The sequence below is a fragment of the Arthrobacter sp. 2MCAF14 genome (genome assembly GCF_052115645.1).
GTDB lineage: Bacteria > Actinomycetota > Actinomycetes > Actinomycetales > Micrococcaceae > Arthrobacter.
Window position 1 is genome coordinate 1 of sequence record NZ_JBFRHB010000004.1, and the last position, 56,199, is coordinate 56,199.

The 56,199-nt window shown below is 64.6% G+C and carries 57 protein-coding genes, 1 pseudogene and 2 riboswitches (1 of these 60 only partly in view); of the genes and pseudogenes, 28 read left to right on the forward strand and 30 right to left on the reverse strand.

Annotated elements, in window-relative coordinates; translation table 11 throughout:
- Positions 1–377: pseudogene (locus AB4074_RS04445) on the reverse strand (glycine dehydrogenase (aminomethyl-transferring)); the annotation flags it as partial.
- 150 nt (positions 378–527) lie between these two features.
- Positions 528–628: riboswitch (glycine riboswitch) on the reverse strand.
- Positions 629–854: 226 nt separating this feature from the next.
- Positions 855–952, forward strand: a riboswitch (glycine riboswitch).
- A 147-nt stretch (positions 953–1,099) separates the two neighbouring features.
- Here AB4074_RS04445 and cycA point away from each other — a divergent pair.
- Positions 1,100–2,575 (forward strand): D-serine/D-alanine/glycine transporter, encoded by a 1,476-nt coding sequence (gene cycA / locus AB4074_RS04450; protein WP_441412289.1) that lies wholly within the window; start codon positions 1,100–1,102, stop codon positions 2,573–2,575.
- Between the two features lie 39 nt (positions 2,576–2,614).
- On the opposite strand, the gene AB4074_RS04455 is transcribed toward cycA, so the two are convergent.
- Positions 2,615–4,108, reverse strand: coding sequence for a PucR family transcriptional regulator (locus AB4074_RS04455; protein ID WP_441412290.1), 1,494 nt, complete (start codon positions 4,106–4,108; stop codon positions 2,615–2,617).
- 245 nt (positions 4,109–4,353) lie between these two features.
- Between AB4074_RS04455 and speB the strand changes: the two genes are divergently transcribed.
- The 13 genes from speB (at position 4,354) to AB4074_RS04520 (ending at position 18,255) form a co-directional block, all read left to right on the forward strand.
- The gene (gene speB, locus AB4074_RS04460; RefSeq protein ID WP_441412291.1) at positions 4,354–5,358 is read left to right on the forward strand and encodes an agmatinase; all 1,005 of its coding nucleotides are present in this window, start codon (positions 4,354–4,356) and stop codon (positions 5,356–5,358) included.
- A complete protein-coding gene (locus tag AB4074_RS04465; RefSeq protein ID WP_441412292.1) occupies positions 5,355–6,812 on the forward strand; it encodes a purine-cytosine permease family protein in 1,458 nt (485 codons plus the stop codon). Before speB ends, AB4074_RS04465 begins: the two co-directional genes overlap by 4 nt.
- Positions 6,813–6,824: 12 nt before the next feature.
- Entirely contained in the window at positions 6,825–8,357 is a 1,533-nt protein-coding gene (locus AB4074_RS04470; RefSeq protein WP_441412293.1) for an aldehyde dehydrogenase family protein, read from the forward strand.
- A 28-nt stretch (positions 8,358–8,385) separates the two neighbouring features.
- Positions 8,386–9,681, forward strand: a complete 1,296-nt coding sequence (locus AB4074_RS04475; RefSeq protein ID WP_441412294.1) for a D-arabinono-1,4-lactone oxidase — start codon at positions 8,386–8,388, stop codon at positions 9,679–9,681.
- A 111-nt stretch (positions 9,682–9,792) separates the two neighbouring features.
- Entirely contained in the window at positions 9,793–10,224 is a 432-nt protein-coding gene (gene mscL / locus AB4074_RS04480; protein WP_236813712.1) for a large conductance mechanosensitive channel protein MscL, read from the forward strand.
- Between the two features lie 122 nt (positions 10,225–10,346).
- Complete coding sequence (locus AB4074_RS04485; protein WP_441412295.1) at positions 10,347–11,210, forward strand: ACT domain-containing protein; 864 nt, start codon at positions 10,347–10,349, stop codon at positions 11,208–11,210.
- Between the two features lie 29 nt (positions 11,211–11,239).
- Positions 11,240–11,494, forward strand: a complete 255-nt coding sequence (locus AB4074_RS04490) for a hypothetical protein (RefSeq protein WP_441412296.1) — start codon at positions 11,240–11,242, stop codon at positions 11,492–11,494.
- Positions 11,495–11,574: 80 nt separating this feature from the next.
- Positions 11,575–12,522, forward strand: coding sequence for a proline dehydrogenase family protein (locus AB4074_RS04495; RefSeq protein ID WP_441412297.1), 948 nt, complete (start codon positions 11,575–11,577; stop codon positions 12,520–12,522).
- A 587-nt stretch (positions 12,523–13,109) separates the two neighbouring features.
- The gene (locus AB4074_RS04500) at positions 13,110–14,462 is read left to right on the forward strand and encodes an MFS transporter (RefSeq protein WP_441412298.1); all 1,353 of its coding nucleotides are present in this window, start codon (positions 13,110–13,112) and stop codon (positions 14,460–14,462) included.
- Positions 14,463–14,563: 101 nt separating this feature from the next.
- Positions 14,564–15,247 (forward strand): GntR family transcriptional regulator, encoded by a 684-nt coding sequence (locus AB4074_RS04505; protein ID WP_441412299.1) that lies wholly within the window; start codon positions 14,564–14,566, stop codon positions 15,245–15,247.
- Positions 15,244–16,056, forward strand: a complete 813-nt coding sequence (locus AB4074_RS04510; protein ID WP_441412300.1) for an aspartate/glutamate racemase family protein — start codon at positions 15,244–15,246, stop codon at positions 16,054–16,056. The genes AB4074_RS04505 and AB4074_RS04510 overlap by 4 nt, the downstream gene beginning before the upstream one ends.
- Positions 16,057–16,064: 8 nt before the next feature.
- Positions 16,065–17,513: an amidohydrolase family protein gene (locus tag AB4074_RS04515; protein ID WP_441412301.1), complete on the forward strand. Its 1,449-nt coding sequence runs from the start codon at positions 16,065–16,067 to the stop codon at positions 17,511–17,513.
- 7 nt (positions 17,514–17,520) lie between these two features.
- Complete coding sequence (locus AB4074_RS04520; RefSeq protein ID WP_441412302.1) at positions 17,521–18,255, forward strand: maleate cis-trans isomerase family protein; 735 nt, start codon at positions 17,521–17,523, stop codon at positions 18,253–18,255.
- Between the two features lie 18 nt (positions 18,256–18,273).
- On the opposite strand, the gene AB4074_RS04525 is transcribed toward AB4074_RS04520, so the two are convergent.
- The gene (locus tag AB4074_RS04525; RefSeq protein WP_035743560.1) at positions 18,274–18,477 is read right to left on the reverse strand and encodes a cold-shock protein; all 204 of its coding nucleotides are present in this window, start codon (positions 18,475–18,477) and stop codon (positions 18,274–18,276) included.
- Positions 18,478–18,741: 264 nt separating this feature from the next.
- Here AB4074_RS04525 and AB4074_RS04530 point away from each other — a divergent pair, with 264 nt between their 5' ends.
- Both AB4074_RS04530 and AB4074_RS04535 read left to right on the forward strand, forming a co-directional pair.
- Positions 18,742–19,416, forward strand: coding sequence for a response regulator (locus AB4074_RS04530; RefSeq protein ID WP_441412303.1), 675 nt, complete (start codon positions 18,742–18,744; stop codon positions 19,414–19,416).
- Between the two features lie 78 nt (positions 19,417–19,494).
- Positions 19,495–20,268 carry an SDR family oxidoreductase gene (locus AB4074_RS04535; protein WP_441412455.1) on the forward strand — a complete coding sequence of 258 codons (774 nt, stop codon included), beginning with the start codon at positions 19,495–19,497 and terminating at the stop codon, positions 20,266–20,268.
- 75 nt (positions 20,269–20,343) lie between these two features.
- Here the strand turns inward: AB4074_RS04535 and AB4074_RS04540 are convergent, their stop codons facing one another.
- Positions 20,344–21,396 (reverse strand): iron ABC transporter substrate-binding protein, encoded by a 1,053-nt coding sequence (locus AB4074_RS04540; RefSeq protein ID WP_441412304.1) that lies wholly within the window; start codon positions 21,394–21,396, stop codon positions 20,344–20,346.
- Positions 21,397–21,712: 316 nt separating this feature from the next.
- Between AB4074_RS04540 and AB4074_RS04545 the strand changes: the two genes are divergently transcribed.
- The gene (locus tag AB4074_RS04545; protein WP_441412305.1) at positions 21,713–22,366 is read left to right on the forward strand and encodes a hypothetical protein; all 654 of its coding nucleotides are present in this window, start codon (positions 21,713–21,715) and stop codon (positions 22,364–22,366) included.
- A 54-nt stretch (positions 22,367–22,420) separates the two neighbouring features.
- Complete coding sequence (locus AB4074_RS04550; RefSeq protein WP_441412306.1) at positions 22,421–22,855, forward strand: SRPBCC family protein; 435 nt, start codon at positions 22,421–22,423, stop codon at positions 22,853–22,855.
- Positions 22,856–22,972: 117 nt separating this feature from the next.
- Here AB4074_RS04550 and AB4074_RS04555 read toward each other — a convergent pair whose 3' ends face one another.
- Complete coding sequence (locus AB4074_RS04555; protein ID WP_441412307.1) at positions 22,973–23,122, reverse strand: RidA family protein; 150 nt, start codon at positions 23,120–23,122, stop codon at positions 22,973–22,975.
- A gap of 7 nt (positions 23,123–23,129) precedes the next feature.
- On the opposite strand from AB4074_RS04555, the gene AB4074_RS04560 reads away from it, so the two are divergent.
- From AB4074_RS04560 to AB4074_RS04570, 3 genes are all read left to right on the forward strand, one after another.
- Positions 23,130–23,369 (forward strand): PucR family transcriptional regulator, encoded by a 240-nt coding sequence (locus AB4074_RS04560; RefSeq protein WP_441412308.1) that lies wholly within the window; start codon positions 23,130–23,132, stop codon positions 23,367–23,369.
- A 120-nt stretch (positions 23,370–23,489) separates the two neighbouring features.
- Positions 23,490–23,765 carry a type II toxin-antitoxin system Phd/YefM family antitoxin gene (locus AB4074_RS04565; RefSeq protein ID WP_441412309.1) on the forward strand — a complete coding sequence of 92 codons (276 nt, stop codon included), beginning with the start codon at positions 23,490–23,492 and terminating at the stop codon, positions 23,763–23,765.
- On the forward strand, positions 23,762–24,055 hold the full coding sequence (locus AB4074_RS04570) for a type II toxin-antitoxin system RelE family toxin (RefSeq protein WP_441412310.1): 294 nt from the start codon (positions 23,762–23,764) through the stop codon (positions 24,053–24,055). The genes AB4074_RS04565 and AB4074_RS04570 overlap by 4 nt, the downstream gene beginning before the upstream one ends.
- Positions 24,056–24,184: 129 nt before the next feature.
- Here the strand turns inward: AB4074_RS04570 and AB4074_RS04575 are convergent, their stop codons facing one another.
- The 5 genes from AB4074_RS04575 to AB4074_RS04595 are packed head-to-tail and all read right to left on the reverse strand — an operon-like array spanning position 24,185 to position 30,273.
- Positions 24,185–25,897 (reverse strand): fibronectin type III domain-containing protein, encoded by a 1,713-nt coding sequence (locus AB4074_RS04575; protein ID WP_441412311.1) that lies wholly within the window; start codon positions 25,895–25,897, stop codon positions 24,185–24,187.
- Entirely contained in the window at positions 25,881–27,305 is a 1,425-nt protein-coding gene (locus AB4074_RS04580; protein WP_441412312.1) for a polysaccharide deacetylase family protein, read from the reverse strand. Before AB4074_RS04580 ends, AB4074_RS04575 begins: the two co-directional genes overlap by 17 nt.
- Before the next feature lie 42 nt (positions 27,306–27,347).
- Positions 27,348–28,730, reverse strand: a complete 1,383-nt coding sequence (locus AB4074_RS04585; protein ID WP_441412313.1) for an NAD(P)(+) transhydrogenase (Re/Si-specific) subunit beta — start codon at positions 28,728–28,730, stop codon at positions 27,348–27,350.
- Positions 28,727–29,083 (reverse strand): NAD(P) transhydrogenase subunit alpha, encoded by a 357-nt coding sequence (locus tag AB4074_RS04590; protein WP_441412314.1) that lies wholly within the window; start codon positions 29,081–29,083, stop codon positions 28,727–28,729. Before AB4074_RS04590 ends, AB4074_RS04585 begins: the two co-directional genes overlap by 4 nt.
- Positions 29,083–30,273, reverse strand: coding sequence for a Re/Si-specific NAD(P)(+) transhydrogenase subunit alpha (locus tag AB4074_RS04595; protein WP_441412315.1), 1,191 nt, complete (start codon positions 30,271–30,273; stop codon positions 29,083–29,085). Before AB4074_RS04595 ends, AB4074_RS04590 begins: the two co-directional genes overlap by 1 nt.
- Positions 30,274–30,482: 209 nt before the next feature.
- On the opposite strand from AB4074_RS04595, the gene AB4074_RS04600 reads away from it, so the two are divergent.
- Entirely contained in the window at positions 30,483–31,094 is a 612-nt protein-coding gene (locus AB4074_RS04600) for an NADPH-dependent FMN reductase (protein WP_441412316.1), read from the forward strand.
- 29 nt (positions 31,095–31,123) lie between these two features.
- Here the strand turns inward: AB4074_RS04600 and AB4074_RS04605 are convergent, their stop codons facing one another.
- The 13 genes from AB4074_RS04605 to AB4074_RS04665 form a co-directional block, all read right to left on the reverse strand.
- The gene (locus tag AB4074_RS04605; protein ID WP_441412317.1) at positions 31,124–31,663 is read right to left on the reverse strand and encodes a DinB family protein; all 540 of its coding nucleotides are present in this window, start codon (positions 31,661–31,663) and stop codon (positions 31,124–31,126) included.
- Positions 31,664–31,712: 49 nt separating this feature from the next.
- Positions 31,713–32,537 carry an IclR family transcriptional regulator domain-containing protein gene (locus AB4074_RS04610; RefSeq protein WP_441412318.1) on the reverse strand — a complete coding sequence of 275 codons (825 nt, stop codon included), beginning with the start codon at positions 32,535–32,537 and terminating at the stop codon, positions 31,713–31,715.
- A gap of 96 nt (positions 32,538–32,633) precedes the next feature.
- Positions 32,634–33,320, reverse strand: coding sequence for a 3-oxoacid CoA-transferase subunit B (locus tag AB4074_RS04615; protein WP_441412319.1), 687 nt, complete (start codon positions 33,318–33,320; stop codon positions 32,634–32,636).
- 1 nt (position 33,321) lies between these two features.
- Positions 33,322–33,981 carry a 3-oxoacid CoA-transferase subunit A gene (locus tag AB4074_RS04620; protein ID WP_441412320.1) on the reverse strand — a complete coding sequence of 220 codons (660 nt, stop codon included), beginning with the start codon at positions 33,979–33,981 and terminating at the stop codon, positions 33,322–33,324.
- A 4-nt stretch (positions 33,982–33,985) separates the two neighbouring features.
- Complete coding sequence (locus AB4074_RS04625; protein WP_441412321.1) at positions 33,986–35,230, reverse strand: thiolase family protein; 1,245 nt, start codon at positions 35,228–35,230, stop codon at positions 33,986–33,988.
- Between the two features lie 139 nt (positions 35,231–35,369).
- On the reverse strand, positions 35,370–35,831 hold the full coding sequence (gene pcaC / locus AB4074_RS04630) for a 4-carboxymuconolactone decarboxylase (RefSeq protein WP_441412322.1): 462 nt from the start codon (positions 35,829–35,831) through the stop codon (positions 35,370–35,372).
- A complete protein-coding gene (locus tag AB4074_RS04635) occupies positions 35,828–36,643 on the reverse strand; it encodes an alpha/beta fold hydrolase (protein ID WP_441412323.1) in 816 nt (271 codons plus the stop codon). The genes pcaC and AB4074_RS04635 overlap by 4 nt, the downstream gene beginning before the upstream one ends.
- A complete protein-coding gene (locus tag AB4074_RS04640) occupies positions 36,636–38,117 on the reverse strand; it encodes a lyase family protein (protein WP_441412324.1) in 1,482 nt (493 codons plus the stop codon). Before AB4074_RS04640 ends, AB4074_RS04635 begins: the two co-directional genes overlap by 8 nt.
- Positions 38,114–38,680: a protocatechuate 3,4-dioxygenase subunit alpha gene (pcaG, locus tag AB4074_RS04645; RefSeq protein WP_441412325.1), complete on the reverse strand. Its 567-nt coding sequence runs from the start codon at positions 38,678–38,680 to the stop codon at positions 38,114–38,116. The genes AB4074_RS04640 and pcaG overlap by 4 nt, the downstream gene beginning before the upstream one ends.
- A gap of 3 nt (positions 38,681–38,683) precedes the next feature.
- On the reverse strand, positions 38,684–39,559 hold the full coding sequence (gene pcaH, locus AB4074_RS04650; RefSeq protein ID WP_441412456.1) for a protocatechuate 3,4-dioxygenase subunit beta: 876 nt from the start codon (positions 39,557–39,559) through the stop codon (positions 38,684–38,686).
- 54 nt (positions 39,560–39,613) lie between these two features.
- Positions 39,614–41,536 (reverse strand): bifunctional sugar phosphate isomerase/epimerase/4-hydroxyphenylpyruvate dioxygenase family protein, encoded by a 1,923-nt coding sequence (locus tag AB4074_RS04655; protein ID WP_441412326.1) that lies wholly within the window; start codon positions 41,534–41,536, stop codon positions 39,614–39,616.
- Positions 41,536–42,459: a shikimate dehydrogenase gene (locus tag AB4074_RS04660; protein WP_441412327.1), complete on the reverse strand. Its 924-nt coding sequence runs from the start codon at positions 42,457–42,459 to the stop codon at positions 41,536–41,538. Before AB4074_RS04660 ends, AB4074_RS04655 begins: the two co-directional genes overlap by 1 nt.
- Before the next feature lie 167 nt (positions 42,460–42,626).
- Positions 42,627–43,397, reverse strand: coding sequence for an IclR family transcriptional regulator (locus AB4074_RS04665; protein ID WP_441412328.1), 771 nt, complete (start codon positions 43,395–43,397; stop codon positions 42,627–42,629).
- A 208-nt stretch (positions 43,398–43,605) separates the two neighbouring features.
- Between AB4074_RS04665 and AB4074_RS04670 the strand changes: the two genes are divergently transcribed.
- The gene (locus AB4074_RS04670; protein ID WP_345448187.1) at positions 43,606–44,922 is read left to right on the forward strand and encodes an MFS transporter; all 1,317 of its coding nucleotides are present in this window, start codon (positions 43,606–43,608) and stop codon (positions 44,920–44,922) included.
- Positions 44,923–45,148: 226 nt separating this feature from the next.
- The gene (locus tag AB4074_RS04675; RefSeq protein WP_059388807.1) at positions 45,149–45,385 is read left to right on the forward strand and encodes a hypothetical protein; all 237 of its coding nucleotides are present in this window, start codon (positions 45,149–45,151) and stop codon (positions 45,383–45,385) included.
- 16 nt (positions 45,386–45,401) lie between these two features.
- Here AB4074_RS04675 and AB4074_RS04680 read toward each other — a convergent pair whose 3' ends face one another.
- The 7 genes from AB4074_RS04680 to AB4074_RS04710 all read right to left on the reverse strand — a co-directional run bounded on the left by AB4074_RS04680 (position 45,402) and on the right by AB4074_RS04710 (position 52,518).
- Positions 45,402–45,689, reverse strand: coding sequence for a MoaD/ThiS family protein (locus AB4074_RS04680; RefSeq protein ID WP_236813790.1), 288 nt, complete (start codon positions 45,687–45,689; stop codon positions 45,402–45,404).
- An 8-nt stretch (positions 45,690–45,697) separates the two neighbouring features.
- Positions 45,698–46,864 (reverse strand): WD40/YVTN/BNR-like repeat-containing protein, encoded by a 1,167-nt coding sequence (locus tag AB4074_RS04685; protein WP_441412329.1) that lies wholly within the window; start codon positions 46,862–46,864, stop codon positions 45,698–45,700.
- A 57-nt stretch (positions 46,865–46,921) separates the two neighbouring features.
- Entirely contained in the window at positions 46,922–47,122 is a 201-nt protein-coding gene (locus tag AB4074_RS04690; RefSeq protein ID WP_059388808.1) for a hypothetical protein, read from the reverse strand.
- Positions 47,123–47,474: 352 nt separating this feature from the next.
- Positions 47,475–48,866, reverse strand: a complete 1,392-nt coding sequence (locus AB4074_RS04695) for a GntP family permease (protein WP_441412330.1) — start codon at positions 48,864–48,866, stop codon at positions 47,475–47,477.
- A gap of 22 nt (positions 48,867–48,888) precedes the next feature.
- Positions 48,889–49,524 (reverse strand): bifunctional 4-hydroxy-2-oxoglutarate aldolase/2-dehydro-3-deoxy-phosphogluconate aldolase, encoded by a 636-nt coding sequence (locus tag AB4074_RS04700; protein ID WP_441412331.1) that lies wholly within the window; start codon positions 49,522–49,524, stop codon positions 48,889–48,891.
- A complete protein-coding gene (locus AB4074_RS04705) occupies positions 49,521–51,173 on the reverse strand; it encodes an N-acyl-D-amino-acid deacylase family protein (protein WP_441412332.1) in 1,653 nt (550 codons plus the stop codon). The genes AB4074_RS04700 and AB4074_RS04705 overlap by 4 nt, the downstream gene beginning before the upstream one ends.
- A gap of 10 nt (positions 51,174–51,183) precedes the next feature.
- A complete protein-coding gene (locus AB4074_RS04710; RefSeq protein WP_441412333.1) occupies positions 51,184–52,518 on the reverse strand; it encodes an amino acid deaminase in 1,335 nt (444 codons plus the stop codon).
- Positions 52,519–52,768: 250 nt separating this feature from the next.
- Here AB4074_RS04710 and AB4074_RS04715 point away from each other — a divergent pair, with 250 nt between their 5' ends.
- The 4 genes in view from AB4074_RS04715 to AB4074_RS04730 are tightly spaced (at most 34 nt apart) and all read left to right on the forward strand, a layout consistent with a single transcriptional unit that may run on beyond the window.
- Positions 52,769–53,800 (forward strand): sugar kinase, encoded by a 1,032-nt coding sequence (locus AB4074_RS04715; protein WP_441412334.1) that lies wholly within the window; start codon positions 52,769–52,771, stop codon positions 53,798–53,800.
- Positions 53,797–54,558, forward strand: a complete 762-nt coding sequence (locus AB4074_RS04720; RefSeq protein WP_441412335.1) for an IclR family transcriptional regulator — start codon at positions 53,797–53,799, stop codon at positions 54,556–54,558. Before AB4074_RS04715 ends, AB4074_RS04720 begins: the two co-directional genes overlap by 4 nt.
- The gene (locus AB4074_RS04725) at positions 54,555–54,959 is read left to right on the forward strand and encodes a RidA family protein (RefSeq protein WP_441412336.1); all 405 of its coding nucleotides are present in this window, start codon (positions 54,555–54,557) and stop codon (positions 54,957–54,959) included. Before AB4074_RS04720 ends, AB4074_RS04725 begins: the two co-directional genes overlap by 4 nt.
- A gap of 34 nt (positions 54,960–54,993) precedes the next feature.
- A protein-coding gene (locus AB4074_RS04730) for a sensor domain-containing phosphodiesterase (RefSeq protein WP_441412337.1) crosses the window boundary here: on the forward strand, positions 54,994–56,199 show its 5' portion. The gene runs 183 nt beyond the window's last position; 1,206 of the gene's 1,389 nt are visible here — the first part of the coding sequence; the start codon lies at positions 54,994–54,996; its stop codon lies off the right edge, out of view.

Consider the following 56,199-nt stretch of genomic DNA (forward strand, 5'->3'; position numbering starts at 1 on the left):
GCTTCGAGGCGRCCCTGGGAAATTTCCGGCTGGTACGGCGTGTAGGCCGTGTACCAGGCCGGGGATTCGAGGATGTTGCGCCGGATCACCGGCGGAGTGACGGTGTCGTAATAGCCCTGGCCGATCATCTGCACAGCCGTCTTGTTCTTCGAGGCGAGGCGGCGCAGCTCGGCGAGGACTTCGACCTCGCTGAGTGCATCAGTGCCGCCCGGCAGTGTCAGGGGCGCCGATTGGCGTATGGAATCGGGAACGGCGACGTCTACCAGGCCATCCACACTGTCGTAGCCGACAGCCTTGAGCATGATGTCAATGTCGGCCTGGCGGCGGGCGCCGATATGCCGGTCCGCGAAGGCGGTGGGGGTTGATTGAACAGTCAAGAGGAACTCCAAGATAGGGCCGGCCACAGTGGCACGGCTTGGGTTGGGTTCCTCCCCGCTCTGTATCGGACCTGAGAGATTCCGCAGGCTTGGTTGCCCGCTTGCACCGTCGGTGAGCCAGACCGGGGCCTTGCTGCTTTCCAGAGTCGCCTCGCCGCGGCGGTACGGGGGCCTGAGAGATTCCTGGGGAGGATTTGCTCCTACGGCGCCTGCCCGGTTGATGACGGGGAGGACTCTCCCGCCACGGTTCGAAAGGCTTATTCAGATTTGAGGGGGTGATTCGGCTCACACCATACACACAACGTCAGCGCCGCGGCAACACCCGGTTCGAAAACGGCGCTCAGCGGGCACCGACGTGACGAAGCAAAGGCGGAATTGACATTTCTTAGTGAGCTATCCCACACTGAATCGGTGGCCGCCCGGAAGGGGCCAATCCTCCACATCCGCGATTCTCTTCACTCAACTGAATACTGCTTATGATCTGCGGCGGGAGAGTCCTGCCGGTACATTCAGCAGGCGCCGTAGGAGCAAATCCTCCCCAGGAAACTCTCAGGCCCATGTACCGCCGCGGCGAGGCGACTCTGGAAAGCAGCCCGGCAACCGGGCTCACCGACGGTGCAAGCGGAACCATGCGAAAGCGCGGCGCCGCGGAATCTCTCAGGTCCAAGACAGTGCGGGGAGGAACCCCGAATCATCGTGGCGCCTTTGGTGCCACTTGAACGATGGAGTTCCTCTTGACGATTCATCACCCGCCCGCCAAAGCCGTCGAAACACCACATCTTGATCGCCAGCTCAGCAACCGGCACATCCAGCTGATTGCTATCGGCGGGGCGATCGGCACTGGCCTCTTCATGGGTTCGGGCAAGACCATTTCCGCGGCTGGCCCCTCGGTCATCTTCGTCTACATGATCATCGGCTTCATGCTGTTCTTCGTCATGCGGGCGATGGGCGAGCTGTTGTTGTCCAACTTGCATTACAAGTCCTTCAGCGATTTCGCCGCGGACCTGTTGGGCCCTTGGGCAGGCTTCTTCACCGGCTGGACCTACTGGTTCTGCTGGGTGATCACCGGCATAGCAGACGTCATCGCCATCGCCGGCTATTCGCAGGAACTCTGGCCCGGCCTTCCGCTATGGGTTCCGGGCCTGGCCACCATCGCCATTCTGTTGCTCCTGAATCTGACCACGGTAAAGGCCTTCGGCGAGACCGAATTCTGGTTCGCGCTCATCAAGATCATCGCGATCGCCGCACTGATCGTGGTTGGCCTGTTCATGATCTTTAGCGGCTTCCAGTCCGGCGCCGGACCGGCAAGCTTCAGCAACCTGTGGAGCCACGGAGGCTTCTTCCCCAACGAGTTCATGGGTTTCGTCGCCGGCTTCCAGATCGCAGTGTTCGCATTCGTGGGTATTGAACTGGTGGGCACCACCGCCGCAGAAGCGAAGGACCCGGAGAAGAACCTGCCCAAGGCGATCAACTCCATCCCTGTCCGGGTGCTGCTCTTCTATGTGGGCGCCCTCATCATCTTGATGTCCGTCACGCCCTGGACCCAGTTCGCCGCAGGGCACAGCCCGTTCATCGCCATGTTTTCCCTGGCAGGACTGGGTGCCGCTGCCACCGTGGTGAACCTGGTGGTCCTCAGCTCGGCCATGTCATCGGCCAACTCCGGAATCTACTCCACGTCCCGCATGGTCTACGGCCTGGCCCAGGAGGGTGACGCGCCCGCCGTGTTCAGCGGCCTGTCCCGCCGTAAGGTTCCCCGCAATGCCCTGTTCCTGTCTTGCGTGCTGCTGCTCTCCGGCGTCGTGCTGATGTACGCCGGGCAGGACATCGGCAAGGCGTTCGACATGGTGACCACAGTGTCAGCGGTCTGCTTCGTCTTCGTGTGGTCGATCATCATGGCAAGCTACCTCGCCTACCGTCGTCGTCGCCCGCATTTGCATGACACTTCGAAGTTCAAGATGCCCGGCGGCATCCCGATGGTCTGGGTAGTGTTCGCGTTCTTCGGCTTTGTCCTGTGGACCTTGACCACCCAGCCCGACACGCTACTGGCTCTCTTGGCGACTCCGGCGTGGTTCATCGTGCTCGGCGTCGCGTGGTTCTTCCTGCGCCGCCGTCCTACCCACCTGGCCCGGTACGCAAGATTCCAGGAGGAACTCGAGTCCGAGCAGGATGCCGCGAACCAGGCCGCCGTTCTTCCCTGACCCAAGCCACACCGCCGGGCAGGAGAGCCGGGCAGGAGCCTACTGATGCATGGCCTCGTGAATCTGGAGCGCAAACCAGAGCTGGGCCAACGTGGACGTTTCGCCCATGTCCAGCCCCGTCAATTCGCCGATTTTCCGGATACGGTAGATCACGGTTTGCCGGTGGGCGAAGAGTGCCGCAGCTGTCTTTTGCCACGACCTCTGGGTGTCCAGGTAGGTCCTCAAAGTCACGATGAGGTCACCTTCCTGGCCCTGTTCGTACTCGAAGACCGGGCCGAGCAGCCGCTGGACCAACGCCGTGCCTTCCTCGAAACTCGTGAGGCCCAGCCAAGACGGTCCCTCGGCGTAGTGGGCCAGGTTGACGGCGTTGCCCTTGGCTGAACCGAGCGCCCACAGCGATTCCTGCAGTGCACGCTGGATGCCTGCGGCGGACGTAGGCGAGCTGATGCCAATCCGGACGTCGGTCCCGGCGCAATGGATCAAGACGTCGTCGGTCACCGCTTGGGAGACCGCCACATGAAGTGTGTTGAAACGCCGGAGGCAAGCGGCTGGAAATCCGTGGCGCCACAGTTCCACGTGGACGTTCGCCAGCCGCTCGCCGTCGTCGGCGGCTATCGCGACCATCACGAAATCTTGTGCTGGGACATCAAAGGCGGTAAGCCGGCTCTCCAATTCGGCGACTCCCAGCCGTCCATCAACGGCTGGCCGGAGGAACTCGCCAGCCAGGCGATGCTGGCTTTCCAGGGACAGGACTGTTCGTGAAAGTTCCAGCCCCAGCACTGTTGCCGCGTGGAGGAGCACGACGGCGTCAGGGTGCGGATCGCTTTTGGGCAGCACCACCAGCAATGCATTGGCGTGGGTGGGGATGTCCATCATCAACACGTGCCGATCCCCTAGCCGATGCCACTGGAACTTCTTCCCGGTCAGGGGTATGTGGCCGGTCAGCGGTGCCAATTCCGTCTGCAGAATTTCCGGCAGCGGCTTGCCGTCCGGATGCCACGGATGCAGGCAACGCCGGTCCACTACGAACAGCTCCGCATCGAGCTCAGCCGCGAGGCCGCGGAGGAGCCCCTGCCAGTGGTCCTCGATTGTTCCCGCGGTACGGAGCAGATCGTAGACCCGGGCGGTCTGGCGTAGACGCCGCGATTCCTCAAGCAGGGAAGCCTCGGCAACGGTCCGGGCGATGGCGATGAAGGGCAAGGGATACGGAATGCTCAGCAGCGGGAGCGGCAACCGCTCGCACACTGCCAGGAATTCCGGCGTCAAATCCGGCGCGTGCATCTTCTCTCCGATGGCCAGCGCACTGGCGCCTGCATCGACGAGTGCCTCTGCGAGCGCTACTTGGCCTGGGGCGTCGGCGGGGATGGACAGCCCGTTGGTCATCATCAGTTCGCCGCCGGTGACCCATTCCCACAGCCGGGGCAGGTCCGAAGTGTGCGCCCACGTGATCCGGTTGCCACTGCCTGCGTATCCGGCCAGAAGCGTCAGTCCCAACTGGGGTTCTACCACGAGCTCGGCCACGGTAATCGCCATCGAAGGTGCACTCCCTGATCATTGGTTTTCGGCTATTTCAGGGCACTTAGACATTTGTATAAGCGCCTCGGCCATTTGTAGTCAATCTACCGCTATACGCAGTGATGTGCGTCACCAAGAATTGGATTACTTACTTCCCGCCCCAACATCCCGACTCGACATTCCCGCTCAAAGGCGAGCACCCTCCTCCCAACACCGAAAGCTGCCGGCAAGCCGCTCGGCAGCACTGCACGAAGGATCCCGGCATGACAACGCATAAGCCCATCGGCCCCGTCGACGCAACCAAAGTCCCCCGGTATGCAGGCCTCGGCACTTTTGCCAGGCTTCCCCAAATTGACCGCGTTCCGGACTACGACATTGCGATCGTCGGAGTACCGTTCGACGGCGGAACGTCCTTCCGGCCCGGCGCCCGTTTCGGTCCTGCCGCGGTCCGCGAGGCCTCCCGGCTCCTGCGTCCCGGTTACCATCCCGAACTCGACGTTGAGCCGGTCTACGAAGTCCAGGTTGTAGACGCCGGCGACATCGCCTGCACCCCCTACGACATCACACGGGCCGTCCGCGAAATCGAAGAGCAGGCACTGCCCCTGATCAGCGAGGACAAGAAGCTCATCTCGATCGGCGGCGACCACACCATCGCCCTCCCGATGCTGCGGGCCTTGAACAAGGTCCACGGACCGGTCGCGTTGCTGCACTTCGACGCCCACCTGGACACCTGGGACACCTACTTCGACCAGCCCGTCACCCACGGAACCATCTTCCGGCGGGCATTCGAAGAAGGCCTCCTCATCGAAGACTCCTCCATGCATGTCGGCATCCGCGGGCCGGTCTATGACCGCAACGACTTCCTCCGCGACCACGAATTCGGTTTCCAGATCATCCGCTGCTCGGACCTGGACGTCATCGGCGTTCCGGCAGCCATCGAGCGGGTCAAGGAGCGGCTGGGCGACAACCCCGTCTACGTCTCCATCGACATCGACGTCCTGGACCCCTCCTACGCACCGGGCACCGGCACTCCCGAGATGGGCGGACTCCACTCCCGCGAACTCCTGGCACTGCTCCGCGGGCTGAACGGCATCAACATCGTCGGCGCCGACGTCGTCGAAGTCGCCCCGGCCTACGACCACGCAGACATCACCACGGTGGCCGCGGCCACCCTGGTCTTCGACCTCCTCGCGCTGATGGTGAACCGCGGCAAGGCCGAGACGAACGCCGTCCGCGAATTGCAAGCAGCCTCCTGGACTGCATCATGAACGCCCGAAGCAATCCCGCCGCGGCCACCGAAGTGCCCCGGCTCGAGGACAAGACCATCCAGCCCATCCCACTGAACGAACGCCACGGGAAAGCCCGGGACCTCTTCACCATCTGGTTCGGTTCCAACATCATGATCATGACGATCGTGACCGGCGGACTCGCCACTACGGTGTTCGGGCTCAGCTTTGTGCCCGCCGTTGTGGGAATCATCCTTGGAAACGTCATCGGCGGCATCTTCATGGCGCTCCACTCCGCCCAGGGACCGCAATTGGGCGTGGCACAGATGATCCAGACCCGCGGCCAGTTCGGCTCCTTCGGGGCGCTGCTGATCGTTGTCATCGTGGTGATCATGTACGTCGGGTTCTTCGCTGCGAACCTCGTCTTTGGCGGCGAAGCAATGGCGGCAGTCAGCCCGGACATCAGTGTTGACGGTGGCATCATCATCATCGGCGTCGTGAGCGTCGTTGCCACGATTTTCGGCTACCGGCTCATCCACGCCTACGCACGCTTCCTCAGCATCGTGGCCGGCTTGGCGTTGCTTCTGGCCTTCGTCTGGATCATGTTCGTCCACGGGCTGCCCGCCACTTTCCTGGACCAGGGAAACTTCAACTGGGTTGGCTTCATGGCCACCGTCTCCGTATCCGCCTTGTGGCAACTCGCCTACGCTCCCTACGTCTCGGACTACTCCCGCTACATGCCGCAAGGCACCGGCTCGGCTCCGGCATTCTGGGCCTCCTACTCAGGCTGCGTCCTGGGCACCCTCTTCCCGATGATCCTGGGTGCCTTGGTGGGAACCCTCGCGGTGACCATGGGCGCCGATGCAGGCAACGTCGAGATCGTGGGCAGCATGGGGGCGTTGCTCCAGCCCTGGACCCTGGCCGTCGTCGGAATCTTCTGCCTCGGCGTTGCGGCGTCGAACGCTATGAACCTCTACTGCGGCGTCCTGTGCAGCCTCACGATTGGGCAGACGTTCAAGCCGAACTGGCTGCCTCGCGCCAAGACCCGCAGCGTGGCGGCAATCATCCTCTTCACGTTCGCACTCCTGATCTCGCTGTTCGCACGCGACAATTTCATCCTCTTTTACACGAACTTCCTCTCCTTCCTGATGTACGTGCTGGTTCCCTGGACGGCCATCAACCTGGTGGACTACTACCTCCTCCGGCACGGTGATTACAGGGTTGAAGACTTCTTCAAGCGCGACGGCGGAGTGTACGGACGGTTCAACTGGGTCGCCATCGCTTCCTACGTGGCAGGCGCCCTGGTCCAGCTTCCGTTCTCGGCAACAGCGATCTACACCGGACCCGTCGCGGCAGCCATGGGCGGCGTGGACCTCTCCTGGATTGTCGGACTCGTCGTGGTTGCTCCTCTCTACTACGTCGCGGCACGCACCTTCCGGAAGAAGATCCAGCCCGAGCCCGTTCGAGCCCGCGTACTTGCAACTGACCTCATCTGAAAGGCAAAAATCATGACACTCATTGACACCGAACAGTTCACCGTCCGCCGCGTCAGCGAAGACAACAGCTCCTCTGCGGCCCACAACGGCTCGGACATCTTGCCGCTGCCCTTGCCGCCCGGCGGGCATTTCATCGGCGGATCGTTTGTTCCAGGTTCTTCCACCGAGCTCATCGACGTGGTGGACCCCGCCACCGAGCAGGTCATCGCCTCCGTGCAGGCCGGCACCGCCGCAGACGTTGACGTTGCCGTGGAAGCAGCCGTGGCGGCGCAGAAGTCTTGGGGATCCACCACGCCGAAGGAGCGGTCCGAGGTCCTGAACCTGATCGCCAACATCATCGAAGCGAACCGGGAAGCCTTCGAAGCCATCGAGTCCGCCAACACAGGCAAACCGCGGGCCGTCGCGGAAGACGACGTCTCCAGCACCATTGACACCTTCCGTTTCATGGCCGGAGCGTCCCGCACGCTGACCTCCATGGCCGGCGGCGACTACGCCACCGGGCACACCTCGGTCATCCTCAGGGAGCCCGTAGGAGTGGTGGGCGTCATCACCCCGTGGAACTACCCGCTTTTGATGGCAGCCTGGAAGATCGCGCCGATCCTGGCCGCCGGAAACAGCATCGTCCTCAAGCCTTCCGAGCAGACGCCGCTCTCCACGCTGAAGCTGGCGGAGCTCGTGGCCGGCCGCATTCCGGATGGCATCCTCAATGTCGTCACGGGCCAGGGCCGGACCGTTGGCCAACGGCTTTCCGAACACCCCGATGTTGCCCTCGTCGCGTTGACGGGGAGTGTCGTCAGCGGACAGGCCGTGGCGGAAACCGCCGCGAAATCAGTCAAGCGCGTCCACCTGGAACTCGGCGGCAAGGCCCCGGTTGTCGTCTTTCCCGACGCCGACCTCCGCGCCGCCGCTGCCGGCGTGCGGAACGCCGGCTACTGGAATGCCGGCCAGGACTGTGGCGCTGCATGCCGCGTGCTCGTCCACGAATCGGTGGCCGCCGAGTTCACCGAGCACCTCGTGCGCGAAGTCAGCACGTTGGTGGTCGGGGCACCAGACGCGGGGGACGACGTCGAAATCGGTCCCATGATTTCGCGCCCGCACTTCGAGCGCGTCAAGGAATCGCTGGCCGAGGCAAAAGCTGCTGGCCTGCACGTCGCCATTGGCGGTTCGGCGTTGGAAGGCCCCGGCTACTTCATCGAGCCCACCGTCATCAGCAACGTGCCAGCCGGGGCGCACATCGCAACCCACGAGATCTTTGGCCCCGTCGTCACGGTGGAGACCTTCAGTTCCACTAAAGAGGCCGTCACCCGCGCAAACGAGAGCCCTTACGGCTTGTCAGCCTCAGTGTGGACCACGGATTCAAGCCTCTCGCTGAGCGTTCCTAAGCAACTCGACTTCGGGACCGTTTGGGTCAATTCACACTTGGTGTTGGCTTGCGAGGTACCGTGGGGCGGATTCAAGGGATCCGGCTACGGCCGCGACCTCTCGCTCTACGCCTTGGACGACTACTCCCGCACCAAGCACGTCATGATCAACCACGGCGCATGAGCGTTCAGACAAGCAACGGAGCTGATCAATGACCACCGCGAACCTTCCCCGCAACGCATCCCCGGCACGCGCCGCCACTCCGTCCGCCCCTTTCGGCACGGACGTCACGTGGACCAACTGGGGCGGGAACCAGAGCGCCACGCCAGCCTTCACCGTGCGGCCGCGGAACGAACAAGAAGCCCTCGACGCCGTCCGTTTCGCGATCCGTGAAGGCCTGCCTGTGCGGGCGGTCGGCTCGGGGCATTCGTCCTCGCCGCTGGTCCAGACGGGTGGTGTCATGTTGGACATGTCCGGTCTTTCGGCGATCACCGGAACCGACCGCGAGCGGCGTCGTGCCAGGGCCCTGGCCGGGACCACCATCAACGCCTTCGGCGATCCCCTCTGGGAACAGGGGCTGGCCTTGGGTAACCAGGGCGACATCGACAAACAGCAGATCGCCGGGGCGCTGGCCACCAGTACCCACGGTTCGGGGATGAACCTGGGCAGCTTCTCGTCCAACCTTCGCTGGGTGAAGCTGATCAACGGCTACGGCGAAATCGTGGAAATCGGCGAGGGGCAGCTCCGCGAACTCAGGGCCGCCCAGGTCGCGTTGGGTACGCTCGGGGTTTTCCTGGAGGTGGAACTGGCTGTTGAGGACAGCTACTACCTGCAGGAACAAATCACCTACCCCACGTGGGACGAGACCGCTTCGACCTGGGATACGGATATCGACTCCAACAGGCACTACTCCTTCCTCTGGTGTCCCGGGAACGATTCGTGCGAGCTCCTGGACCTCCCTGGCGCACCCGGCCTGAGCATGGCAAACCGTAGCTACACCAAGCGGTACAACGTGGCCCGCGTCCGGGACGAGCGGGAAATCTCAACCGTTGATGGCTCCCGCCTGGACCGCTCCTACCGGATCTATCCGGGCGGATTCACCACGCAGTTCCACGAACTTGAGTACTTCGTCCGCAGCGAGGACGGCTTGGCCGCCGTCGAGGCCATCCAGGACCTGATCCGCACCAAGTATCCCGAGCAGAGGTACCCCGTGGAGGTCCGCTGGGTGAAGGCCGACGATGGCTACATGTCCCAGTTCCAGGGCTGCGACAGCACCGTCATTACCCTCACCACTGAACCCGGCACCGACTATTGGCAGTTCTTCCGGGATGCCGATGCGCTGCTCCAGGAATTCGAACCGCGTGCGCACTGGGGAAAGATCCACTTCATGACCCGGAGCCGCTTGGAACGCCTCTACCCGGAGCTGGACACCTTCATCCAGGTACGCCGCGAGTTCGATCCGCGCGGAATGTTCCTCAACGACCACACTCGCGCCCTGCTGGGCTAGGTGAGTGTATTGGGCCCGGCGAATCCGGGCCCAATACACGCGTTGAAACCTTGGAATGGTAGTTTGATCTCTGCTTGAGCCAGACACTCGTACCCACTCGGAGGATAATTCATGCTCAAAGGTTTCAAGGACTTCGTTCTTCGCGGCAACATTATCGAGCTGTCCATCGCCGTCGTCATCGGCACCGCGTTCACAGCCCTGGTCGCAGCGTTCACCACCAACATCATCAATCCGGTCATCGCCGCCGCCGGCGGAGTCAACGCGCAGGGACTGGGCTTCTCCATTTGGCCCGACAACGCGAAGACCTTCGTCAATTTCGGTGCCGTCATCACCGCGTTCGTGACCTTCCTGATCACGGCCGCCGTGGTGTACTTCATCTTCGTTGCGCCCATGAACAAGATCAACGAACTGACCAAGCGCCGTGCCTCCATCGAAGAGCCCGAGGACGAGCCGCTGCCGGCTGACACCGCCCTGCTTGTTGAAATCCGCGACCTCCTGACCGATCTCGCCGCCGCCAACAAGAGCAACGAGAACGCCCGCTAGGTTTCGGGCATTACGGCCAGTTCGGCGCGTCCGGTCGGCGCCGAACTGGCCCCCATCAGTGCTGCCCAAGATCGTGACGCAGGCGCAATCCGCCTGAAACAGGGCTCGGGCACGATAGTGCCATGAAGCCGAACAAGAGGACTTCCGCTACAGCCGAGCTCTCCTGCGAAGTGTGCGGCCAGATGCCCGAGGCTCCGAAGGCCCGGGTCACCGTGGCCCAAATCGCCGTGATGCTCCCTATCGAACTTCTTGTCCACGCCATCGTCGTTGAAACGCAACTGCCATACCTGGCCAAGGTGCTCCTCCTCACCGTCACGGCAACGATCCTGGTCATTTGGGTCGCCGAACCCTCCGCGGCCAGGATTCTGCGGCGCTGGATCCACGCGCCTGCCCTCCGCCACCGCAGGAAGCTCCATTTGGCCCCGGCTCTTTGGCGGGCGAGGACCGTGCTCCGCGACCAGCCGGGTTCCCTCCAACGCATCACCCAATCGCTGGCCCGGACCGACATCAATATCCTCAGCATCCATGTCCACCCCATGGATGGAGCCGTCATGGACGAATTCGTACTTTCCGCTCCGGGCCACCTCGGCGAGCAAGAGCTACTGACAGCGCTCGACGACGGCGGCGGCCGGGATTCGCACGTGTGGCCTACCACTGCACTCGCCATGGCGGACGGCCAGACCAAGGCCTTGAGCCTGGCTGCCCGGATCGCCGACAACCCGCAAGAACTACCGCTGGCGGTTGCGGAACTCCTTTCGGCGAAAATCGTCACCCCGGAACCCGAGGGTCAGGCCGTCGAGGCGGGCGCCGCCGTCGGGCCCTCCACGACGCTCCTCAAGATCCCCACCGCCTGGCACGGCCCGCTAGTGTTCTCCCGACCGGGCGAGCCGTTCACGCCGGCGGAATCAGCACGTGCACATCGGCTGGCCGAGCTCGCGGAAAGCCTGGCGCACACCCGGAGCGCCGAATCCAGGGACCGGGACTAACCAGGCGACAACTGGAAGGTGGTGGCGGGATGAGTGCCATGGACATGAGAGAGCCGGATGCTCCGGGGGTATCCGTTCCCGGGCTGCCCAGCGCCGAGGCGGTGGCCACGAGCCGGGAGCCCCAGCACTGGGGCCGGGCGATGGCCGTTGCCATCGGCAAACTCGGGGACCAGCTGGCGTCGAAGGATGGGCATGAAGCCCTGATGGGCCGGGAGCTGCGGCTCCGCATCACCACGGATCCGGACGGCGCACGCATCTCGATGTGGTGTTTGCCGGAGGAGTAGCGAGGGCAGAGGGCCGGTCTGGATTTCACATGGTGAACCCGACGCCGGCGACCGCAAACTCCGCCGGTACAGTTTGTCGGGTGACTACCAAGATTGATCTCCAGCGTGCCGCCGATACCCTCCGGGCATGGGCATTGGATGAAGACCTGAAGCAACGAGTCATGTCCACACCGGCCTTGGCGACAATGGCCGCGCGCGTGGCAAGGCGATACTCGGCTGGGGACACTGCGGCCGACGCGATCGAGGTAGCGGCAGCGGCGGTGGCCCGCGGGCATGCCGCGAGTATCGAATACGCGGGTGAGAGCGTGCGCAACGCCGACCTCGCACGCTCGGAAGCCGGGGTGTTCCTTGAGCTGGGCGCTGCCCTCGGAAAGACCGGCCTGCCGAGCACAGTTTCTTTCGACCTTTCCCACCTCGGTGCCCTCGTGGACCCTGAGCTTGCGCTCGACCACGTACGTCAGCTCGCCGCGATAACGGAACCGTTCGGAACGGGGCTGATGATCTCGGCCGAAGGTTCGGATCGGACCGATCTGTTCCTGGACCTGTACGACGAACTCGCGGTCGAGATCCCCCGTGTCGGCATCACACTCCAAGCCCGTCTGCACCGCACCCCCGGAGACCTCGAGCGGGCCCTTCGCCACCCGGGTACCGTTCGGCTGGTCAAAGGCGCGTTCCTTGAACCCGAGTCCGTCGCCTACCCTCGCAACAGCGTCGAATTGACCGATGCCTACCTCGACCTGGCGAGCCAGCTCATCCTCTCCGGCCACCCGTTTTCCCTCGCGACGCATGACGACGAGCTCGTCAACATCCTCATCGCCACGCACGGCGAGGCGCTGAAGACCGACGCGATCGAATTCGAAATGCTCCTCGGACTGGGCACCGATCTTCTCGACCAGCTCCACAGGGACGGCTACAGGACGCGCGAGTACGTCATTTTCGGTGGCGAGTGGTGGCTGTACGTCCTCAACCGCATCGCGGAACATCCCGAGCGGGCGCTGACGGCCCTCGCCGACCTCAACCCGAGCTAAGCCCTCCCGGGTCCTGTCCCAAACGCTTCGCGACGCCCTAAATGCCTCGTGACGCGGAAATTCCCTGTCGACACCGGATCCAGGCGTCGCAGGACTTTCTCCCGGTCCCGTAGCCAGTCGCGCGTCGTGAGGTAGGGAGCGGGTCGGCAGGTCATTTGCGTGTCGCCAGGCCGACGCCGCAACGCCCGGCCCGGTATTTCCCGATATTTCCCGGAATCCCATGCCATACCTCGGCGGGTAGGAACCGCGCCGGTATCCCATACCGGCGTCGCTTCGGGCACCCGTGCCCACATGTCACCGGATTTCACCCCTCGGTCACATTCCGTTTCTTCGCTTTGTATACCAAATCTCTTGACAGTGCGCCGGGTCACATCTACTTTTGTTTTTGGGATCCCAACGCGGGATCCCAAAACGGATTCAACGAACCGGCAGCGTCCCTCCTCCCAGAAAGAGGACCGGGCCGCAACTGCTGCCGCCGGCGCGAGTCCAGCTGCCGCGGCAACCCGCACCCAGCACCCAGCACCCAGCACCCAGCACAACAATTCAAGACTTTCCCCGCTCCTCAAACTCCCCCTGAAGGAGAAACCGTGTCTCTCCAAAACACCGAAACAGACGCGCATGCCGTCGAAGGAAAAGCAGAAGAAAAAGCCGGCAAGGACGGCGTGCAGCGACGCACGAGTGTCCGTTGGAGGCTCTTCGTCCTGCTGCTGATCCTGGTAGCCGTCAACTACATCGACCGCGGCTCCATCTCCGTGGCATTGCCCATCATCCAAAAGGAATTCAACCTCGCACCGGAGCTCGTTGGGCTCCTGCTTTCCGCATTCTTCTGGACCTATGCCCTCATGCAGATCCCGGTCGGCTTGCTCATCGACAAGTTCGGTCCCCGTAAGGTCGTCACGGCGTCGTGCATCGGCTGGGGTGCCGCAACGGCAGCATCCGGCCTGGCTGGCGGTTTCCTCAGCATGTTCATCGCCCGCCTGGGCATCGGCGTCGCCGAAGCAGGCGTCATGCCGGCCGGCGGCAAACTCAACGCCATCTGGATGCACAAGAAGGAGCGCGGCCGCGGCGCCACGATCCTTGACGCAGGCGCCCCGCTCGGCGCCGGCCTGGGCGGTATCCTCATCACCTGGCTCATCGCCTCCACCGGCAGCTGGCGCTACTCGTTCATCATCGCCGGCGCGGCCACCGTCCTCATGGGCCTGGCTGTCTGGTGGTACGTCCGGGACAATCCCCGCAACCACAAGGCCGTCAACGACGCCGAGGCCGAATACATCGAGTCCTCCCACGCCGAAGAAGACGCCGAGGCCGAGAAAGACGGCGTCAAGGGCAAGCGCGCCCTTCTCCCCTACCTGAAATTCCGTTCCTTCTGGGCCATGTGCTTTGGCTGGCTCGGATTCAACGGCGTGTTCTACGGCCTCCTGACATGGGGCCCGCTCTACCTGGCCCAGGCCAAGCATTTCAACCTGAACACCATCGGCTGGTCCACCTTCGTGATCTTCGGCGCAGGCTTCGTCGGTGAGATCCTCGGTGGCGCCATCGCTGACAAGTGGCGCGCATCCGGCGCCTCGGCCAACCTGGTCATGCGCACCCTGCTGGGCATCTCCAGCGTCGTGGTAGTCGGCGGCCTGGTTGGCGTGACGGTCGTCGCGGACCCGATCACCGCCGTCGTGCTCCTCTCAGTGGTCCTGTTCTTCCTCCGCTGGGTGGGTCTGTTCTGGAGCATCCCCTCAATCCTGGGCGGCCGCACCAACGCCGGCGTCCTGGGCGGTGCGATGAACTTCAGCGGCAACATCGCAGGCTTCGTCACCCCGATTGTGGTAGGCCTGATTGTCGGGGCCACGGGCTCCTACACCTGGGCGCTGCTGTACTTTGTAGGATCCGCCGTGATCATGGGCGTCTCCGTGCTGACCCTGAACTACAACAAACGGCTTCCGGTCTAACTCGCCTGACCGGGCCGGCCGGGCGGTCCTGAACCGCCGCTCGGCCGTACGCCTCCGGGTTGCCGGGCGCAATGATCCAAGAGAACACGAATGGAGCAAAGATGCTGATTGCAGATGAAACCCCCACCACGGACCGCCCCCTCCGGGAATCCGTGCGGGACGCCATCCGTTCGCGAATCTTCGAGGGCCATTACGCGCCCGGCACCCGGCTGGTGGAGCGGGACCTCGCCGCCGAATTCAACGTGTCGCGACTCCCCATCCGCGAAGCCCTCCGCATGCTGCGGCAGGAAGGCCTCATCCAGGACCGGGCCTCCCGCGGTTCCGAAGTGGCAGGCTTGAGCCCCAAAGACGTCGAGGACCTCTTCGACGTCCGCCAGTCGCTCGAAGTCCTCGCCTGCCGCCTGGCCGCGGCCCGCGCCACGGACAAGGACCTCAAACACCTGGCGAGGCTCCTCGATCAAGCCGAGCGCTTCCTCGCGAAAGGCTCAATCCTCGAGGCACACCGCGCCAACAGCGAATTCCACGATGCCATCACGGCCATCGCCAACAACGATTTTCTCCGAACCGCGCTGGAACCGCTCCAAGGCCGCATGCACTGGCTCTTCCGCCACGTGGACGACCTGCCGGAACTGATCCAGGAGCACCGCGATCTCTACGCCGCCATCGCGAGCGGCGATCCCGAGCGCGCCGCAACCCAATCGGCGTCGCACATTGGAAAGTACCGCGAGCAGTTCCCCCAGAACGAGCTCGCCACCGAACTCAAGTTGCAAGGCAAACGACCATGAAATTGCTAGTCATCAATCCCAACATCAGCGCGGATGTCACCGCGTTGATCGACGCCGAAGCCCGCCGTTCAGCGGGGACTGACACCGAGCTGGTCGTCCGGACCGCCGGACATGGGGTCGAATACATCGAGACCCGCTTTGAAGCCCTCATCGCGGCCGGCGCAGTCGCCGAAATCATCGCCGAGCACTCCGGCGGCGATCCGGAAGCGGACCGCATTGACGGCGTCGTCGTGGCCGCATTCGGCGACCCTGGAATGCCCGCCCTCAAGGAACTCACCGACGTCCCGGTCATCGGTATCACGGAGGCAGCCCTCTGCGCCGCGGCCCTGCAGGGCCAGCGCTTCTCCATCATCGCCATTTCGGACCGCATCACCGCCTGGTACCGGGACTGCGTAGAGCATTTCGGACTTGGCAGCCGTCTTGCCTCGATCCGGTCCATCAACCAGAGCCTCAACGGCATCGGCACAGTGCAACAGGATTTCAAGGAAACCCTCCTGGCACTGAGCCGCCAGGCCGTCGAGGAGGACGGCGCCGACGTCGTCATCCTCGCAGGTGCCCCGCTTGCCGGACTCGCGCGCGAGCTTGAAGGACAGATCCCCGTGCCCGTGGTGGACGGAATCTCCGCCGGGATCCGGATGACCGAAGCGGTTGTGGCGCTGCAATCCGGTTTCCACCGCCAAGGTGCTTTTGCGCCGCCGCCCGTCAAGCACCGCCGGGGGTTGTCCGAAAACCTCGACGCCGCCCTGACCGCCATCCAGGCCGCCGCCAGCACCGCCGTGGCTGCCGCCCCCGTTCCAGCCGGAAAGTAGGGACAATCGTGAATATTCCCGACCTCGTCATCGCCCACGGCACCGTGGTCAACAGCCGTCAATCCACTGGGCCGGCCCGGCAGGCCGCGCACGTCGTGGTCGACGGCGGCCGCATCACCCAGCTCATCGACGCCGCGGAACCGGTCCCCACCGCCTCCCGCACCATCGACGCGTCCGGCAAGTTGGTCATCCCTGGCGGCGTGGACGGTCATTGCCATGTCGCCCAAGTGACCGGACGCTTCCGCACCCTGGACGACTACCGCACTACCTCCACCGCGGCCCTGTGGGGCGGCACCACGACCATCATCGACTTTGGTATCCCGCGCGATGCCCAGGAATCCCCGCTGGACGCCGTCCTGAACAAGAAGCGCTTGGCCGCCGAGTCCCGCTGCGATGTCGCACTGCACGGCTCCGTGGTCACATGGGATGAGACCGTGCCCTGGCAGCTGGAACAGCTCGCCGCCGAGGGCGTCCGTTCGGTCAAGATGTACACCACCAACCGCGGCTCCACCATGGCCGACGGCGACACCATCCTGAAGGTCATGCGTGAAATGGTGCGCCTGGACGGACTCACGTACATCCATGCCGAGCACGATCCCATCATCGCCGACTGCACCGAACAGCACGCCGCGGACGGCCGGATCGGCATTGAGCACCTGCATTCCACCCGGCCCGAACTCGCCGAGGAAATTTCCGTCAAAGAGACCCTCGCCATGGCCGAGTACACCGGCGCGCCCGTGTACTTTGTGCACCAGTCGACCCCCGGCGCTGTGGATCTTGTCAGCGAGGCCCGGAATCGTGGCCAGGAAGCCTACTCCGAGACGTGCCCCCACTACTTGGCGCTGGATGACACCGTCTACGGCAGCGATTTCCCCGAATGGTATGCGTGCTGCCCGCCCATGCGCAGCGCTGAAACCGTCGCCGCACTGAAGGAACGTCTCGCGGCAGGAGCCATCCACACCGTGTCCTCGGACCACTCCTGCTACGACCTCTCGCAGAAGCGCGAGCGCACCGACGACGTCCGCTTCATGCCGCACGGATTGCCCGGCGTCGAAACCCGCATGCCCGTCACGTTCACCGCGATGGCGCCCAGCAGCACGGTGGAGGACTTCGTCGAGGTATTCTCGGCCGGCCCCGCTCGCATCAATGCCGTGCCCGGCAAGGGCAGCATCGCCGTAGGGTTCGACGCCGATCTCGTCATCTTCGATCCCGCCGAAGAACGCGAGGTCGACGGCGGCGCCCTCCACATGGGAACCGACTTCTCGCCCTTCGAAGGGAAGACGCTGAGCGGCTGGCCCGCCGTCGTCGTCTCCGCCGGACGCGTGGTGGTCGACGACGGCGGTTTCCACGATCCCGGTCCGGTTGGCCGTTTCGTTGCCCGCAACGGCTTCGCCGCCCACCCCGACGCTCTTTCCGTCCGAAAATCGCCGTCCGTTCCCGCCACCGTTTCTGCTTAGGAGAACCATGCCTTCCGCACACCGCCCCACCCGCATCGGCATGATCGTGCCATCGTCCAACACGTGCCTGGAGCCGCAGAGCTACCGGATCCTGGGTAACCGCCAGGACGTGACCATCCACTTCACGCGGATTCCTGTCACCCGGATTGCGCTGGATGATTCCTCGGACAAACAGTTTGATGCGACCGTCATGAGGGAGGCCGCCGCATTGCTCGCGACGGCGGACGTGGACGTCATCGCGTGGAACGGAACTTCGGGTTCCTGGCTCGGTGCCGCCCATGACGAAGCCCTGGTCCGGGACATCACAGAGGCCACCGGGATCCCGGCAACGACCTCAACGTTGGCCTACCTGGAAGCCTTCAAGACGTTCGGCACGGAAAAGATCGGCATGTTCACGCCTTATACCGGGGACGTGAACCAAGCCGTAGTTGAGTCATATGCGCGCGAAGGAATCAAAACGGTAGACCACCGCCACCTGGACCTGAGCAACAACGAATCCTTCGCCCGGGTCACGGACGCGGAGATCCTGCCCGGGTCCTTGGAACTTGCCGCTTCGAACCCGGACGCGCTCATTTACTTGTGCACGAACCTTTACGGCGCCAACATCACCGCGGAAGTGGAGGAAACCACCGGAGTACCGGTCCTTGATTCCGTAGCGGTGACGCTGTGGCATTGCCTCAAGCTCGCCGGGGCGCCGTTGTTGGCGCCCAAGTGGGGCCGGCTGCTTGCAGAACTAGCCTGATTCGTCTGTGGTCCCCTCTTAAAGAGGTTGGATGTTCTCTGCCTGGGGGCCTTTCGGGCCCTGCACGACGTCGAACTGGACCCGCTGATTCTCGTCCAGTGATCGGTACCCACTCGAGGCGATCGCTGAGTAGTGGGCAAAAACGTCCGCCGAACCGTCGTCGGGGGCAATGAAGCCGAAACCCTTTTCGGCGTTGAACCACTTGACAATACCTGTTGCCACGGCCATGTTCCTTCTCTGAATCTGACTGACCACCGGCTTCAACCCCGATGCCCCCGGACGCATACGTCCGCTTCCTCAAACCTACGGTGCGGGGTTCGGGGGCGCAAGGATCCGTGTTGACTGATTGAAAAGCTCCGGGTAGCCGCCTTCTTTCCGGGTGCCAGAATCTTGAGGATTTCTTGCTCCTCTGCAGTGCGGGATCTTGAAACTGGGACGGCAGAGTGGTTGACGATTAGCGTCGTCGGCCATAAAGGAGAACACCAGGTGGGGTTGTTCCGGCGCCGGTTCGAAGCGGCAGCGCCAAAGATCCATGTGGACATCCTCGAAGACCACGCACTGCTCCGGGAGAGTCTTGCTTCCTGGCTTGAAGCCAACGCAGCAACCGTGAAGGTGGTGGGCAGGTTCAGCTCCTGGGCTGAGCTCGCCGCCTCGCTGGGACAGTTGTCTGACGTTGTCCTGTTGGACATCATCCTTGGTGACCGGATCCCGCTGCGCTCCAAGATCCACGCCATTCTCTCAACAGGGTCACAAGTGGTGGTCTGCAGTTCCCTCGCGACGCCCCTGGTGATCCGCCAAGCGTTCGACGCCGGCGCACTGGCCTACATACCCAAGACGGCGGGGGCCGAAGTGCTCACCACGGCCGTTCTCGCCGCCGCGCGCGGCGAGAAGTTCATCCTGCCCGAGCTAGCCGGCGTCTTTGACGTCCCCGGGCCGCGGATCCGCCTCACCCCGCGCGAACACGAAGCCGTCACGCTGTATCTTGGCGGCTCCGGCGGGACAATGGCGGATGTCGGTGCGAGCCTGGGCATCAGTGCCGACGGCGTCAAGAAGCTCCTCGTGTCAGTCCGTCGCAAAGCCCATAACGGACCGGAATCACTCAGCCGGCCCGCGCTCCGGGAACTACTGATCGCCGACGGCTGGCTGCTCCCCGATCGGTGAGGGGGCTGTGCCGCGCGGCGACTCACCGGGGAACGCGGCGTGGCCGCCGATACCGCTTCCTAGAATCGAACCATGACTATGCAGAGCCATTCGAAAGTCGCGGTTGTGACAGGGGTCGGCCGGCGGCGCTCAATCGGGGCGAGCCTCGCAGTCGGCCTGGCGCGCGACGGCTGGGACCTCGCCCTCAACTATTGGCGGCCGTACGACGATCGCGTCGGATTGGAGCGCAATGCCGACGACCCGGAGTCCGTCGCCATTGAATGCCGCGGGTTGGGAGCCGCAGTCGAACTTGTCCCCGGCGACTTGGGCGATCCAGCGGTGCCGGCTGAGCTCATCAGGGCTGCGGGAACCCTTGGGCCGGTGACCGGGCTGGTCATGTCGCACTGCGAATCAGTGGACAGTTCGATCCTGACGACCGACCTTGAGAGTTGGGATCGCCACTTCGCTGTCAACGCCCGGGCGACGTGGCTCCTCATCAAGGCCTTCGCCGAGCAACTACGGGAATCCGTCGTTCCGGGCGTCGTCGGCGGCCGGATTGTCGCCTTGACGAGCGATCACACTGTTCACAATCTGCCGTACGGTGCGAGCAAAGGAGCCCTTGACCGGATCGTCACCGCAGCCGCCGTCGAGCTGGCAGGCCGGGGTGTGCGTGCGAACGTGGTGAACCCGGGCCCGATCGACACCGGGTGGATGGACGACGCTACGCGGCGTTCGGGCATTGACGCGACTCCGGCGGGTCGACTCGGCACGGCCGAGGACACGACGGACCTGGTGAGATTCCTGTTTTCCGAGCAGGGCTCGTGGATGAATGGCCAGATTCTTTATAGCAACGGGGGCTTCAAGGTCGGCTGAGCACTGACGGACCGCCGCCCCCGCCCCATTGCAGGACAGGGGCGGCGGTCTGCAGCAGCAAGGCGGCCCTGGGGCCTAGAGAAGCCCGACCTTGGTCATCAGCTCGGTGACCTTCTCGCTGTTGAGCTTGGCGGGGTCCACCGATGGTGCCTGAAGGTCCTTGAGGGGCACAAGCTTGGAGTTCGCCGGCACGTCGGAGCCAACGGTGTATTCAAAGGAGTCACCGTTCTGGAGGACCTGCTGACCCGCTTTGCCCGTGATGAACTTCAGGAACTGCTGGGCCTGGGCCTGCTTCTTGCTCGAGGCCAGAACAGCGCCGCCGGAGACGCTGACGAACGCACCCGGGTCCTGGTTCTTGAAGTAGTGGAGATCAACGTTCTTGCTGTTTTCTCCGGTCTGGGCCTGATCGACGAAGGAGTAGTAGTGGTACAGGACTCCTGCGTCGACCTCTCCGGCGTTCACGGCTGCGAGCACCGGGGTGTCGTCTTTGTAGGACTTGAAGTTGGTTTTGGCCGCCTCCAGCCATTTCTGGGTGGCGTCTTCACCCTTGAGTGCAAGCATCGCGCTGACGATGGCTTGGAAATCAGCTCCGCCCGTGGACGCACCGATGCGCCCCTTCCATGACGGGTCCGCGAGGTCCATCAAGGACTTGGGAAGCTGGTCTGCAGTGAGCTTGGTCTTGTTGTAGGCCAGCACGGTGGAGCGGGCGGCGATGCCCGTCCAGTCGCCGGTGGAGGGCCGGTACTGCGCGGGGACTTGGCTGAGGGTTGCCTGGTCCACGGGGGCGAGCAATCCGGCACTCGCGATGCGGACCATGGCCGGGGAGTTTTCGGTGAGGAAGACGTCCGCTGGGGAGTTTTTGCCTTCCTCGCTGAGCTGGTTACTCATTTCAAGGTCGTCACCATTACGGAGCGTAACCTTGATTCCCGTCTCCTTGGTGAAGGCGTCCACCCATGCGCCGGTGAGGTTTTCATGCTGCGCGTTGTATACGACGATGCCGTCGCCGGACGCGCCGGCCGTGGAACCACCGCTTGCGGTACCGCTTGGTGCGCCGCTGCACGCCGAAAGTGCCAGCAGCGTGGCCGTGGCGGCGGCAAGGGCCGTAGCGGGTTTGATGCCGAATTTCATGGGGGGCCTTTCAAGGATTCCGGCTGGGACCGGAACGGTTGGGGGATACCACTGCCCTTCACGCCGAGCAGCCCGAGGAGTCGGGGAAACGGTAGCGAGATAGGCAAGGCAATCCTTACTGTAATAACAACATGCCATTGTTGCGTAATTCTGGGCACGCTGAGGCCGACTGTTACAAACGGGAACGCAGGCGCTAGATCTGCTCGTGTCCGCGTAAGGAAACCATTAAGGACCGACGACGGCCGCCCGGTTTGGTGGTCTGATGAGGATAGACAATTCGGGCTTTGGGCTAACCTCGGTAGGAGCTGAATCCACCATGAAACGCACTCCCCTCAACCAAGGAGCGGCACACGCTTCCGAGCCTGCCGGCGCGGCTCCGGAAGACTACGTCGTTGTCGATGAACTCGGTGATTTCACGTACTATCCATCCAAAACCGCCATGCTCGAGGACCTTGAGTACGTTGACGAAGCCGCCAGCATCCTCGACCGGGCGGGCAACAACTTCCACTTGAGGTTGGAGGAGGGCCGGAAGCTGGGCCTGGGCTCCTCGTTCGGCCGGGTCGAATTCACCTGGCTCCGCCAGACCTGGATCACCGACCGGCGCCGCGAACCGAAAGCGCATCGATTGCTGCGCCTCTACCCCACAACGCTCGATGCCCTTCTGGCTGGAATATTTGAAACCCTGAGCCTGGAACTCGCCAGCAGCGCCACCAGTTCGCCCTGGGTAGTGGAAGTAGCGGGGGAAGAGACCCATCCCGCGACACTCAGGGACGTCGATGGCCTCCTCGCGCGGCTGGATCACCTTGAACGTGTCACTGTGCGCGATCCCTTCGGACACGATTATCGGCCAACCCGTCATGCAACACACCGCCTCCACGCCCCTGGTGCAGGGGCGCTCTACTACGTGGAGATGGAACCGCGTGCCGCGGAGGCGGAGCAGCATCCCAACGAAACTGACAATCTGCCCTGAGTTCCTTCAATGTGGGTTACCGCCCGGTGGGCGCGTTCTGCGATAGTTGGGGACATGGTGAACGTTCAGACCGAAATACTGATCGAGCGACCCCGCGAGATCGTGGCAAGTTATGCTTCCAACCCGGACAACGCGCCGGTCTGGTATGTGAACATACGATCTGCACAGTGGCAGACGCCGAAGCCCCTGGCGGTCGGATCCCGGGTTGCCTTCACCGCACGGTTCCTGGGCCGAAATCTGGACTATGTCTACGAATTCACCGAGCTTGTCCCCGGCGAGAAACTCACCATGCGCACAAGCCAAGGTCCTTTCCCGATGCGGACCACTTACACCTGGTCCGATGAGAATGGTGCGACCCGCATGACCCTCGGCAATACAGGTGAACCCTCCGGGTTCTCCGCGCTTGCAGGCATCGTCATGGCGCCAATGATGCGCAAGGCCATGCGCAAGGATCTGCAGAACCTCAAGAAGATCCTCGAAGCCGGCTAGAATCGGCGGCCCCAGGCTCTCCCCCGCGGCTGCGGGTCGCCGACTCAGTCATTAGCCTGCTCAATGGGAAGCGGCGGCTGCGAACCAGGTTCGCTGCCGCCGCCATCGCGTTATGCGCTAGGGCACGACGGCGACCACGTCGATCTCGACGAGGAAGTCGCCCAGGAACGAACCCACCGTTGTCCGGGCCGGGTACGGGGTTTCGACGAACTTTTCGTAGACGGTGTTGAATCCCGCGAAGTCGCGGCCCGGATGATGCAGGTGCACCGTCGCTTTGACAACGTGGGAGAACGCCGAGCAGGAGACCGACTATTTGGACACCCTGCGGGCGTACATGGCCTCTAACGGAAATATCTCCGCGATGGCGGCCCGCCTCCACGTGCACAACAACACTGTCCGCTACCGGATCTCACGCTTGGCCAAGGACTTTGCCCTCGATCTGGACGACCCGCAGAAGCGGCTCTGGCTCTGGCTGCGGCTCACAACCATGGACCTAGCGGTTGAAGCTCAATAGCGGTCCCCGCCACCGGCGTCCGAATGGGAGGTCAGGTTCAAGACTGGGCCACCTCGCGAACGGATTATCGGCTAAAAGTACGGCTAGTGAGTGGCCTGATATCAAGCTATAATTCCAAGCATGAGAACGGTACCGCTCAGCGAAGCCAAGGACAAGCTGTCTGCCCTCGTGGAGGAAGCAGACACCACGCACGAGATCATCCAGATCACCCGGCACGGGCACCCATCAGCCGTACTGATGTCCGCCGATGACCTGGAATCCCTGCAGGAGACGATCCATTGGCTATCACAGCCAGGCATCCGCGAAGACCTTGACCAGGCCCGGCGCGACATCGTCGCGGGCAATACGACCAGCGGCGAAGACCTCCGCCGTGAATTCGGGCTGCCACCGCGGTGACGCACGTAGAATCCAACGGTCCCGCACCGTGGAACGTAGAGGTCACCACCCCGGCACTGAAGGGTTTCAGGCGGTTGCCGGAAAAAGCAGCAACCGCGATCGTCGAATTCGTCACCGGCGCACTGGCCGAGAACCCTCATCGGCTGAGCAAACCCCTTACGAACGAACTGCTCGGTCTGCGGACGGCGCGGCGCGGTGACTACAGGGTGCTGTTCACCCTCGACATCGAAGAGCACATCCTCTACATCCACCGCATCGAACACCGCTCCGACGTCTACAAACCGCGCTAGCAGGTCTCTTCGAAGGAAGATATCCGGTCTCAACATATTTGTCAGTTCCGTACTAGCCGGGTCACTTGAGCGGGGACAGCATTTCGGGCCTGACCCCGCCCTTAACTCGGACCTCAACGCGCGGCGATTTCACCCGTTGGTGAGGGTGATGTCGTCGAGGTACATCCAGGTGTCGTCGGCGGGGGTGGAGCCGTCGAGGTGGACGTTGAACCAGAGGGTGATGGTCTGGCCTTTGTAGGCGGTGAGGTCGGCGGTGAGCTGGGTCCAGGTGCCGTTGTCGTTGCAGAGTTTGAACAGGCTGCTTAGGACCGTGCCGGTGGTGGTGCGGACTTGTGCTTCCATCCAGTCGTATGGGCAGGCGGTGCCGGTGCAGGGGTCTTCCGCGCTGTGGGGCTGGTACCAGAAGGACAGGGTGGTGGTTCCGGTGGCGGGGACGGTGATGGTCTGGGACAGGCTGCTGTCGCCCAGGGGCTCTGCCCCGGAGGCCAGGCCCAGGAGTGCGGAGCCGGTGCCGGTGTGCGCCACGGTGGAGGCCACAGGTGCCCTGACGCCGCCGGTGGTCCAGGCGGTGAGTCCGGATTCGAAGCCGCCGTTGGTGATGGCCGAGGTGGTGGTTCCGGTGGGGGTGACCGGTGCCGAGGCGGCCGAGGCCGGGGAGGTGCCGATGGCGTTGGTGGCGGTGACGGTGAAGGTGTAGGCGGTGCCGTTGGCCAGTCCGGTGACGGTGGTGCTGGTGGCGGGCGGGTTCCCGGTGACGGTGACCGGGGCCAGGGTCGTGGCGCCGGTATGCGGGGTGACGGTGTAGGAGGTGATCGGGGAGCCGCCGTTGGCCGGGGCGGTCCAGGACACGGTGGCGGAGGCGTTCCCGGCCGTCGCGGTGACCCCGGTCGGGGCGGCGGGTGCCGTTGCCCCCGCGGTGGGGGTGACCGGTGCCGAGGCCGCCGACGCCGGGGAGGTGCCGATGGCGTTGGTGGCGGTGACGGTGAAGGTGTAGGCGGTGCCGTTGGCCAGCCCGGTCACGTTGGTGCTGGTGGCGGGCGGGTTCCCGGTCACGGTGACCGGGGCCAGGGTCGTGGCGCCGGCGTGCGGGGTGATGGCGTAGGAGGTGATCGGGGAGCCGCCGTTGGCCGGGGCGGTCCAGGACACGGTCGCGGAGGCGTTGCCCGCCGTCGCCGTCACGGCGGTCGGAGCCGCAGGTGCCGTGGGCGTTGTCTGGCTGTTGGTCAGGGCGGCGTCGTCGAGGTACATCCAGGTGTCATCCGCCGGGCTGGAACCATCGAGGTGGACGTTGAACCAGAGCACGATGGTCTGCCCGTCGTAGGCGGAGAGATTCGCGCTGAGCTGGGTCCAGGTGCCGGAGTTGTTGCAGAGCTTGAACAGGCTGGCCAGGACCGTGCCGCTCGTGTTGCGGACCTGCGCTTCCATCCAGTCGTACCTGCAGGCGGTGCCGGTGCAGGCCTCGTCGGCGGTGTGGGGCTGATACCAGAAGGACAGGGTGGACGTCCCGGCAGCGGGCATGGTGATGGTCTGGGACAGGCTGCTGTCCCCGAGCGGCTCGGCCCCCGATGCCAGGCCCAGCAGTGCCGAGCCGGTGCCGGTGTGGGCGGTGGTGGAGGCCACCGGGGCCCTGACGCCGCCGGTGGTCCAGGACGTCAGCCCGGATTCGAAACCGCCGTTGGTGACGCCGGGAACCGGCGCCGTCGGCGTGACCGGGGCCGAGACCGCGGAGGGCGCGGACGTCCCGACGGCATTCGTGGCCGTGACCGTGAACGTGTAGGCCGTGCCGTTAGTCAGCCCGGTGACGGTCGCCGTCGTCGCTGGCGGGTTACCGGAAACCGTCACCGGAGCCAAAGCCGTGCCACCGGTGCGTCCAGTTGCTGCTCGCGTTGAACAACGGGCTCGCCGTCCAGTAGGTCCAATACCCCGTTCCGGTGCGGTAGTAGACCTCGAATTGGGTGATGACGTTGGATTTATACCAGGCGCTGAGCTGATAGATATGGCCGGGAGTCCCCGTGGGTGAGCAGCCGCCAAGGTCCAGGGCGGGCAGGAGCTTCGCGTCACCGCTGACGTAACCGCTCATGGTCAGCAGCTCCGCGTTATTGCCTGTGTGGCCAGGCGAGACCACTGAAAAACTGGGGGTGTTGGTGCCGTATCCACCCGCAGCCCAGCAGAGCGGAATCCCGCTGGTAAGCGTCTCGAGGCTCGGGTTTTGGATCATGTTGGTCCCCTGGGGCGGCGGGGGCGGCACCGGCGGACCGGAGACGAGGGGCTGGACCGCGCCACCGATTACCTGGTCCACCGTTTTCACGGCAACGCTGCCCGCTGTCTGTTGTTGCGCTAGCCAGGAGGCGAATTGGTTGAACAGGCTGGGGCTGATGGTGAGCGTCGGATCGGTCCCCACCGCGATGTGGTGGAACGTCAATTGAACCCAGCCGCCGCCAGCCGCCTGGGCCTTGGTCACGGAGTCTTCAAGGTTGGACAATGTCCAGGTGCTGTCCACTTCCTCCGGCGCCGCCGTGTCATAGGGATTGGCGGGCGGGATGGTTTCGGCCGCCGGGAGCCCTGGATCGTCCTTGCTGTAAAGGTCCCCGAGCCCGCGTGCACTATTGAAACCGCAATTCTTCACAATGGTCTGCACCGCAGGATCCGTGGAAGCAAAGGGGTAGGCGAAGCTGGTGACCTTGAAGCCCATGTTGGCCAGGGCGACCCTGCCGTTGCACACCTGCCGCGTCACTTCATCCGACGTCAAGGTGACCAGGTCGGGGTGGGTGACGGTGTGCCCGGCAATCTCGTTGCCGTCTGTGAAGAGTTGATGCATGTTTGCCGAGGTGAAATAGCTCGGCTGATCGATCCACCCGGACGGGACGAAGAAGGTGCCGTGAAGCCCCAGGTTCTTCATCGTGGCTTCAGCAGTCATCTGGTCGGCGTTGCCGTCATCGAAAGTGAGCGTGATGACGGTGCTTGCGGCCGCATGCGCCGGCAACGCAAAACCGCTGAGGAGTGCCAGGACCATCGCAGCGCACGCCGCGACGGCGGCCCAACGGACCCCGGAATGGCGTGTGACCGTCTGCTCATGCGTCGAGGATCCAACCACTCCACTCACCGTCCATTCGATGCCAGGGCAACCGTCAAGGATGGGAGCATTCCCACCCTGGGTCTTCGGCGATGATAGGGCGTTGAATCCGGCCGCGTCTTGAGTGGGCTCACCCGGCTGGCAGCAGCTGCGGGCCGCGATCCTGAGTGTGCTCACCTGATTCGGCGGCAGAGAGGCGCGGCAGCACCCCAGGGTTGGTTAACTAAGCTTGAGCGCCTTGACAGCACTCAACACTTTGGTGAGGGATTCCTTGGCGTCGCCAAACAGCAGCGTTGTCTGCGGTTCGTACATGAGTTCGTTCTCGATCCCCGCGAATCCCGGCCGCATGGAGCGCTTGAGGAAGACTACTTGGCGCGCGTCGGCCACCTCGAGGATGGGCATGCCGTAGATCGGCGAACCTGCGGTGGTTTTCGCGGCTGGATTGACGACGTCGTTCGCGCCAACCACCAGCGCGACGTCGGCTGTCCGGAATTCCGAGTTGATTTCGCCCATTTCCTTGAGGGACTCATAGGGCACATTGGCTTCGGCCAGCAGGACGTTCATGTGCCCGGGCATGCGGCCGGCCACCGGGTGGATCGCGAAATCCACGTCGACGCCTCTCGCCTCCAAGGCAAGGGCCAGCTCCGCCGCTGTGTGCTGCCCTTGCGCTACCGCGAGCCCGTAGCCGGGAACGATGATCACCCGCTGCGCGTAGCCAAGGAGCACGGCCACGTCTTCCGGGCTGGAGGAGCGGACGGGGCGGTCGCTCACCGCCGTCGACCCCGCCGTCGAGCCTCCCTTGAACGCGCCGAAGAGGATGCCCGCAACGCTGCGGCCCATGGCCGCGGCCATGGCCCTGGTGAGGATGGTGCCCGAGGCGCCCACCAACGTGCCGGCCACCACCAAGAGCACATTGCCAAGCACCAGGCCCGAGGCAGCCACGGCCAGGCCCGTGAAGGCATTCAGCAGCGAGATGACGATCGGCACGTCCGCGCCGCCTACCGGCAGCACCAGCAGGAAGCCTGCCGCCAACCCCAGCACCAAGAGCATCAGCGCGAGCGCGACGGAACCACTGAAGACGACGGCGACGGCGGCACCCACCGCCGCGAGCAGCACCGCTCCCATGAGGGTCGGCAGGCCGGGGAACACCACCGGGCGGGTGGTCATGAGCTCCTGGAGTTTGGAGAACGTGATGGCTGAACCCGCGAACGACACCGCCCCCACCAGCAGCGTGAAGACGATGGCCACACGTACCCAGCGGTCCTCCGTGTGCGCAAGTTCCAGGAGTGCCACGAGGGCCGCGGCTCCACCGCCCACGCCGTTGAACAGCGCCACGAGCTGCGGCATCTGGGTCATCTTGACCTGGCGCGCCACCGGCGCGGCCACGCCCGAACCAACCACCATCGCGCCCAGGATCCAGGGAACGTTGTCCATTTTGACGGACATGAAGACCGTGGCGACGGCGAGCGCCGCACCGAATGCGCCCACCAGGTTGCCTCGCCGGGCGGTACGTGGCGAATTGAGTCCCTTGAGCGCGAGGATGAAACAAACGGCAGCCGCGAGGTAGAGGAGCGAGGTCCACACCGGATCGATGAGGGTCATCGCGTGCGCTCCTTTGACTCGGATGCGCTGCCCTCAGGCTTTATGGGCTCCGATTTCGCGCCTGGGGGTGCAACGCGTTTACGGCCGCGGAACATCTCCAGCATCCGGTCGGTCACTACGAAGCCGCCCACCAAATTGGCGGTCGCGAGGACGACGGCGAGCAAGGCCACCGCGAGGACCCAAGGATCCGAGGCCTGCCCGGCGACGATGATCGCGCCCACCAGGATGATTCCGTGGATGGCGTTGGCCCCGGACATCAGGGGCGTGTGCAGCGTGCTTGAGACCTTGGAGACCACTTCGAAGCCCACAAAGATCGCCAGGACGGTGACGGTGAGCAGGGCGATGCCGTCCATCAGGAGACCCCCTCGTTGGCAGAGCTTACGGATTCCGCCGTCTCGGCGGAGAGCGCAGCAAGGGCCTCGGCCGTCGGACCGTGCCGCACTTCGCCATCGTGCGTCAGGCACGCTCCCGCCACCACCTCATCGCCGAAATCCGGAACGACGGCGCCATCACAAGTCATGAGGGCAAGCAGGTTCGCGACATTCTTCGCGTAGAGGCGCGAGGCGTCCGCCGGCATCGCAGAGGCGACATCCTTCATCCCCACCAGGGTGACCGTACCCTGGCCGTCAGCCGTCGGGATCTGGAGATCCATGCCGGGAACAGAGCCTTCCACGTTGCCGCCGGATTCGGCGGCGAGGTCGATGACCACCGAGCCCGGGCGCATGTGCTGAACCATTTCGCGGCTCACCAGGAGCGGGGCCCGCCGTCCGGGGACCGCCGCCGTCGTGATGAGCACGTCGGCCTGGGCCACGTGCGGTGCGAGCAGTTCGCGCTGCAAGGCGCCGCGATCGGCGCTGAGCTCGCGGGCATAGCCGCCGGACGCCTCCGCCGTCTCCACGTCGAGCTTTATGAACGTGCCGCCCATCGAGGCGACCTCGTCCGCCGACGCCGGCCGGATGTCGTTGGCAGAGACGCGTGCGCCCAACCTCTTCGCGGTGCCGATGGCCTGCAGGCCCGCCACCCCGGCGCCCAGCACCAGCACGCGCGCCGGAGGAATGGTTCCAGCGGCTGTCATGTAGAGCGGGAAGAAGCGCGGCAGGCGCATCGCGGCCTCAAGCACGCAGCGATACCCGGCCACGAGGGCCTGTGACGTGAGCGCGTCCATGGATTGTGCGCGGGAAATGCGCGGCACCAGCTCAAGCGCAAAGGAGGTCACGCCCGCTTCCGCGAGCGCGCGAACGGTGGGAAGTTCCGACGACGGCGAGGCCAGGCCCACGGTGACGGCGCCCCGGCGCAGCGCGGCCGCCGTCGTGGGTTCGAGGGGGCGGACGTGCGCGTAGACGTCCAGTCGGGCCAGATCCAAGGCGGGGACGATGAGAGCTCCTGCCTGCCGGTAGTCGTCATCGCTGTGGCCTGCGGCCGTTCCGGCTCCGTTTTCGACGACGACTTCCAGTCCCAGGCACGCCAACTGCTTGACGGTCTCGGGCGTCGCGGCCACGCGCCTTTCACCGTCCAGGCGCTCCCGCGCTATGCCAAGCTTCACCTGCGCTCCCTTCCCGAAACCCCATAGCCCCGAGCCGTTGTTGGCTTGAGTCTAGGACGCGGAAGGCCCGGGCGGGAGTAGGGACGACGCCCCGGCCGGCCATTCCCATCTTCGGGCTGCTCTAATAAGCTCACTGTGGGCTGGGAGCCTCCAGTTACCGTACCGTCGATGAGCCGGTTCCGGCCGCGCCGTCGGGAAGGAACACCGCTATGGCAACGTACAAGATCGGATACTTCGTCGGCAGCCTCTCAAGCCGATCCATCAACCGGGTCCTGTCCAAGGCGCTCATCAGCGTGGCGCCGGAGGAACTCGAATTCACCGAGATTCCCATCAAGGACCTGCCCCTCTACAGCTCCGACTACGACGCCGATTTCCCGCCCGCAGGCCGGGCGTTGAAGGACGCGATCGCGGCGTCGGACGGCATCCTGTTCGTCTCCCCCGAGTACAACCGCTCCATCCCAGGCGCCCTGAAGAACGCCATCGACTGGGGATCGCGGCCTTGGGGAACCAACTCCTTCGCGCGCAAGCCCACGGGCATCATCGGCACATCTCCGGGCAGCATCGGCACGGCGGTGATGCAGTCCTCCATGCGTAGCGTCCTGAGCTTCCTCGACGCACCGCAACTGAACGCGCCGGAGGCCTACATCAAGTTCGATCCGGCGTCCTACAACGAGGACGGAACGGTCCGGGACGAAGGCACCGCGTCCATCCTGCGCCACTACATGGAGGAATACAGCGCGTTCGTCGAGCGCGTCCTGGCCGCCAACGCACCCGGTCACATTGGCGACGAACACCCGGATAGCGCCAAGCTGACGCGGTAGCGGGGGCGCAGTTCGCTGCGCGCGGGGCGCTACTCTCCGGTAAGCCCGTCCACCGACTCGCGGAGGAGGTCGGCGTGACCGTTGTGCCGCGCGTACTCCTCGATCATGTGGAGCACGATCCATCGCAAGCTCGGCGCCCGACCGTCGGACCAGGTGCGTGCGGCCAGCCGGCCCAGGCCGCCGTCGGCCATTGCCTCCGCGGTTAGCGAGCGGGAGCGGGACACCGTGTCCTCCCAGAGCGCACGAAGCTGCTCGGGCGAGTCCTCGGCGGCCGAGTGCCATTCCCAGTCCGGGTCGGCTTTCCAGTCCACGGTGTCCCACGGGGGCTGGCGGTCCCGGTCGTGCAGGCATTGGGAAAACCAGTGCTCCTCAACATAAGCCAAGTGCTTAAGCAGTCCGCCTAAGGTCATCGACGACGGGTGCACAGTCGCCCCCAAGCCGGATGCGTCGAGCCCCGCACACTTCCACTCGAATGTGGCGCGCTGGTAATCCAGGAAACCCAGAAGGGTCGCGGCCTCGTCGGCTGCGAGGGGAGGTTCCGTGCGTCCTTGCTCGTCCACGTCGGTCATGGGCCGCGAGCCTACGCGCTACACCGCGCCGTGGCAACCACGCCAAAGGCTAATGCTTCGCCGAGACGTCCTGCGAAATCGCCCGCGCGGTTTCCACGATCTGGTCCCGGACCGATTCGAGGTAGGCGTCAGGGTCCGGCTGGGCAGCGACGTTTTGGGCTTGGAGCGAGACGTTGACCGCTGCAGCCACATGGCCGGCATTGTGATTCCACACCGGCGCAGCGATGGACATGAGCCCGAGTTCCAGCTCCTGGTCCAGGAGGCACCAGCCCTGCTTGCGCACCCGGTCCAGCTCGGCCAGAAGTTCCTCTCGCGACGTGATGGTCCGTGGTGTCAGTTCCTTGAACTCCACCGAGGACAGGTACTCGTCCAGTTTCAGCGGCGTCAGGCCGGCCAGAAGGACGCGTCCCATGGAGGTTGCGTAGGCGGGGAAGCGGGTGCCCACCGAAATGCCGACCGTCATGATCCGGCGTGTGGTCACGCGGGCCACGTAGAAGATGTCCGCCCCATCCAGCACCGCGGCCGACGTCGACTCCCCCAATTTCAGCGAGAGTTCTTCAAGGTACGGCTGCGCGAGCTGGGGCAAGGACAAGGCCGACAAATATGAGTAGCCAAGCTGCAGGACCATCGCCGTGAGCGCGAAGGTCTTGCCGTCTGTGCGGACATAGCCGAGTTCCACCAGGGTATGCAGGAATCGACGGGCCGTGGCACGCGTCAGGTTGGTACGCGCCGCCACCTCGCTGAGTGTCATGACGGGGTTGGCCGCGTCGAACGCACGGATCACGGACAATCCGCGTGCCAGCGATTGCACATACTGGTCACTCGCTTGGGGAGCACCTGCCTGCGGCACCCCGGCTACTGCTGCGTCGGTCATGGTTACCAATCTTATTGGCGCGAACTGGCAGCAGTTGCCCTTTGGATTGCTTCCAGAGGGCATTTGCTGCCAGTTCGCGCTGGACTTTAGGCGCGTTTAGACGCCCACGACGGCGCCGGCCGCCTTCTCGTCGAACGGCACCAGCGGGACCGGGACGATGGCTTGGAGTTCTTCGAAGGTGCAGCCGAATGTCTCACGCACTGTCACGCCGTCGGACCCTATCAGGAAGACGGCTTTGTCCGTGTAGACGCGCGTCACGCAGCCCACACCGGTGAGCGGGTAGCTGCAGTGCTCCACGAGTTTGGACACGCCCTCGCGGGTCAGGAGCGTCATCATGACGAATACGTCCTTGGCGCCGGTGGCCAGGTCCATCGCCCCGCCGACGGCCGGGATGGCGTCCGGTGCTCCCGTGTGCCAATTGGCGAGGTCACCCGTGGCCGACACCTGGAAAGCGCCGAGGACGCAGATATCCAGATGCCCGCCGCGCATGATCGCGAAGGAATCGGCATGGTGGAAATACGAAGCACCGGGGAGCTCCGTGACGGGGATCTTGCCGGCATTGATGAGGTCGCCGTCGATCTCGTCCCCCTTGGCCTCAGGGCCCATCCCGAGCATCCCGTTCTCCGTGTGGAGAGTGATGTTCTGCTCTTCTGTGAGGTAGTTGGAGACGAGCGTAGGCTGGCCGATGCCGAGGTTCACGAACGAGCCCGGAGCGATGTCCCGCGCTACGAGGCGCGCGAGGTCGTCGCGGCCGAGGGGTGTTGCTGAGGTTTGGATGCTCATGTCAGGCCACCTTCACGATGCTGTTGACGTAGATTCCGGGGGTCACCACGTTCTCCGGGTCGAGGGCGCCGGTCGGAACGATCTCCGACACCTGGACAATGGTGTGTTTTGCGGCCGCCGCCATGATCGGTCCGAAGTTCCTGGCCGTTTTGCGGTAGACAAGGTTGCCCTTGCCGTCGGCCTTGAGCGCCTTGATAAGCGCGACGTCGGCATGGATGGGCGTCTCGAACACTTGCCATTTTCCGTCGAGGAAGCGCGTGTGCTTGCCTTCAGCGAGCATGGTGCCGTAGCCGGTAGGGGTGAAGAACCCGCCGATACCCGCCCCGGCAGCCCGGATGCGTTCGGCCAGGTTGCCTTGCGGCACGAGTTCCAGTTCGATTTTCCCGGCCTTGTACCTGGAGTCGAAGTGCCAGGAATCGGACTGGCGCGGGAAGGAGCAGATCATCTTGCGGACCCGCCCTTCCTTGATGAGCAGTGCAAGGCCCTGGTCCCCCTGGCCCGCGTTGTTGTTCACCACGGTGAGGTCGGTGGCACCGGAATCGAGCAGCGCGTCGATGAGTTCGAACGGTTGGCCCGCGTTTCCGAAGCCTCCGATCATGACAGTGGAGCCGTCCTTGATGCCGGCGACTGCTTCGCCGACAGTGTCAATGAATTTCAGCATTGCCTTAGCCCTTCACCGGTTGTGCCGAATTTCCGGCAGTGACGTTCTCAAGCACCACGGCGAGCCCCTGCCCGACGCCGATGCAAATCGCGGCGACACCCCAACGCTCGCCGGAAGCCTGAAGGCTGCGGGCCAAGGTGCCCAGGATCCGGGTGCCGGAGGCGCCCAGCGGGTGGCCCATCGCGATCGCGCCGCCATGCCGGTTCACAATGGACGGGTCGATCCCCCACGCATCGACGCAGGCCAGGGACTGCGCGGCGAACGCTTCGTTAAGTTCGACGGCGCCCACCTGCTCCCAGCCGATGCCTGCCTTCGCGAGTGCCTTGTTAGCGGCCTCCACCGGCGCGTAGCCGAAGAACTGGGGATCGTTTCCGTGTGCTCCGCGGCCGGCGATGCGGGCGAGCGGCTCCAGCCCGAGCAGCCCGGCGGCGCTTTCGCTGCCGATCCAGGCCGCGGAGGCGCCGTCGGACAGCGGCGAAGCGTTGCCTGCGGTGACCGTGCCGCCTGTGGTCTTAGCTGCGGCGGCGTCGGCTGATTCGGGACGGAAGACGGTCTTGAGCCCGGCGAGCTTCTCCGCCGTCGAGCCCGCACGGATACCCTCGTCACGGACCAGCTCGGTGCCCGGAACCTGCGTCACCAACTGGTCGTAGAAGCCTTCGTCCCACGCCGCGGCGGCGAGGTTGTGCGAGGCCGCGGCGAACTCGTCCTGCTGCTCCCGGGTGATCCCGTATTTCTCACGCAGCCGTTCCGTGGCCTCGCCCAGGGAAATGGTCCAGTCCTTCGGCATCGCCGGGTTCACCAGGCGCCAGCCGAGGGTGGTGGAGGCCAGGGTCATGTCACCGGCCGGGTACGGCTTGGAGGTCTTGGGCAATACCCACGGCGCTCGGGACATGGACTCAGCCCCGCCCACCAGGACCAGCTCGGCGTCGCCGGCGTTGATCTGGCGCGAGGCGATGATGGCGGCATCCAGGGAGGAACCGCACAGGCGGTTGACCGTCGTGCCCGGGATCGACGTCGGGAGCCCTGCCAGGAGGGTGGCCATGCGGGCGATGTTGCGGTTCTCTTCGCCGGCGCCGTTGGCGTTCCCGAACACCACCTCGTCGATGCGCTCAACATCCAAAGCAGGGGCGCGCTTGACGGCCTCGCGCACCACGTGGGCCGCGAGGTCATCCGGCCGTACCCCGGCAAGGCCCGAGCCGAATTTTCCAAAAGGTGTGCGCACGGCGTCGTACACATACGCCTGGTTCATGGGGTCTCCTCTAAGTGTCTGTAGTCCCAACTAGTCCCCACCGCCACCCTTGCCTCGCAAGCTCGGCCAGGGAACCCTGGCGGCGTGGGCCCACGCATTAGATGTCGTTATGAGGGCTCAAAACGACATCTAATGCGAGTCAGTTGGGTGGGGTCGGGCTCGCGGGTTCGGTGGATTCGGTGGTCTCGTCGAGTTCCGCAAAAACGCCCTGTGCGGTCTTGAATGCGGTGTTGGCGGAGGGGACTCCGCAGTAGATGGCGGTCTGCAGCAGGATTTCCTTGATTTCGTCCCTGCTCAGCCCGTTCGTGATGGCGGCACGGACGTGCATGGCCAGTTCTTCCCAGTGCCCGTGCGCCACCATCGCGGTGATGGTGACGGCCGAGCGCATCTGCCGCGTCAGGCCCGGGCGGGTCCAAATGCCGCCCCAGGCGATGCGGGTGATCATGTCCTGGAAGTCCTCGGTGAATTCGTCCTTCTTGGCGTTGGCACGGTCCACGTGCGCGTCGCCGAGCACTTCACGGCGGACCGCCATGCCGGCGTCGTAGATTTCCTGCGAGGTGGCGTCGCGTTGAACGGCGCCTTGCGAAGAATCAGTGCTCATTTTCCGGCCTCCGTCATGAACGTCCGCATGAGGTCCGCGACGACGGCGGGCGCCTCCGCGGGCGCAAGGTGCCCGACGCCGTCGAGCGCAATAGCGATAGCGGTGCCGCCAGCTGTGTTGAATCTGGAGTTGATGCCGTCCGCAATTTCTTCAGCGAACGACGGCGGTGCAACAGTGTCCTCGACGCCCGCCACTGCCTGCGTTGGGACGGTGATGCTGCCGAGTTCGGCGCGGACGTCGAATCCGGCGAGGGCCTCGCAGCAGAAGGCATAGCTGAAGCGGTCCGCGTCCCGCAGGGCGTGCAGGAGGCGGCTGCTGACCACTGGCTGGCGATCCATGAAACCGGGAGCGAACCAACGCTGCGCGGAACCCTGGATCATTACCGCCGTGCCTTGCGCGCGGACGGTTTCAGCCCGTTCCAGCCATCCCTCCGGCGTACCGAGCTTTGCGCCGGTGCACTGCACAGACAGGGACTTGAGCCGTTCTCCGTGTTTGATGGCCAATTGCAGTCCGGTGGCACCGCCCAAGGAGTCCCCGGCGTAGTGGAACTCGGCGCCGGGTGCGATCGAGTCAACCAGATCCACTACAGCGTCGGCCAGTTCGGCGACGCTGAACGTTTCGGAGGCCGCGGGGGAGACTCCATGCCCGGGAAGGTCCCAGCCAATGACGTCGAAGTCACCGCCGAGAAGGGCTGCCGTCTCGGTCCACAACACCGTGGAGGTTCCGAGGGAGGGCCCCACCACCAGGAGCGGCTTCTCCCCCAAGGTGCGCTGTGGGGACAGCAACACCGCCTTGACGTTGGGCTTAGCCACGATCGGCTCCCTTCGGGTTGGTGTGCGTGAATTCGGGGTACGCGGCGAGGATGCGACGGCTGATCTCGGGAGCCTCACCCACATAGTTCGCCGGATCCAGAAGGGCCCGCAGTTCCTCATCGGTCAGCTTGCTGGCCGGGACGGCTTCGCGGAGGAACTTGGTATAGATCCGGGCCTGTTCCGCCACCGGAGCTTGCAGGGTCTCGTCGACGACGGCTTGCAGCTTCGCCTTTGCGTCGCTCCTGTCCGCGCCGAGGAGCGGGGCAATGGAAGACGCAACAGCTTCACTCAGCAGCAATGGCCCGGCGATTTCCAGGTTGCGGCGCATCGCCTCGGGGAAGACGCGGAGTCCTTCGGCAAGCTCGCGCAATTGGGTGGCGGCACCAAGTGCAAGCCGAAGCAAGCCCCGCAAGGCCTGCCATTCGCTGTGCCAGGCGCCGTCCGGACGTTCGTCGTTGAAGTTCGCGGCTGCGAGGTGCAGCTGCATTGCCAGCCCGGGAGCTTGGAGCGCTGCGCTGCGGATCAGCACGGACAGCACCGGGTTTTGCTTTTGCGGCATGGCAGAGGAAACGCCCCGACCCGCGGCAAGGGGTTCACCTAGTTCGGCAACCTCGGGGCGGCTGAGGAACAGCAGGTCCGACGCGATCTTGCCGAAAGAGTCAGTCAGGGAGGCCAAGGCGTCGCCGAGTGCAGTGACGGGCAGGCGGTTCGTGTGCCAAGGAGCCGCAGCGAGAGCCAGCCCCAGCTTCCCGGCCAAAGCATCGGCCAAGTCAAAGGGGCTCGACGGCGAGCCTTCCGCGAGCGGCGAGCCTTCCGCGAGCGGCGAGCCTTCCGCGAGCACGGTACCGGCAGCCAGGGTGCCACCGGCGCCGCCGAACTGCACGGGCAGCTCCAAGGCTTCGAGGCGACGGGCCGCGGCGGCCACTCCGTGGAACCACTGCGCCGCTTTGAGCCCGAAGGTGAACGGCAGCGCATGCTGCGTCAGGCTCCTGCCCACACACAGCGTGTCCCCATGCTGCTCCGCAAGGGCGGCGAGCGCCGTCGTCGTACCTTTTACTTCGGCAAGAAGCGCAGAAACCACGCGGTGCGCGAGCAGCATCAGGGCCGAATCCAGGACGTCCTGGCTGGTCAGGGAGGTGTGCACCGCGGCAAGAGCGCCGATCGCCCCGCCCGGAAGTCCGGCCTCGAGCTGCCTGACCCTGCCCCGGAGATCGGCCAGCAGCGGAATGACCGGATTGGCGCCACCTTGCGCGCGTTCGGCGATGGAAGCGGCGTCGTAGGCCCAGGACTCCGTGGCCTCGGTGACGACGGCGGCGGAACCGGCGGGCGCGAAGCCCGCGTCTTCGAGCACGGATGCCCAGGCGGCCTCGACGTCGAGGATGGCCGCGATCACCGCACGGTCACCCGTCAGCGCCACCACGGCGGGCGACGCCGAAACCGGGCTGAGCAGCCCGAAATCGCCGTCGCCACTCACTGGGAGGCACCTTCGAAGTCGAGAAAAACAGTCTCGTTCCCGCCTTGAAGGCGCAGGTCCCACGTGAGGCCGCCATCCCCCTCGCGGCGTGCGATCAGGGTGCTGCGCCGCTTTGGATCGAGGGAGCTGAGCAGCGGATCGGCCGCGAGCGCTTGCTCGTTTTCCGGCAAGTAGATACGCGTGAACAGTCGGTTCATGAGGCCACGGGCAAAGACGGCGACGGAAATGAACGGGGCTGCCCCCGGGGAGGTGGGTCCGGGGTTGACCGTCGTGAAGGTGAAGACACCGGAGTTGCCTACCGCAGCACGGCCCCAGCCGGTGAACGTGTAGCCATCGCGGACCAGGGAGCCCGTGCGCTGGACCACCTTGCCTTCGGCGTCGGGCTGCCAGATCTCCAGGATGGCATCCGGAATGGCGTCTCCGGCACCGTCGTACACGGTGCCTTGCAGGCGGATGCTTCCGGCGCTGCCCGGAGCAAGGAGCTCGTTGTCCTTATTAAAGGGGAGGGCATAGCCGTAGAACGGGCCGACGGTCTGGCCGGGTGTGGGTGTCAGCTTGCTCATGTTCTACTCCTCATCCCCGGCGTCGCCAAAGGCTTCGTTTTCGGTCCAGGTCCGCTTTGACCCGCTCAGGACAATGTCCCAGTTGTAGCCGAGGGCCCATTCGGGGCTCGTCAGCTCGTGGTCGTACTTGGCCACGAGGCGGTCGCGGGCGTCCTGGTCCACGATCGATTGGTAGATGGGGTCCAGCGGGAACAGCTGGTCACCCGGGAAGTACATCTGGGTAATGATTCGCTGCGTGAAGTCGGTGCCGAACAGCGAGAAGTGGATGTGTGCCGGCCGCCAGGCATTGAGATGGTTCTTCCAGGGGTAGGCGCCGGGCTTGATCGTCGTGAAGCGGTAGGAGCCGTCCGGTCCGGTGATGCAGCGTCCGACGCCGGTGAAGTTCGGGTCGAGCGGGGCCGGGTGCTGGTCGCGCTTGTGGATGTACCGGCCGGCGGCGTTTGCCTGCCAGATCTCCACGAGCTGGCCGGCAACCGGGCGGCCGTCGCCGTCGAGCACTTTGCCTTGCACGATGATCCGCTCGCCCTGGGGTTCGCCGTTGTGCTGGATGGTGAGGTCGGATTCCAAGGCGTGCACGTCCTGGTGCCCGAACGCCGGCGAGTACAACTCGATGGTCTCCGGGTCTGCGTGGTGCAGGCTCTTGGTGGGGTGGCGCAGGATGCTGCTGCGGTACGGCGCGAAGTCCAGGCGGGGCTGGGTCTCCGGCGCGGCACCGTCTTTGAGCGCCTGGGCGTACGCCTCGCCGATCGCCTCGATCTCGGCACTGAGATCCGCTTGGGTTTCGACGGCGGCGTCCGACGGCGCGTGGGCGGCATGCGGTTCGGCCGCAGGTACGAGCTCGTCGTCGTCTTGGTAGTGCCCGGCATTTGCGTCTAGCAGCACGGCCGGCTCCTTTCGGGTGGTTGCTTTCCTGGTCTCTGCTTGCGTTTCTGTTCAGCGGTGCACGTGGTGGGCGTGAAGCGAGTCGTACTGGACGGCGTGCCGCACCGGGGCGTTGGGGGCGCCGTAGCCGTCGTAGTTGCCACGGCGTTCCACCATTTCGAAGAACACGCTGCCCACCGTGGCGGTGTACAAGTGGAGGAATTCACCGTTGGAGTCCCTGTCGTAGAGAAGGTTCAGTTCCTTGAGGGTGGCCAGGAACGAAGGATCCAGGGCGAAGCGCGCGTCCAGGTCCTCGTAGTAATTCGCCGGAATCCGGAGGAAGTCGAGCCCCCGTGCCTGCGCCGTCCGGGCCGTAGCCACGAGGTCGTCCACCGCGAAGGCGATGTGTTCCTGGTAGCTCTTGCGGGCGCCGTTGCCTTGCTGGCCTGGTCCCTGCTGGATGACGGGAGCAAGGTTCAGGACGAGGCGCACGGCACGGTCGGAAGTCACCATGACCTGCGAGCGCACCAGGCCACTCGGGCTCGCCACCTCGGCGAACGGCTGAGGTTCCAGTGCGAGGGCACTCGTGTAGAAAAGGACGGCCTCGTCGAAGTGCTGCCAAGGCTGGGCCAAATTCACATGGTCAATCACCGCTTGCGCTCCTGCTGAAGGGTGCTCGAGGCCTTCGCCGAATTCATGGGTCCATGCCGCCGTCCCGTCCGGGCTGCCCTGGCACAGGAAGATCTCGGTGGAGTCCGGGGCGGCGATGCCTTGGAACACTTCCTCATCGGCCTGGACCTTCCGGGGCACCACGGGGGCCTTGAGTTGCTGGGCGCGGGCCGAGGCAATGACGGGAGAGTCGACGTCGAACCCCAACGCCGCGATGGCGGGTTCACTGTGCGACGGAGCTTGTTCGTTGATGATGACGCGTGCCTGCCCCATGGACCACAACTGCACGTCCTTGGTCCGGTGACGGCCGTCGAATTCGAAGCCAAGCTGGCCCAGAAGCGTCTCGAGCTGGGCGGGCTCATCGGTCTTGACCTCGGCGAAGTTGAAGCCGGCAGGTTCAGCCACCTTGGGCAGCGTGGCCAGTTCCATGGGATAACGACGCCGGCCGGCAGCGTTGGCGAGCGAGTCACCGCTTCCGGCTCCCTGTGCAAAGGAGGCCGCGTTTTCGTCGAGCCATTTGGCGCTCTGTTCCTCAAGCCAGATCAGCGAGCGCATCGCGTCGACGGCGGTGCGCTCCACATCGGATTGGCGGAAGACGTCGTTGAAGACCTCCAGCGAGACCGGGCCGGAGTAGCCCGCGCGGGCCACGTGGCCCATGAACTTGGCAAGCTCGAACTGTCCTTCGCCCGGGAACACTCGGTAGTGGCGACTCCAGGACAGGACATCCATAGAGAGCTTCGGAGCGTCGGCCACTTGGACGAAGAAGATCTTCTCGGGCTTGATGGCCTCGATGGGCGCGGTGTCCCAGTCGCGGGAAAGGATGTGGAAGGAGTCCAGGCACGTGCCCAGGTTGGGGTGGTCCACCGTGTCCACCAAGCGGTGAGCGTGCTCGTAGTCGTTGACGTATTTGCCCCAGGCCAGGGCTTCGTACGCCACTTTGACGCCGTGGTCCCCGGCCAATTCCGCCAGGCGGGAGAGCTGCCCGGCCCGGAGGTCATCGTCGTCGATCGTGGCGGTTCCCACGTTGGTGCACACCAGGATGGTGTCCATGCCGAGGCGGGACATGAGCTTGAACTTGGCGTCCGCCCGGCGCAGGTTTTCCTGCAGGAGGTCTTCGGAGACGCTGTCGAAGTCGCGGAACGGCTGGTAAAGATCCAGCCCGAGTCCGAGGTCCGCGGCCATCTTCCGCACGTCCTCAGGGCTGAGCGGCGAGGTGACGAGGTCCTGTTCGAAGATCTCGATCCCATCGAAGCCCGCGATGGCACAGGCCTGCATCTTTTCCTTGAGCGTGCCGGAGAGGCAGACCGTGGCGATTCCCGTGCGCATCAGTGCCCCGCCCCGGCGAGTGCCTTGTCGGCCTTCGACTCTTCAGCCTTGGAGTCTTCGGCGCCCACAAGCTCCAGGAAATGCTCCCGCATCCGTTCCGGATCGGCGTCGCGGCCTGTGAAGATGCGGAAAGCGTCGGCGGCCTGGCCCACGGCCATGCGTCCGCCGTCGAGCACGCGGCAACCCTTGGCGCGAGCCTCGAGCACGAGCTGGGTTTCGATCGGCCGGTAGACGATGTCAGCCACCCAATGCCGGGGTTCCACGAGGGACATGTCCAGTGGGAGGCCTGGATGAGCGGCCATGCCCACCGGTGTGCAGTGCACCAAACCGTCGGCAAGCGGCATGAGTCGCGGCAGCTCCGCCGTCGTGCGCGCAGTGACGGTGCTGCCCGGGAACAGCGCGGCCAGTTCCGCCGCCCGTTCGGCGCAGCGCGCGGGGTCCACATCCACCAGATCCAGTGTCTTGACCCCCGCGGAAAGCAGGGCATATGCGACGGCGGAGCCCGCACCACCGGCGCCGAGTTGGACAACCCGGTTCAGGCCGGCGTCGGGAAGGCCGCTGGCCAAAGCGGAGCCGAAGCCGGAGAAGTCTGTGTTGTGGCCAATGAAGCGTCCGTCCTTGATCAGCACGGTGTTCACAGCGCCAAGCCGCCGGGCGTCCTCGGAAACCTCGTCCAGGAACGGCAGCACCAGTTGCTTGCACGGATGCGTGATGTTAAGGCCGTTGTAGCCAAGCCGGGAAGCTGCGGTCAGCAGATCGCCGACGGCGGAGCCGGGCAGGGAGAGCTCCAGCAGGTCGATGGGCCGGTACAGGTAGCGCAGCCCCTGGACGTCGGCCTCCTTCTCATGCATGGGCGGCGTCAGCGAAGGCGTGACGCCCTCACCGATCAGGCCCACCAGGAAGGATTCGGCTCGGTTGCTCATGCTCATTGCTCCTTTGACAACTGCACCCGCGGATTGGCCGTCTCTGGATCCTTTGAGTCATCCAGAGTCTGCTGCTCCGCCGGGCGGTATGAATCAGACTACACAAAATGTTCACATATTGCACTTGTGTTCTTATCGCGAACAAAAGTGACAGCCGCTAACGCCCTTTAGCGCTGCGGCAGGCGGTCGGCGAGCTCGGACGCCGCGCTCTTCAAGAGCGGAACGACCGCCACGAGCTGTTCCACACTCATCCGGAAGACTGGGACGGCGGTGGCGAGGGATGCGAAGGCAACGCCCTGGGAATTGAGGACGGGGACGGCGACGGCGCGCATACCCACCTCGTTTTCCTCGTCCATGACCGCGTAGCCCTGGCGACGGACCTTCTCGATTTCCAGGCGGAAAGCGTCGCGGTCCGTAATGGAGAACTCCGTCAGCGGCTCCAGCTCAAGCTCTTCCACCAACTGCTGCCGCTCGTCGCCGTCCGCGAAGGCAACAAGCGCCTTGCCCACTGCCGTGGTGTGCAGCATTCCAAGATGCCCCGGATCGCTTGTGACCCGGAACATTTGGGGACCGTCCACCTTGTTGACCGTGAGGTGGTGGTGGCCGTCCCGCACAGAAAGGATGGTGGCCTCGCCGGTCCCTTCCGTCACGCGCTGCAGGATGGGCCGCGCGGTCCCGGCAAAGCCGTGGTGGTTTGATACCCGTTGACCGAGCTGGAAGACGCGAAGTCCCAGATGGTAGCGGCGGCCATCGGCCTCGTAGTCGACGAATCCGTCGCGGGTCAGGGATCCGAGCAGCCGGTACGTAGTGCTGAAGGGCAGCTCCGCCTGGCGGGCGAGCTCGGAGGCGCTGGCCCCCTTCGGCTCATTGCCCAGCAATACGAGGAGGCCCAGGGCCTTGCCGATCATGTCGGTCTTTGTGTCTTCCTTCACATCCATAACTAAAGATTGCCACATCGTGAGAGCTATTGCTAGATGGTGAATAAACATCTTGACAAGTGACTGCGCTCACAGCCATCATTGCTATATCGCACAAGTAGCTCTCACAATGTGGCTACTGTGTGAGGCCGCTGCCGGACCCACATCGACGTTCCAGGTACGCAAATTTCAGCCAGATGCGACATCGCCGTCACACAAAAGGAACACCATGAGTCACACGATCCCGTCTACGACGCCGGGCACTGCCACGGCGGGAACGCCGAAGAAGGCCGCCCTCGCCAGCTTCCTCGGCAGCGCCGTCGAGTACTACGACTTCTTTATCTTCGGTTCGGCCGCGGCCCTGATTTTCCCGCACGTCTTCTTCCCCAGCGCCGACGCCAACGCAGCCATCATGTCCTTCGCGACATTCGGCTTCGCCTATGTGGCAAGGCCGGTTGGAGCCATCATCCTGGGACACTTCGGCGACCGCATCGGCCGCCAGCGCGTGCTGATGTTCACCCTGGTGCTCATGGGCGGTGCGACGTTCATCATCGGCTGCCTCCCTGATTTCAAGGCCATCGGATGGTGGGCTCCGGCGCTACTGGTCTTCGCACGCCTCTGCCAGGGCCTCTCGGCCGCCGGTGAACAAGCCGGCGCCTCGTCCATGACGCTGGAACACGCTCCGGACAACCGCCGTTCGTTCTTTACCTCCTGGACCCTCACCGGAACCCAGGGAGGCCAGATCCTCGCAGCGTTGGTCTTCATCCCCGTGGTCGCCCTCCCCGACGAGATCAAGTACGGCATCGGCTGGCGCATCCCGTTCTGGCTCAGCGCCGTGGTGGTCCTGGTGGCGTTCTTCATCCGTCGTACCCTGCACGAGCCGCCCGCATTCGCCGAGGCCAAGAAGAACAACCAGATCGCCAAGCTTCCCGTGGCCGACCTCCTCCGGCTGCACTGGGCCGACGTTCTGCGCGTTATTTGCTGCGCCTTCATCTCGGCCGTGAGCACCGTCTTCGGCACCTTGGCCATTGCCTATGCCAAGGACGTGGCCCACGTCAACAGCACCATCACTTTGTGGCTCGTCGTCGCGGCAAACGTCGTCGCGCTCGGCACACAGCCTGTCTTCGGCAGGATGGCCGACCGGATCGGCCGCAAGCCCGTCTTCATCTACGGCGCCGTAGCCAGCGCCATCATGACGCCGGTGTTCCTCTTGACGCTCGAATCCGGAAACGTGCCGCTCATGTTCCTGGTCTCCGTGGTGTACTTCGCTCTCGGATACGCCGCAGCAAACGCAGTGTGGCCCTCCTTCTACGGCGAAATGTTCAGCACCAAGGTCCGTTTCTCCGGCTTGGCCATCGGCACGCAGATCGGCTTCCTCATGGCAGGCTTCGCCCCGACCATCGTTACCGCAATGGGCGGCACCAAGGCCGGCGGCTGGGTCCAGATCAGCATCTTCACCGGAGTCATCTGCGTCATCGCAGCGGTCTCCGCGATGACTGCCCGCGAATCCTTCAAGACCCCGACGGCGGAGCTCGGCCTGAAGTAGGGCGCTCCCTCCAAAGACATCCGTTGTTCCCCACCCACCGGCTTGGGCCCACGCCGGCAGGGTTCCTTGGCCGAGCTTGCGAGGCTAGGGGGCCGGTGGGGAGCAACGGATTTTTTGCTAACGGAAGTCTTACCCACGGCTAACCCGTACGAAACCACCCTGCAACATTGGCCCGCCACACTGGAATAGCCGGCAAAAGCTGGCAGCTCCAGCCAGGGAGGCCACCATGTTGAAGGAAGTATCAACCCACCCCACAAGAATCCGCGCGCTTGACCAGTTGCACCGCGGCGACCAGATTGAAGCCCGCCTCTCCGTCGGACCCTCCTACGATGACGTTGTCATCCGCAGGGGCAGCGTCCAGGAAACGGCCCCGGGCATCGGCGTCGTCTGGATCATGGATCAGCTGACGGGCCTGCGCAAGGCCATCAATACCGACGAATGCACAGTCTGGCGAGTGGCCTGACCTGGCCCCGAACCGCTCAGCCGCCAGCCACGGACTGGATGATCAAGACCTCCTGGCCGGCCGTTACCTCAGTATCCAGACCCTTCAGACGCCGGACCTCCTCGCCGTTCACGTAAATATTCACGTAGCGCCGGAGCGAACCGGTTTCATCCCGGAGCCTCCGGGCCAGCACCGGGTAATTACCGGTCACAGCGTCAAGCAAGCTTTCCACGGTCACAGCTCCGTCGGCGGGCGTAGTCAGGTAGGACTGCCCGCCGGCGAGGGGCTGGAGAACGCTAGGCAAAACCACGGTGATATCGGGCAAGATCCGTCCTAAGCCGGAAGACCGGATGCTGCGGAGGCAGTGGCCAATTCGTCGGCCACATCTGCTGAGACAACCCCGGAGATGACGGCAGCGCGGACGCACAAAACATCAGGCAGGTGCGAGGCAACTTCGATGAAAGACTCGCCTTCATCGGCGCTGGCGTAGACCGAACCGCCGCGTGTCCCGAAGTACACCCCGGTGGGTTCAGCAGTGTCCACCGCCGCCGCGTCACGGAGCACGGCGTTGTATTCGTGGTCCGGGAGGCCCACATCCAAGCGCTTCCATGACCCACCGGCGTCGTCGGTGCGGTGCACCGCAAGCCGGCCGTCCGGCGGAATCCGCTCACTATCGGCCTTGATCGGAATCACCCACGCGGTCCCTTCGCGGCGGGGATGGGTGAGCATGACGAAGCCGAAATCTGCCGGAAGGCCATCCGCGATGGAGATCCAGTTCTCACCGTTGTCATCCGTGCGGTACACGCCGTGGTGGTTCTGCGCATACAACCGGCCTTCGACGGCGGCATCCGCGGCGATCTTGTGCACGCATTGGCCGAACTCGGGGTTGGGATCGGGCATGAAGCGAGCCGAAATCCCCTTGTTGCGGGCCTCCCAGGAGGCTCCGCCGTCGAGCGATCGGTAGACGCCTCCGGTACTCATGGCGACGTGGACGTTCTCCCCGGAGGGGTTGACCACAATCGAGTGGGCGGCAGCCCCGCCGTAGCCGGCTCCCCACTCGCTGCGGTGCGGGTGGTCCCACAGGCCGCGGTTCAACTCGAAGTGTTCGCCGCCGTCGGTGGATTTCCAGACGGAGATCGGTTCGCAACCGGCCCAGACGACCCCGGGGCGGGAGGCGGAATCGGGGTAGATCTGCCAGATCCGTTCCAGCGCAGCCTCGGTTCCCTCGGGGAATTTGATGGCGCCTTGTTCGGGCTCGGTCCATGTGGCGCCAAGGTCATCGGAGTGGGCCACGGTGGGACCCCAGTGTTCGGATCGCACGCCCACCATGATCCGGGGCGTGTCCCCGCGCGTATCGATCCCGATGCTGGGGATCTCGCTCATGAGGAAGTGCGGACCGGAAAGGGACCATTCCTTACGGTCTGTGCTGCGTGCCAGCCACAGTCCTTTTTTGGTCCCGATGGCCAAGACATAACTCTCTGCGGTTGCCATGCACCCCATGCAACCATCCTAGGGCGGGAGCCGCAACGATTTTATGAACCGGTCTAGGAAACCGTCTCAGTCCACGAACTCGGACTGCGTCTCAATGAAGTCCCAGTCAGCGTCGCTCAGCCCGCCTGCCAGCTCTTCAAGGCGCGGGCCGCCAACATCGGCAATGCGTTGCAGAACTTCCAGCGGAAGCTCCGTGGCACGAAGGTTCTCGCGCAGCCATTCCTTGCTCTTGAGGTCTATGTCCAGCCACCACATGAAGATCTCCACGTGGACCACCCCTTCCTGTGCAAGTTAACGCTAGGCCTGCGCCGGGTGCACTACAAGGGGCCGGGGACCTGATCAAACGCCGGATTTCGCCCTGAAATCCGAGTCGGAAAAAGTAAAGTGAAAGTAGTTATTCAGATTGGTAGCGGAGTGCTGTTGGGGCACGTAAGCTAATTGTCAGCAGGAACCCAAAGAACCTGCTCCAAAGTCCGCTCCGGAGTGCGTATCCCCCAATAACGCACTCCGGAGCTCTTTGTTTAACCTTGGCGATGCGCAAAATCCCTGGCGCCCACAGAATCCGGTGGCGCCAGGGATTTTCCGTATCGCTCAGCTCTTTGCGCAGCGCGGAACCAGCCTAGACGAACTGGTACAGCAGGGCCGCCATGCCGAAGCCCACTACCGAGAGCACGGTTTCCAGCACTGTCCACGTCTTCAGGGTGTCCTTGACTGACATGTTGAAGTACTTGGAGATGATCCAGAATCCGCCGTCGTTCACGTGGCTGGCGATGATAGAGCCGGAAGAGATGGCCATCACAATCAGGGCCAATTGCGGCTGCGAATAGTGTCCGGCCGTGAGCGCCGGAGCCAGGATGCCGCCGGTGGTCACGATCGCGACCGTGGCGGAACCCTGGGCGAGGCGCATGCCGCAGGCGATCACGTAAGCGGACACGATGACCGGGAGCCCTGCCTTGGCCAAGCTGTCAGCCACCGCGTTGCCTACCCCGGTTGCCGAGAGCACTGCGCCGAAGAATGCGCCGGCTCCAACAACAAGCAGGATCATGCCGACCGGTTTCAGCGAGGCCGAGCTCAGTTCGGAGAGGTCCTTGGCGCTCATGCCCCGACGCGTGCCGAGGAGCCACATCGAGAGTGCGACGGCAACGGTGAGCGCAATGGCCGGGTTGCCGAAGAACACGAGGGCATCGCGGAATCCACCAGCGGGCAGGAAGACATTGCCGAAGGTGGCGCCAAGGATCAGCAGCATCGGCAGGCCGATGGCAAGGGCAACGACGCTCATGGGCGGTTCGTGGCCCACGGCTTCCTCTGCCTCCGGGATCACGCGATCTTCCGGGACGGCCACTTGCACGCGCTTGCCGATCCACTGACCCCAGAGAATGCCGGAAGCGAACCAGGCAGGGATGCCACAAGCGAGGCCCATGATGATGATCCAGCCAAGTTCAACGTGGAACAATCCTGCTGCGGCTACGGGACCCGGGTGCGGCGGCAGGAAGGCGTGGGTCACTGAGAGTCCGGCGAGGAGCGGCAAGGCGTACAGGATCAGGGATTTCCCGCCGCGTACCGCCGCCACGTAGACGAGGGGTGCGAGCACGAAAATACCAATGTCGAAGAAGACCGGAATACCCAGGACAAAACCGGTGACGCCCATGGCCAGCGGCGTTCCCTTTTCGCCGAAGACCTTCACGAGCCTGCCCAGCAGGACCTCCGCGCCACCTGAACGTTCCAGGATGGCGCCCAGGACAGTGCCCAGGCCGATGATCAGGGTGATGTGTCCGAGGATCCCAGCGAAGCCCTTCTCGATGAGGGCGTCGCCGCTCTTGATGGGCGAGCCGACAAGGGCATCGATGCTCACGCCGCCCGCTAGCGCGACGAGCACACTGGTACCCACCAAGGCAATGAACGGTTCTACCTTGACTTTGATGATCAGAAACAACAGGAGGGCAATGCCGGCGCCTGCCAGGATAAGCAGGCCGGCCGTATCGTGCCGCAGCCAGTTCAGGAATTCATTCATGGGGGTTACTTTCTGGGGATTCCTACGCGAGGGTGGCGGTGAAGGCGGTGGCCCTGGCCGAGATGTCTGCCCAGTCGCCTGCAGCCACGGCGGCGGGAGGGACCACACTGGTTCCACAGCAGACCGCTGCGGCGCCGGCGTCGAGATAGCTCTTGGCGTTTGACGCGTCGATCCCGCCGGAGGGCAGAAGGCGGATACCGGGGTAGGGACCCTGGAGATCCTTGAGGTACGCGGGACCGAGCTGCCTGGCCGGGAAGATCTTGACTGCGGCGGAACCGAGGTCAAGCGCCTGCGCCACCTCGGTAGGTGTCATGGCCCCCAAACTGAAGGGGACACCGGCGGCCGCAGCCACCGCCGCAACCTCAGGGCGGAGACCGGGCGTCACCAGGAACCGGGCACCAGCGTCGATGGCTGCCTTTGCCTGATCGGCCGTCATCACGGTACCGATCCCGACGGCGGCGCCGTGCTGCGCTGCGGTTTCCGCCGCTCGCCGCACATGCTTTAGCACCTCCGGCGTGGTGAACGTCAGTTCGACGCTGCGGATGCCGCCGTCGGCCAGCGCGCGGCAGAGCTCGGCGGCGTCGGGGATAAACGGCGCCCGGACGACGGCGAGGGTGCGGTCGGCTTCAAGCTGTTCGACAAATTCTTCAGGAGTCATGCGATTTCGGTACTTCCTGCTCGGGTGCGTCCGTCCGGGCCGCGGCGCAGGGCACGTCCGGCTCGGGCGCCGGCGGGCTTCCCGCCGTCGATCGCTGCCGTCCCGTTGACGAACACGTAACGGATGCCAGTGGCTGGCTGGCGGGGGTTTTCAAAGGTGGCTTCGTCACGGACGGTGCGCGGGTCGAAGAGGACGACGTCGGCCGCGTAGCCTTCGCGGACAAGCCCGCGGCGGTCAAGCCTGAGCCGCTCGGCGGGACGGCCGCTCAAGTGGTGGACCATTTCTTCCAGGGTCAGCAAGCCCAAGTCGCGGCTGTAGTGGCCCAAGTAGCGGGGGAATGTTCCCCAGGCGCGCGGGTGGGGTTTGGCTCCGACCAGGAGGCCGTCGCTGCCGCCGGTGTGCGTGCGGTGGACCATGATGGCCTGGACGTTTTCCTCGTGGCCGACGTGCTGCAGGATCCCGGTGCCCAGGCGGTCCTCCTGGAGGATCTGAGCGAACACGGTGAACGGCTCTGCGTTGGTTTCAGCAGCGATTGCGGCGATGGTCTTGCCCACAAGGCCGGCGAGCGCCGGGTTCTGGACGCCGCTGATCTCCAGGGTGTGCCACTCGGCAACCACTCCGTGGCAGCCGTCGGAGCCGTAGATCTCCACACTTTCGCGGATTCTCGCCAGCATCGCCGGGTCGGCCAACCGCGCGAGCGTGGCCTCGGTACCGCCCGAGGACGACCAGCTGGGCAAGATCGCCGCGAGCGTGGTGGCGCCGGGGAGGTAGGGGTAAGTGTCGAGCGTGATGTCGGCGCCGTCGTCGAGCGCTGCATCGATGAGCTCAAGGAGCTCGCCCGCCCGGCCCTTGTTCTCGGCGAAGTTCATGGTGGCGTGGGAAAGGTGCAGCGCGCAGCCAGTGTCCCGGCTCAGCCCGATCATCTCCGCGTAGGCTCCGAGCGCGCCCTTCCCGTAGGAGCGGTGGTGCGGAGCGTAGAAACCACCCAGCTCCCCCACGGTCCGGCAAAGTCCTGCAAGTTCCTCGGTCCGGGCGTACATGCCGGGGGTGTAGGTCAGCCCGGAGGACATGCCCACGGCGCCCTCCTCCATGGCGGTGCGAACGATGTGCTGCATCCGCTCCTGCTGCTCAGGTGTCGGGTCCCCTTCGGCGAAGCCCATCACGAGGGCCCGGACGGTTCCCTGCGGGACGAGGTAGGCTGCGTTGGTAGCGATCCTCTTGCCGTTTTCGGACGCGTCGAGGCGGTCCAGGTACTCGCCCACGGTTCGCCAATTCCAGTCGAAATCCTGCGGGTTGTCGTTCCAACCGGCGATCTTCTCCCGGACCCCGCTAAGGGTGGCATCGTCCACCGGAGCGTAGGACAGCCCGTCCTGGCCCAGAAGTTCGGTGGTGACGCCTTGGCTGAGCTTGGCGTAGTGGTCCTTGTTGACCAGCAATTGCAGGTCCGAATGGGCGTGCATGTCGATGAAGCCGGGGCTTAGGACGAGTCCCGTCGCGTCGACAGTCCGCTCGGCACCGGTTCCGTTCGCGGTGAGGGATCCGGCGTCGGCGACGACGGCGATCACCTCGCCGTCCAGCAGGACGTCCGCGGGACGGCGGTCCGCCCCGGTTCCGTCCACCAGGACGGCGTTGCTGATGAGGGTCTTCATGGCGTGCGTCCTAGAAGAAGGTATGGATGAGGTCGACGACGGTTTGGTCACCGTCGGTATCCGCGAGCACGGGGATGAGCGTCCACTTGTCGAAGGCTGTGCACGGATGCGAAAGTCCCAGGCGCACGACGGCGCCGGGCCGCACGGTGGCGGCGCCGGCGTCGAACGTCATGAAGGAGTGCTGGTCGTTGACGGCAGTGATCTCGGCACCGACGAGGGGCACCATGGGACCGCCGAGTGCGGGCCCGATCAGCTGCGGACGTGGCAGACCTTCGTCAACGGGCAAGTCGCGTTTGCCGGCGTCGAGGATGGCAAGGCCGGGTTCGGGCTGGGACACGACGCGCGCCCAGCCGTGCATGCCTGCCTTGAATGGCTGGCCGCCGTCGCGGGAAAACGGCGAGATGCCGCGGTAGAATCCGTCGTCGTGGATGATGTAGGCCCCGCTGCGGATCATGACTTCCACGCGTGGGCCCACCCCGGAGCCAGCGGTGACGCACGGCGAAAGGACGTCGACGACGTCGTCGAAGTAGGCGCTGCCGCCTGCGGTGAGGATGACGGCCTCGGATCCGTAGAGACCGTCCCCGAGGAGCCGCTGATGCAGCTCACCCATCTGGCCCAAGTAGCCGCGGACGGCGGCAATACTGTCGGCGTCGGCCGTGTGGGCCAACGATCCCTCGTAGCCGCTCACCCCCACCAGCCGCAGGTGCGGGGAGGCAGAGATGGCGCGGGCGACGTCGAGTGCAGCCTCCACGCCTCGCGCTCCGGTCCGGCCACCGATTCCGCCAAGCTCAACAAGGACATCAAGGACGGCGCTGCTTCCAATGGTCTCCAAGGTGCGGCCAATGACATCCACAGTGACAGTGGAGTCGACCCAGGAAAGGATCGGCTGATCCGGGTTCGCGGTCGCGGCGACCCACTCGATCGCGTGCGGATCGGTCAGGCTGTTGGCCAGTTGCAGGCGCCGCACACCGAATTCACGGGCCACGCGGAGCTGGGCGAAGTTCGCCACAGTGATCCCCCAAGCGCCGCGGCTCAGCTGTTCCGCCCAGAGCTGTGGCGCCATGGTGGTCTTTCCGTGCGGGGCAAGCAAAACGCCGTGCTCCGCACACCATGAGGCCAAGCGATCGGCGTTGCAGCGGAGCGCCCCGGCATCAAGGGTCAGCAACGGCGTCTGGAGGTCGGCGAGCTTCGGGGCTGTTGAGAGGAACTCACGGTGGCTGGTGCCGCTTGCTGTGGCGGGCACGGCCTTGTGCCGCCAGTCGAGCCGGACATCCGCCAGGCGTGCCACGGTGTCCGCTGCAATTGCCCCGGCGTCGGCTCCGGCGCCGGACGTGGAAGTGTTCACCAGTTCGATCCCTTCACTGTGCGCAATTTCACTGTGCGCGATTCACTGTGCGAATTCTGCCCGCAAATTCCTTTGCGTTGCGTATTTTGCAACGCAGGTTGCAAAGCTGTTGATGATATGTCTAACATGGTGCAGGATTGGGAGTCAAGGCCGCGGCATGGCCCGGCACCCCCTGATCAGGCCACGGAAATCCCTTCTTCATGGGGGTGTCGAGTGCCGCTGGAAGCGGCAGAGGGAGCGCGGGAGTTTCATGCTTTCAGCTGTATGTGTGGGTGAGACGATGGCCATGCTCACCCCGGTGAAGCCCGTCCCGCTACACCAAGCCACGGAGCTGCATTGTGGAATCGGCGGCGCGGAATCGAACGTAGCCATGGGCCTGGCTGCCATGGGCCTGGACTCCCACTGGGTAGGCCGGGTTGGCCGGGATGGATTCGGCACCCGGATCCTGGAGGAGCTCAGCAGCCACGGAGTAGGGATTTCCGGCGTCGAGGTCGATCCCGGACGGCCCACGGGGCTTTACGTCAAGGTCCCCGCCCAGGAAACGGATCCCGACGGCGGCAGTTCAGTTTTGTACTACCGGCAGGGTTCCGCCGCATCAGCGATGAGCCTGGCCACCCTGGCGAATCCCGCCGTCGAGCGCTTATTGGAGGAAGCCTCGCTCATCCACCTGAGCGGCATCACAGCGGCGCTCTCGGCGGAATGCCTTGAACTGACGGAAGCCATCCTCGCCGCACCGAGGCACGGCCGCCTCATCAGCTTCGACGTCAATTGGCGCGCCGCGCTCTGGGCCGGGCAGGACCGTTCCGCGCTGCGCCGCCTGGCCAATCTCGCCGACATCGTACTGGTGGGCAAGGACGAAGCCGAGCACGCCTTCGGCACCACCGAAGAAACTGAACTCCGGCTCCTCATGCCGGATCCCGCCGTCGTCGTCATCAAGAACGAAGCCATCAGTGCCATCGCCCTGGAACGGGACGGCACGCGGTCCGAAGTGTCCGCCTTGTCCGTGGACGTGCTTGAGCCGGTGGGCGCGGGCGATTCCTTCGCGGCCGGGTACCTGAGCGGCGTGCTGTTCGGCCTCGAACAGAAGGCCAGCCTCCGCCGCGGCCACGTCGCTGCAGCCTGCACCCTCACCGTGCATGGCGATCGCGGCCCCCTTCCCGACTCCGCCCTGCTTTCGGCCATCCTCGATTCCACAGACGCCGAATGGGCTGCGATCCACGTTGGCGGGGGGCACTTCAGCAGCCAGATCCGAAGCCCTCAAGATCGGAGCACAGCACCATGAGCCAAAGCCTGATGCGGGCCATCGACCTGCTTGCCGAGCTTGCTTCCAAACCGGCCACCTTGGATGAGCTTGCCTCCAAGGCTTCAGTGCACAAGACCACCGTCATGCGCCTCCTGCACGCCATGGAGGAAAAACGCTTCGTTGTCCGCGATGAGGACCAGCGATTCATGCTTGGCTCCAAGCTGTTCGAGCTGTCCTCGCTCGCGCTGGAACAGCGCGACATCCGCAAAGTGGCGCACCCGTACTTGGCCGAACTGAACGGAAAGACCGGGCACACCGTGCACCTTGCCGCGTTCGAGGGAAATGACGTGGTGTACATCGACAAATTCGAATCGCACCATCCCGTGCGGATGTACTCCCGGATCGGCCTGACAGCGTCACTGCATTCGGCCGCCGTCGCAAAGGTCCTGCTCGCCGACATGCCGCGCAGCCGGCAGGAAAAGATCGCGGCGGGACTCGATTACACAAGAATTACCGACACCACCCTGACCTCACCGCAGGCCTTGTTGGCCGAACTGGAGCAGGTCAGGGCCCAGGGCTGGGCCCACGACAACGCCGAGCACGAATCCTTCGTGCACTGCATCGCGACCCCCATTCGCGACGCGAGCGGCGCAGTCGTGGCCGCAGCCTCTTGTTCGGTACCGGTGGTGATGCTCAGCTATGAAGGACTGCTTGAGCTGCTGCCCGACCTCAAAGCCAGCACCGAGGCCATCTCCCGCGACCTCGGCTGGATCAGCCACGAAAGGAACTCGGCATGAGTGAAAAGACTGTAGTACTGACCGAAAATGCTCCGGCCCCGGCGCACGTATTCTCCCAGGGCGTCCGGAAGGGTGGCCTGTTCCAGGTGTCCGGCCAAGGCCCCATGGATCCCGCCACCAACCAGTACATCGGCGAAGGCGACGTCCGCGCCCAGACCCGCCGCACACTGGAAAACGTGAAGGCGATCCTCGAAGCCGGCGGTTCCTCTGTGGAAGACGTCATCATGTTCCGCGTCTACCTCACTACGCGCGACGACTTCGCCGCCATGAACGAGGTTTACGGCGAATTCATCACCGAGAATGTCCCCAGCGGCCAACTGCCCAGCCGCACCACGGTGTTCGTCGACCTCCCGCACGAAGTCATGCTCGTGGAAATCGACGCGCTGGCGGTTACGGCGTAATCCCCAGAGCCCGGCTTGATGGCACTATTGGGTGATGCCCTTCATGCGCGTTCCCAGGCTTAAGAGGGCGTCTTCCCGAGAGCGACGCCAAGCAAACCGGCTGGCGTCGGCTTTTACCGGATGGTGGCTGCTGGTTGTCATATTCATCGAGGCTGCGGTCGCCTTGTCCATCCGCCTGCCGTTGGCTTTCGGGCTTCCGCAGTGGGTCGGCATCGATGGACCAACCGGATTCCCTGCTCTCCTGGCGCTGCTGATCGTGCCCCTGGTGGTGCTGGCGGCGTGGCGCCTCATGCGGCAGCAGCAGCGGGAACGAAGCCAGGCGTTCCGTACATCCCGCTTGATGGACACCGTGCTGCATACAAGCCTGGACTGGCTGTGGGCCACGGGGCCCGATGGGCGATTTACGTTCTGCAGCCCGGCCTGCAAGGACATCACAGGGTACGAACCTTCCGAACTGCTGGGAAGGCACATCACCCGCGTCATCGACCCCGGAGACCTGGCAGACGCACGGGTGGACTGGAAAGCCCGGGAAAGCGGTGACTCCTCGTGGTCACGGGTGGTCACCGTGTGCCGCCACCGGGACGGCAGCCGCGTCTTGATCGACGTTGCGGGAAGGCCAATGCGCGACAGGGAGGGCAGGGACCGCGGTTTCGAAGGCACCTGCCGTGTTTTGAATCCCGGGACAGCACGCTCGCATGCGGAAGTCAGCGCCCGCATCCAGGGACTGCTCACTGACGGTTCGCTCATCACAGCATTCCAACCAATCCTGTGCCTGGAAACGGGCAACGTCGTTGGAGTGGAATCCTTGACAAGGTTCAGCGGATCCCAAGAGTTGTCCCCGGAGGTGCGTTTCATGGAAGCTGCCTCGGTCGGCCTGGATATCGAGCTTGAAATCCTTGCGCTCCGGACCGCACTGACCACTGCCGCCGGGCTTCCAGCGGGACTGTACATCGCGGCAAACCTCTCACCCCGCGCGTGCCTTGACTCCCGCTTGGCAGCCGCGATTGTGGAGTCGGCCATCCCACCACGACGCATCGTGCTTGAGGTCACCGAACGCCACGAGGTCGCCAACTACGAACCGCTCGCCGAAGTTCTGGCACCGCTGCGGCGCGCCGGACTCAGAATAGCTGTCGACGACGCCGGCGCCGGCTTTGCCTCCATGCGCCACATCCTGCAACTCAAGCCAGACCTCATCAAACTCGATCGCGAGATCATCGCCGGCATCGACACAGATCCGGCA

Coding starts and splice junctions, on each gene's coding strand:
- AB4074_RS04615 (WP_441412319.1), bottom strand. CDS start 33,320: ATGAGCATCCAAACCTCAGCAACACCCCTCGGCCGCGACGACCTCGCG.
- AB4074_RS04510 (WP_441412300.1), top strand. CDS start 15,244: ATGAAATTGCTAGTCATCAATCCCAACATCAGCGCGGATGTCACCGCG.
- AB4074_RS04605 (WP_441412317.1), bottom strand. CDS start 31,663: ATGACCGACGTGGACGAGCAAGGACGCACGGAACCTCCCCTCGCAGCC.
- AB4074_RS04610 (WP_441412318.1), bottom strand. CDS start 32,537: ATGACCGACGCAGCAGTAGCCGGGGTGCCGCAGGCAGGTGCTCCCCAA.
- AB4074_RS04620 (WP_441412320.1), bottom strand. CDS start 33,981: ATGCTGAAATTCATTGACACTGTCGGCGAAGCAGTCGCCGGCATCAAG.
- AB4074_RS04540 (WP_441412304.1), bottom strand. CDS start 21,396: ATGAAATTCGGCATCAAACCCGCTACGGCCCTTGCCGCCGCCACGGCC.
- pcaC (WP_441412322.1), bottom strand. CDS start 35,831: ATGAGCACTGATTCTTCGCAAGGCGCCGTTCAACGCGACGCCACCTCG.
- AB4074_RS04550 (WP_441412306.1), top strand. CDS start 22,421: ATGGTGAACGTTCAGACCGAAATACTGATCGAGCGACCCCGCGAGATC.
- AB4074_RS04520 (WP_441412302.1), top strand. CDS start 17,521: ATGCCTTCCGCACACCGCCCCACCCGCATCGGCATGATCGTGCCATCG.
- AB4074_RS04455 (WP_441412290.1), bottom strand. CDS start 4,108: ATGGCGATTACCGTGGCCGAGCTCGTGGTAGAACCCCAGTTGGGACTG.
- AB4074_RS04725 (WP_441412336.1), top strand. CDS start 54,555: ATGAGTGAAAAGACTGTAGTACTGACCGAAAATGCTCCGGCCCCGGCG.
- AB4074_RS04675 (WP_059388807.1), top strand. CDS start 45,149: ATGTTGAAGGAAGTATCAACCCACCCCACAAGAATCCGCGCGCTTGAC.
- AB4074_RS04475 (WP_441412294.1), top strand. CDS start 8,386: ATGACCACCGCGAACCTTCCCCGCAACGCATCCCCGGCACGCGCCGCC.
- AB4074_RS04665 (WP_441412328.1), bottom strand. CDS start 43,397: ATGGATGTGAAGGAAGACACAAAGACCGACATGATCGGCAAGGCCCTG.
- AB4074_RS04585 (WP_441412313.1), bottom strand. CDS start 28,730: ATGACCCTCATCGATCCGGTGTGGACCTCGCTCCTCTACCTCGCGGCT.
- AB4074_RS04655 (WP_441412326.1), bottom strand. CDS start 41,536: ATGCGCACGGGAATCGCCACGGTCTGCCTCTCCGGCACGCTCAAGGAA.
- AB4074_RS04545 (WP_441412305.1), top strand. CDS start 21,713: ATGAAACGCACTCCCCTCAACCAAGGAGCGGCACACGCTTCCGAGCCT.
- pcaG (WP_441412325.1), bottom strand. CDS start 38,680: ATGAGCAAGCTGACACCCACACCCGGCCAGACCGTCGGCCCGTTCTAC.
- mscL (WP_236813712.1), top strand. CDS start 9,793: ATGCTCAAAGGTTTCAAGGACTTCGTTCTTCGCGGCAACATTATCGAG.
- cycA (WP_441412289.1), top strand. CDS start 1,100: ATGGAGTTCCTCTTGACGATTCATCACCCGCCCGCCAAAGCCGTCGAA.
- AB4074_RS04535 (WP_441412455.1), top strand. CDS start 19,495: ATGCAGAGCCATTCGAAAGTCGCGGTTGTGACAGGGGTCGGCCGGCGG.
- AB4074_RS04670 (WP_345448187.1), top strand. CDS start 43,606: ATGAGTCACACGATCCCGTCTACGACGCCGGGCACTGCCACGGCGGGA.
- AB4074_RS04565 (WP_441412309.1), top strand. CDS start 23,490: ATGAGAACGGTACCGCTCAGCGAAGCCAAGGACAAGCTGTCTGCCCTC.
- AB4074_RS04685 (WP_441412329.1), bottom strand. CDS start 46,864: ATGGGGTGCATGGCAACCGCAGAGAGTTATGTCTTGGCCATCGGGACC.
- AB4074_RS04715 (WP_441412334.1), top strand. CDS start 52,769: ATGCTTTCAGCTGTATGTGTGGGTGAGACGATGGCCATGCTCACCCCG.
- AB4074_RS04590 (WP_441412314.1), bottom strand. CDS start 29,083: ATGGACGGCATCGCCCTGCTCACCGTCACCGTCCTGGCGATCTTTGTG.
- AB4074_RS04625 (WP_441412321.1), bottom strand. CDS start 35,230: ATGAACCAGGCGTATGTGTACGACGCCGTGCGCACACCTTTTGGAAAA.
- AB4074_RS04700 (WP_441412331.1), bottom strand. CDS start 49,524: ATGACTCCTGAAGAATTTGTCGAACAGCTTGAAGCCGACCGCACCCTC.
- AB4074_RS04505 (WP_441412299.1), top strand. CDS start 14,564: ATGCTGATTGCAGATGAAACCCCCACCACGGACCGCCCCCTCCGGGAA.
- AB4074_RS04600 (WP_441412316.1), top strand. CDS start 30,483: ATGGCAACGTACAAGATCGGATACTTCGTCGGCAGCCTCTCAAGCCGA.
- AB4074_RS04485 (WP_441412295.1), top strand. CDS start 10,347: ATGAAGCCGAACAAGAGGACTTCCGCTACAGCCGAGCTCTCCTGCGAA.
- AB4074_RS04490 (WP_441412296.1), top strand. CDS start 11,240: ATGAGTGCCATGGACATGAGAGAGCCGGATGCTCCGGGGGTATCCGTT.
- speB (WP_441412291.1), top strand. CDS start 4,354: ATGACAACGCATAAGCCCATCGGCCCCGTCGACGCAACCAAAGTCCCC.
- AB4074_RS04470 (WP_441412293.1), top strand. CDS start 6,825: ATGACACTCATTGACACCGAACAGTTCACCGTCCGCCGCGTCAGCGAA.
- AB4074_RS04695 (WP_441412330.1), bottom strand. CDS start 48,866: ATGAATGAATTCCTGAACTGGCTGCGGCACGATACGGCCGGCCTGCTT.
- AB4074_RS04720 (WP_441412335.1), top strand. CDS start 53,797: ATGAGCCAAAGCCTGATGCGGGCCATCGACCTGCTTGCCGAGCTTGCT.
- AB4074_RS04660 (WP_441412327.1), bottom strand. CDS start 42,459: ATGAGCAACCGAGCCGAATCCTTCCTGGTGGGCCTGATCGGTGAGGGC.
- AB4074_RS04465 (WP_441412292.1), top strand. CDS start 5,355: ATGAACGCCCGAAGCAATCCCGCCGCGGCCACCGAAGTGCCCCGGCTC.
- AB4074_RS04705 (WP_441412332.1), bottom strand. CDS start 51,173: ATGAAGACCCTCATCAGCAACGCCGTCCTGGTGGACGGAACCGGGGCG.